The organism is Paenibacillus sp. ALE2 (genome assembly GCF_054113385.1).
This window is the reverse complement of record NZ_CM134213.1, coordinates 2695172-2752842: the sequence shown is the minus strand read 5'-3', so window position 1 is coordinate 2752842 and position 57671 is coordinate 2695172. Positions and strand designations below refer to the sequence as shown.

General features: G+C 45.0%; 58 protein-coding genes, 1 pseudogene, 1 riboswitch and 1 other annotated feature (2 of these 61 running past the window's edge). Of the genes and pseudogenes, 19 read left to right on the top strand and 40 right to left on the bottom strand.

Annotated features, from left to right (window positions below; translation table 11 throughout):
- The 3 genes from ACXHJ1_RS11980 to ACXHJ1_RS11970 form a co-directional block, all read right to left on the bottom strand.
- On the bottom strand, positions 1-321 hold the 5' portion of the coding sequence (locus ACXHJ1_RS11980) for a hypothetical protein (RefSeq protein WP_016820018.1). 6 nt of this gene lie to the left of the window's left edge; the window shows 321 of its 327 coding nt (coding positions 1-321); its start codon is at positions 319-321; its stop codon lies beyond the left edge, outside the window.
- Positions 322-401: 80 nt separating this feature from the next.
- Positions 402-1016 carry a hypothetical protein gene (locus tag ACXHJ1_RS11975; RefSeq protein WP_290410110.1) on the bottom strand — a complete coding sequence of 205 codons (615 nt, stop codon included), beginning with the start codon at positions 1014-1016 and terminating at the stop codon, positions 402-404.
- An 85-nt stretch (positions 1017-1101) separates the two neighbouring features.
- Positions 1102-2031 (bottom strand): DMT family transporter, encoded by a 930-nt coding sequence (locus ACXHJ1_RS11970; RefSeq protein ID WP_044788107.1) that lies wholly within the window; start codon positions 2029-2031, stop codon positions 1102-1104.
- Positions 2032-2177: 146 nt separating this feature from the next.
- Here ACXHJ1_RS11970 and ACXHJ1_RS11965 point away from each other — a divergent pair, with 146 nt between their 5' ends.
- A complete protein-coding gene (locus ACXHJ1_RS11965; protein WP_457906109.1) occupies positions 2178-3056 on the top strand; it encodes a LysR family transcriptional regulator in 879 nt (292 codons plus the stop codon).
- 271 nt (positions 3057-3327) lie between these two features.
- Here ACXHJ1_RS11965 and ACXHJ1_RS11960 read toward each other — a convergent pair whose 3' ends face one another.
- Both ACXHJ1_RS11960 and ACXHJ1_RS11955 read right to left on the bottom strand, forming a co-directional pair.
- Positions 3328-3456 (bottom strand): hypothetical protein, encoded by a 129-nt coding sequence (locus tag ACXHJ1_RS11960; protein WP_257126266.1) that lies wholly within the window; start codon positions 3454-3456, stop codon positions 3328-3330.
- A 117-nt stretch (positions 3457-3573) separates the two neighbouring features.
- Positions 3574-3951, bottom strand: coding sequence for a hypothetical protein (locus tag ACXHJ1_RS11955; protein ID WP_164965081.1), 378 nt, complete (start codon positions 3949-3951; stop codon positions 3574-3576).
- A gap of 215 nt (positions 3952-4166) precedes the next feature.
- On the opposite strand from ACXHJ1_RS11955, the gene ACXHJ1_RS11950 reads away from it, so the two are divergent.
- Positions 4167-4391, top strand: a complete 225-nt coding sequence (locus ACXHJ1_RS11950; RefSeq protein WP_164965080.1) for a helix-turn-helix domain-containing protein — start codon at positions 4167-4169, stop codon at positions 4389-4391.
- Between the two features lie 158 nt (positions 4392-4549).
- On the opposite strand, the gene ACXHJ1_RS11945 is transcribed toward ACXHJ1_RS11950, so the two are convergent.
- Positions 4550-6313 (bottom strand): ATP-dependent nuclease, encoded by a 1764-nt coding sequence (locus tag ACXHJ1_RS11945; protein WP_457906108.1) that lies wholly within the window; start codon positions 6311-6313, stop codon positions 4550-4552.
- Between the two features lie 453 nt (positions 6314-6766).
- Positions 6767-7126 carry a HesB/IscA family protein gene (locus tag ACXHJ1_RS11940; RefSeq protein WP_017427286.1) on the bottom strand — a complete coding sequence of 120 codons (360 nt, stop codon included), beginning with the start codon at positions 7124-7126 and terminating at the stop codon, positions 6767-6769.
- A 371-nt stretch (positions 7127-7497) separates the two neighbouring features.
- On the opposite strand from ACXHJ1_RS11940, the gene mqnE reads away from it, so the two are divergent.
- A complete protein-coding gene (mqnE, locus tag ACXHJ1_RS11935) occupies positions 7498-8604 on the top strand; it encodes an aminofutalosine synthase MqnE (RefSeq protein ID WP_016820012.1) in 1107 nt (368 codons plus the stop codon).
- A gap of 202 nt (positions 8605-8806) precedes the next feature.
- A complete protein-coding gene (locus tag ACXHJ1_RS11930) occupies positions 8807-9874 on the top strand; it encodes an NAD(P)/FAD-dependent oxidoreductase (RefSeq protein WP_031462165.1) in 1068 nt (355 codons plus the stop codon).
- Between the two features lie 116 nt (positions 9875-9990).
- Here the strand turns inward: ACXHJ1_RS11930 and ACXHJ1_RS11925 are convergent, their stop codons facing one another.
- Complete coding sequence (locus ACXHJ1_RS11925; protein ID WP_016820010.1) at positions 9991-10248, bottom strand: YuzB family protein; 258 nt, start codon at positions 10246-10248, stop codon at positions 9991-9993.
- Positions 10249-10336: 88 nt separating this feature from the next.
- On the opposite strand from ACXHJ1_RS11925, the gene ACXHJ1_RS11920 reads away from it, so the two are divergent.
- Positions 10337-10582: a NifU family protein gene (locus ACXHJ1_RS11920; RefSeq protein WP_013372910.1), complete on the top strand. Its 246-nt coding sequence runs from the start codon at positions 10337-10339 to the stop codon at positions 10580-10582.
- Between the two features lie 91 nt (positions 10583-10673).
- Here the strand turns inward: ACXHJ1_RS11920 and ACXHJ1_RS11915 are convergent, their stop codons facing one another.
- The 8 genes from ACXHJ1_RS11915 to ACXHJ1_RS11880 form a co-directional block, all read right to left on the bottom strand.
- Positions 10674-11438 (bottom strand): SDR family oxidoreductase, encoded by a 765-nt coding sequence (locus ACXHJ1_RS11915; protein WP_016820009.1) that lies wholly within the window; start codon positions 11436-11438, stop codon positions 10674-10676.
- Positions 11439-11581: 143 nt separating this feature from the next.
- Positions 11582-12424, bottom strand: coding sequence for a MetQ/NlpA family ABC transporter substrate-binding protein (locus tag ACXHJ1_RS11910; RefSeq protein WP_016820008.1), 843 nt, complete (start codon positions 12422-12424; stop codon positions 11582-11584).
- Between the two features lie 74 nt (positions 12425-12498).
- Complete coding sequence (locus ACXHJ1_RS11905) at positions 12499-13167, bottom strand: methionine ABC transporter permease (RefSeq protein ID WP_017427283.1); 669 nt, start codon at positions 13165-13167, stop codon at positions 12499-12501.
- Entirely contained in the window at positions 13164-14186 is a 1023-nt protein-coding gene (locus tag ACXHJ1_RS11900) for a methionine ABC transporter ATP-binding protein (protein ID WP_016820006.1), read from the bottom strand. The genes ACXHJ1_RS11905 and ACXHJ1_RS11900 overlap by 4 nt, the downstream gene beginning before the upstream one ends.
- 136 nt (positions 14187-14322) lie before the next feature.
- Positions 14323-14461: riboswitch (SAM riboswitch) on the bottom strand.
- Positions 14462-14591: 130 nt separating this feature from the next.
- Positions 14592-15311, bottom strand: coding sequence for a Cthe_2314 family HEPN domain-containing protein (locus ACXHJ1_RS11895; RefSeq protein WP_031462168.1), 720 nt, complete (start codon positions 15309-15311; stop codon positions 14592-14594).
- Positions 15312-15366: 55 nt separating this feature from the next.
- Positions 15367-17133, bottom strand: a complete 1767-nt coding sequence (locus ACXHJ1_RS11890) for a UbiD family decarboxylase (RefSeq protein WP_017427280.1) — start codon at positions 17131-17133, stop codon at positions 15367-15369.
- Positions 17134-17262: 129 nt separating this feature from the next.
- Positions 17263-18195 carry a COX15/CtaA family protein gene (locus ACXHJ1_RS11885; RefSeq protein ID WP_013372916.1) on the bottom strand — a complete coding sequence of 311 codons (933 nt, stop codon included), beginning with the start codon at positions 18193-18195 and terminating at the stop codon, positions 17263-17265.
- Between the two features lie 215 nt (positions 18196-18410).
- Positions 18411-18755, bottom strand: coding sequence for a thioredoxin family protein (locus ACXHJ1_RS11880; protein WP_457906107.1), 345 nt, complete (start codon positions 18753-18755; stop codon positions 18411-18413).
- Positions 18756-18990: 235 nt separating this feature from the next.
- Between ACXHJ1_RS11880 and ACXHJ1_RS11875 the strand changes: the two genes are divergently transcribed.
- A complete protein-coding gene (locus ACXHJ1_RS11875; RefSeq protein ID WP_457906106.1) occupies positions 18991-20280 on the top strand; it encodes a DUF2515 family protein in 1290 nt (429 codons plus the stop codon).
- Between the two features lie 17 nt (positions 20281-20297).
- On the opposite strand, the gene ACXHJ1_RS11870 is transcribed toward ACXHJ1_RS11875, so the two are convergent.
- The 7 genes from ACXHJ1_RS11870 to ACXHJ1_RS11840 form a co-directional block, all read right to left on the bottom strand.
- Positions 20298-21932 (bottom strand): putative polysaccharide biosynthesis protein, encoded by a 1635-nt coding sequence (locus ACXHJ1_RS11870; protein WP_017427277.1) that lies wholly within the window; start codon positions 21930-21932, stop codon positions 20298-20300.
- A gap of 133 nt (positions 21933-22065) precedes the next feature.
- The gene (locus tag ACXHJ1_RS11865; RefSeq protein WP_013372920.1) at positions 22066-22545 is read right to left on the bottom strand and encodes a DUF456 domain-containing protein; all 480 of its coding nucleotides are present in this window, start codon (positions 22543-22545) and stop codon (positions 22066-22068) included.
- Between the two features lie 49 nt (positions 22546-22594).
- Complete coding sequence (locus ACXHJ1_RS11860) at positions 22595-23344, bottom strand: Cof-type HAD-IIB family hydrolase (RefSeq protein ID WP_016819997.1); 750 nt, start codon at positions 23342-23344, stop codon at positions 22595-22597.
- Between the two features lie 81 nt (positions 23345-23425).
- On the bottom strand, positions 23426-25504 hold the full coding sequence (locus ACXHJ1_RS11855) for a peptidoglycan D,D-transpeptidase FtsI family protein (protein ID WP_457906105.1): 2079 nt from the start codon (positions 25502-25504) through the stop codon (positions 23426-23428).
- A gap of 184 nt (positions 25505-25688) precedes the next feature.
- Positions 25689-27773 (bottom strand): peptidoglycan D,D-transpeptidase FtsI family protein, encoded by a 2085-nt coding sequence (locus ACXHJ1_RS11850; protein WP_107734723.1) that lies wholly within the window; start codon positions 27771-27773, stop codon positions 25689-25691.
- 20 nt (positions 27774-27793) lie between these two features.
- Positions 27794-28945, bottom strand: a complete 1152-nt coding sequence (locus tag ACXHJ1_RS11845; RefSeq protein WP_457906104.1) for a transglutaminase domain-containing protein — start codon at positions 28943-28945, stop codon at positions 27794-27796.
- 16 nt (positions 28946-28961) lie between these two features.
- On the bottom strand, positions 28962-29444 hold the full coding sequence (locus tag ACXHJ1_RS11840) for a hypothetical protein (protein WP_457906103.1): 483 nt from the start codon (positions 29442-29444) through the stop codon (positions 28962-28964).
- A gap of 222 nt (positions 29445-29666) precedes the next feature.
- On the opposite strand from ACXHJ1_RS11840, the gene ACXHJ1_RS11835 reads away from it, so the two are divergent.
- The 3 genes and pseudogenes from ACXHJ1_RS11835 (at position 29667) to ACXHJ1_RS11825 (ending at position 31593) form a co-directional block, all read left to right on the top strand.
- Positions 29667-30836 (top strand): MFS transporter, encoded by a 1170-nt coding sequence (locus ACXHJ1_RS11835; RefSeq protein WP_107734726.1) that lies wholly within the window; start codon positions 29667-29669, stop codon positions 30834-30836.
- 180 nt (positions 30837-31016) lie between these two features.
- Positions 31017-31085, top strand: a pseudogene (locus ACXHJ1_RS11830) (YjcZ family sporulation protein); the annotation flags it as partial.
- A gap of 166 nt (positions 31086-31251) precedes the next feature.
- Positions 31252-31593, top strand: coding sequence for a toprim domain-containing protein (locus tag ACXHJ1_RS11825; protein WP_017427271.1), 342 nt, complete (start codon positions 31252-31254; stop codon positions 31591-31593).
- Positions 31594-31677: 84 nt separating this feature from the next.
- Here the strand turns inward: ACXHJ1_RS11825 and cyoE are convergent, their stop codons facing one another.
- Positions 31678-32622 (bottom strand): heme o synthase, encoded by a 945-nt coding sequence (gene cyoE, locus ACXHJ1_RS11820; protein WP_016819989.1) that lies wholly within the window; start codon positions 32620-32622, stop codon positions 31678-31680.
- Positions 32623-32825: 203 nt separating this feature from the next.
- Here cyoE and ACXHJ1_RS11815 point away from each other — a divergent pair, with 203 nt between their 5' ends.
- Entirely contained in the window at positions 32826-33809 is a 984-nt protein-coding gene (locus tag ACXHJ1_RS11815) for a metal-dependent hydrolase (RefSeq protein WP_457906102.1), read from the top strand.
- 250 nt (positions 33810-34059) lie between these two features.
- Here ACXHJ1_RS11815 and ACXHJ1_RS11810 read toward each other — a convergent pair whose 3' ends face one another.
- The gene (locus ACXHJ1_RS11810; protein ID WP_013311857.1) at positions 34060-34281 is read right to left on the bottom strand and encodes an alpha/beta-type small acid-soluble spore protein; all 222 of its coding nucleotides are present in this window, start codon (positions 34279-34281) and stop codon (positions 34060-34062) included.
- 120 nt (positions 34282-34401) lie between these two features.
- Here ACXHJ1_RS11810 and ACXHJ1_RS11805 point away from each other — a divergent pair, with 120 nt between their 5' ends.
- Entirely contained in the window at positions 34402-34569 is a 168-nt protein-coding gene (locus tag ACXHJ1_RS11805) for a hypothetical protein (RefSeq protein WP_016324694.1), read from the top strand.
- A gap of 42 nt (positions 34570-34611) precedes the next feature.
- On the opposite strand, the gene trpS is transcribed toward ACXHJ1_RS11805, so the two are convergent.
- Positions 34612-35601, bottom strand: a complete 990-nt coding sequence (gene trpS, locus ACXHJ1_RS11800; RefSeq protein ID WP_457906101.1) for a tryptophan--tRNA ligase — start codon at positions 35599-35601, stop codon at positions 34612-34614.
- 55 nt (positions 35602-35656) lie between these two features.
- Positions 35657-35914, bottom strand: a binding site (T-box leader).
- Positions 35915-36055: 141 nt separating this feature from the next.
- Between trpS and ACXHJ1_RS11795 the strand changes: the two genes are divergently transcribed.
- Together ACXHJ1_RS11795 and ACXHJ1_RS11790 are read left to right on the top strand one after the other, a co-directional pair.
- Positions 36056-37021 (top strand): aldose 1-epimerase, encoded by a 966-nt coding sequence (locus ACXHJ1_RS11795; protein WP_017427268.1) that lies wholly within the window; start codon positions 36056-36058, stop codon positions 37019-37021.
- Between the two features lie 90 nt (positions 37022-37111).
- Positions 37112-37348: an alpha/beta-type small acid-soluble spore protein gene (locus ACXHJ1_RS11790; RefSeq protein ID WP_013372934.1), complete on the top strand. Its 237-nt coding sequence runs from the start codon at positions 37112-37114 to the stop codon at positions 37346-37348.
- A gap of 123 nt (positions 37349-37471) precedes the next feature.
- On the opposite strand, the gene ACXHJ1_RS11785 is transcribed toward ACXHJ1_RS11790, so the two are convergent.
- Together ACXHJ1_RS11785 and ACXHJ1_RS11780 are read right to left on the bottom strand one after the other, a co-directional pair.
- Positions 37472-37873: a hypothetical protein gene (locus tag ACXHJ1_RS11785; protein ID WP_025365776.1), complete on the bottom strand. Its 402-nt coding sequence runs from the start codon at positions 37871-37873 to the stop codon at positions 37472-37474.
- Between the two features lie 258 nt (positions 37874-38131).
- On the bottom strand, positions 38132-39919 hold the full coding sequence (locus tag ACXHJ1_RS11780; protein ID WP_016819984.1) for a M3 family oligoendopeptidase: 1788 nt from the start codon (positions 39917-39919) through the stop codon (positions 38132-38134).
- A gap of 98 nt (positions 39920-40017) precedes the next feature.
- On the opposite strand from ACXHJ1_RS11780, the gene ACXHJ1_RS11775 reads away from it, so the two are divergent.
- On the top strand, positions 40018-40188 hold the full coding sequence (locus ACXHJ1_RS11775; protein ID WP_016819983.1) for a YycC family protein: 171 nt from the start codon (positions 40018-40020) through the stop codon (positions 40186-40188).
- Entirely contained in the window at positions 40185-40421 is a 237-nt protein-coding gene (locus ACXHJ1_RS11770; protein WP_013372938.1) for a hypothetical protein, read from the top strand. The genes ACXHJ1_RS11775 and ACXHJ1_RS11770 overlap by 4 nt, the downstream gene beginning before the upstream one ends.
- 87 nt (positions 40422-40508) lie before the next feature.
- Here ACXHJ1_RS11770 and ACXHJ1_RS11765 read toward each other — a convergent pair whose 3' ends face one another.
- Together ACXHJ1_RS11765 and ACXHJ1_RS11760 are read right to left on the bottom strand one after the other, a co-directional pair.
- A complete protein-coding gene (locus ACXHJ1_RS11765) occupies positions 40509-41219 on the bottom strand; it encodes a DUF2225 domain-containing protein (protein WP_017427265.1) in 711 nt (236 codons plus the stop codon).
- A 42-nt stretch (positions 41220-41261) separates the two neighbouring features.
- Positions 41262-41639: a globin domain-containing protein gene (locus ACXHJ1_RS11760; RefSeq protein WP_013372940.1), complete on the bottom strand. Its 378-nt coding sequence runs from the start codon at positions 41637-41639 to the stop codon at positions 41262-41264.
- Positions 41640-42050: 411 nt separating this feature from the next.
- Between ACXHJ1_RS11760 and ylbJ the strand changes: the two genes are divergently transcribed.
- Entirely contained in the window at positions 42051-43349 is a 1299-nt protein-coding gene (gene ylbJ / locus ACXHJ1_RS11755; protein ID WP_457906100.1) for a sporulation integral membrane protein YlbJ, read from the top strand.
- Positions 43350-43415: 66 nt separating this feature from the next.
- Positions 43416-44219 carry an NAD kinase gene (locus ACXHJ1_RS11750; protein WP_017427262.1) on the top strand — a complete coding sequence of 268 codons (804 nt, stop codon included), beginning with the start codon at positions 43416-43418 and terminating at the stop codon, positions 44217-44219.
- A 149-nt stretch (positions 44220-44368) separates the two neighbouring features.
- Here the strand turns inward: ACXHJ1_RS11750 and ACXHJ1_RS11745 are convergent, their stop codons facing one another.
- Positions 44369-44944, bottom strand: coding sequence for a LysE family transporter (locus ACXHJ1_RS11745; RefSeq protein WP_107734730.1), 576 nt, complete (start codon positions 44942-44944; stop codon positions 44369-44371).
- Positions 44945-45103: 159 nt separating this feature from the next.
- On the opposite strand from ACXHJ1_RS11745, the gene ACXHJ1_RS11740 reads away from it, so the two are divergent.
- On the top strand, positions 45104-45982 hold the full coding sequence (locus tag ACXHJ1_RS11740) for a LysR family transcriptional regulator (protein ID WP_107734731.1): 879 nt from the start codon (positions 45104-45106) through the stop codon (positions 45980-45982).
- 49 nt (positions 45983-46031) lie between these two features.
- On the opposite strand, the gene ACXHJ1_RS11735 is transcribed toward ACXHJ1_RS11740, so the two are convergent.
- Entirely contained in the window at positions 46032-46895 is an 864-nt protein-coding gene (locus tag ACXHJ1_RS11735; protein WP_107734732.1) for a YutD family protein, read from the bottom strand.
- Positions 46896-46919: 24 nt separating this feature from the next.
- The gene (lipA, locus tag ACXHJ1_RS11730) at positions 46920-47822 is read right to left on the bottom strand and encodes a lipoyl synthase (protein WP_107734733.1); all 903 of its coding nucleotides are present in this window, start codon (positions 47820-47822) and stop codon (positions 46920-46922) included.
- 243 nt (positions 47823-48065) lie between these two features.
- Between lipA and ACXHJ1_RS11725 the strand changes: the two genes are divergently transcribed.
- Positions 48066-49172: a M23 family metallopeptidase gene (locus ACXHJ1_RS11725; RefSeq protein ID WP_457906099.1), complete on the top strand. Its 1107-nt coding sequence runs from the start codon at positions 48066-48068 to the stop codon at positions 49170-49172.
- A 44-nt stretch (positions 49173-49216) separates the two neighbouring features.
- Here the strand turns inward: ACXHJ1_RS11725 and yunB are convergent, their stop codons facing one another.
- The 7 genes from yunB to ACXHJ1_RS11690 form a co-directional block, all read right to left on the bottom strand.
- Complete coding sequence (gene yunB, locus ACXHJ1_RS11720) at positions 49217-49966, bottom strand: sporulation protein YunB (RefSeq protein WP_016819976.1); 750 nt, start codon at positions 49964-49966, stop codon at positions 49217-49219.
- Between the two features lie 197 nt (positions 49967-50163).
- On the bottom strand, positions 50164-51096 hold the full coding sequence (locus ACXHJ1_RS11715; protein ID WP_457906098.1) for an aldo/keto reductase: 933 nt from the start codon (positions 51094-51096) through the stop codon (positions 50164-50166).
- 83 nt (positions 51097-51179) lie between these two features.
- Entirely contained in the window at positions 51180-52016 is an 837-nt protein-coding gene (locus ACXHJ1_RS11710) for a carbohydrate ABC transporter permease (RefSeq protein WP_107734734.1), read from the bottom strand.
- Between the two features lie 2 nt (positions 52017-52018).
- On the bottom strand, positions 52019-52921 hold the full coding sequence (locus tag ACXHJ1_RS11705; RefSeq protein ID WP_123797623.1) for a carbohydrate ABC transporter permease: 903 nt from the start codon (positions 52919-52921) through the stop codon (positions 52019-52021).
- A 32-nt stretch (positions 52922-52953) separates the two neighbouring features.
- Positions 52954-54318 carry an ABC transporter substrate-binding protein gene (locus ACXHJ1_RS11700; RefSeq protein ID WP_031462192.1) on the bottom strand — a complete coding sequence of 455 codons (1365 nt, stop codon included), beginning with the start codon at positions 54316-54318 and terminating at the stop codon, positions 52954-52956.
- Positions 54319-54416: 98 nt separating this feature from the next.
- Positions 54417-56273 (bottom strand): sensor histidine kinase, encoded by a 1857-nt coding sequence (locus ACXHJ1_RS11695; RefSeq protein ID WP_457906097.1) that lies wholly within the window; start codon positions 56271-56273, stop codon positions 54417-54419.
- A 23-nt stretch (positions 56274-56296) separates the two neighbouring features.
- On the bottom strand, positions 56297-57671 hold the 3' portion of the coding sequence (locus tag ACXHJ1_RS11690; RefSeq protein WP_457906096.1) for a response regulator transcription factor. 221 nt of this gene lie beyond the right edge of the window; 1375 of the gene's 1596 nt are visible here — the last part of the coding sequence; its start codon lies off the right edge, out of view; the stop codon is at positions 56297-56299.

Here is a 57671-nt window from a genome sequence, read left to right as displayed (position 1 = left end):
ATGCTCATTATAACCTTCTCTCAGACCTTCTACAAAACCATGTGCGAAAAAAATCATAAAAATCAATAGGCCAATGCCAATGGCAACGGAGCTGATGACGATAATCAGGATGCCTTGCGTGTTTCTTTGTTCCATCTTTCTAGTCAAAATTCCGAAAACAAGACCTATAAGCCCAAACAAGCCTCCAATGACAAAAAAACTAAATACGAACCCCAAACCTGAAAAAATCCAACCAAATAGAGCGAGCACCCAGCCCTGCGGCTGCGGCTCACTCTGTTTCATCTGCCAGCGTTCCCTCGCTGTAGGTGTATATCTGTCCATTTATTAGCTCCCCCGCTCAATTTACATTCCATAAGACAAAAATCTGTAATGCCCAGCATCGGATTAACGTTAGGTTCCTCCTATTGCTGACCAGTGAGCTTAAAAGTGCCGCCTTCCCGCTTACCAAGCGGATAATTTTGAACCGTCATTTCCACCTTCGTATTCTTATCCCATACCGGAAGCTTGTCAGATGTACTGTACTCTTTCATAGCTATGTCGATGACTTCCTCTGCCTTCTTCGTCAATGCAGCAGAAGACATATTATATTTGCCATAACCTTGATAAGCACCGCCAAAACCGAGATTAGGTTGGTTGTTCACATTCAGTAGCACACCCTTCAACTTGCCATCCTCTGCCACATCAAAAGTCACTTTTTCCAATACAAAATCATCTGTAACGACAGATGTCTGCTCTAACACATGTGTTATGGATGACAGGTTGGCTGCTAATTTTACTTTTCCAAGTAGGGCCTCTGTATCATTTTGTTGTTTGGTTAAGGCTTGTGTTGTCTGTTTTAGCGATGCATTCGCTATAGTTAAAGAATTAACTTTCGTATTCAGATTATAATTCCATACCGCCAAGGCTATACAGCCTAGTACAGCTACTCCAGAAATGACCGTTGCTACAACTGCCAGCTTACGAATAGGCTGTGGTTGTGGCTCCACAGACTGAGTATGACCGCTTAACTCTCCCATACCAAACTTCCTCTCTATTTATATAGTCATATTTTACTATTCCCCTCTCTGATATTCTAGTATATTTTTCCTAATTCTATATTTTCTAAGCATTTGTACAGGAATTCGTTTCATTAGCCTTCGAGCTTTGGTTCGCTCGCTTTCCGGGAGAAGATGTATTTACCAAATACACACTACCTGCAATCAGCACCAACCCCACTACAAATGTCAAAGTGAGGGACTCTCTGAGCATGACCATACTAAAGAGTGTGGATAGCACCGGAATCATAAACGTATATGAGCCGACGGTTCCTGCATCCCCATTGTCGATTAGCTTAAAATAAATCATCCAGCCCATCGCAATCACGAATACTGAAATAAACAATAGAATCGCGATAAAGGAGGCTGTCCAGTGGATATCGCTCCATTTCTCGGTCGTAAACCCAATCCCGTTGAGTATGATCCCTCCCAAAATGAGTTGCATCGTCACCGCCCAAATGGAGTCCAGTTGTTTACTTTTTTTCTTCATATAAATCGTTCCGAGCGCCCAGCACAGTCCCGAGGCTAGCCCCAACACAATGCCCAGCACAGACAAATGACCTGCCATTCCGCCTGAGCTAATCACGATCACTCCACCAAAACCGAGTACCAGTCCAATGACCTTCAGAGGAAACATACGCTCTCCCAACCACAGCCAGGAGAATAATCCCAACAAGATCGGTTGAAGGAATACCAAAGTGGAAAATAATCCAGCAGGCAAATAACGCAGTCCTACCGTCTGCAAGCCATAGTAGCCTGCAATATTAAATATAGCCAGCACAAGATATGTCCACGCATTTTGTCTAAGGCGTAAGGTTTTCCGATTACGCATAGCGAACAACAGCAGAATCACACCACCCAGCAGCGTGCGGATTCCCGAAAAAAATATCGGCGGCGTATCTGGCAAGGCCAGCTTGGTCAACGGCCAGTTGATCCCCCATACCATCACTAATATCAAGACAAGCCACAACGTAGCTTTAGGCGTTAATTTTTTCATAGATGTCTCTCTCCTTAGAATTTCATTGCGCATTGCTTACGACTAAAATCTGAACAGCCGTTTGCAAAGTTTTGCTTTACTAGCTTATACTGTGGTCACTAATAAATAAAATGAATGTTTTCAATAAGGGAGATAACTTTTCACTTATGACTATTACTCAGATTATGATCTTTGTTCGCGTAGCTGAAACACTAAACTTTACCCAGACTGCCCATGAGCTGCATATGACGCAACCTGCGGTCAGCCATGCCATCGCCAGTATCGAGAACGAGCTCGATGTCCAGCTATTGCTGCGCGACCGAAAAAAAGGCGTGCTCCTGACAGATATCGGACACAAGGTGCTGCTGCAATTCCGCATGATGCTGCAAAGCATGGAAAAGGTGCAGCAGCAGGTGGCCGCTGAAAAAGGCTTAGATGTGGGTACGATCACGATTGGTGCCTTTCCTTCTGCCTCGGCCTATTTTCTGCCCCCGATTATTGATCATATTCGTCAGCACTATCCGAACCTTGTTTTCGATTTACACGAAGGTTCCACGAATGAAGTCAAGGAGTGGGTACATACCAGAGAAATTGAAGCGGGAATCATCCTGTTGCCAGACCCTGAGGTAGATGTAATTCCTTTATGTCAGGATGACATGGTTATTCTCCTGCCTGACGGTCACCCTTTTCAATCGCGCGACAAAATCGCCATCCGAGACTTGAATCAACAGGAGATGATCTTTTGTAAAGGTGGACACGAGGTCGCCATTATGGAAGGTTTTGAACGTGAGCAGAGTCAGTTGCAGGCACAATTCATTACTCACAATATCAGCACCCTCGTCAGCATGGTCCGACAAGGACTAGGTATGGGCATTGTCTCTTCACTCGCCTTATCCACGTTCCCCCATGATCTGACCGTCAAGGAAACCACGCCTCTGATCACGCGTCAAATCGGTATCGCTATCCCCTCTCTACACAATGCTTCACTTGCTGTACAGTTATTTGTGCGTACTGCGCAGGAGCTGTTTACGGATTTGAATCAATAGAGCATATATGCAGAATTATGAAATCATCGAATACAAGGAAAAGCTGCGTGTGGCAACTATCACCACTTGTAGAAAAGGGAACAGCCCTATGTTATACTGGAAACAGAAGATATATCATTTACCCACATGTCATATAAACTATGACATGTGGGTAAAATGAGAATAGCCGCGATGTACCACCATCGCGACTATCTGACAAAGGCCGGTGGGCGACCACGGCGAGAATTTCATACTACGTACGAAAAACCACCGGATTGCTAGGAGGCCAAACCTATTCCCGGTGGTTTTTCTTGTCTTTTCGTGATTGTTTCCAGGATTGAACCAAAGCCTTAAGACCAGTAGTAATACTGACCAACTTCAGCACAAAATCAAGAATCTTCACGATTAGATCAAATGACACGGCGTCACCCCCTCTCGGGCTAGCTTCGCCGTATCTTCCACCGGTTATTTTGTCCAAATTATTATATCATAAATAGGAAAATTGGAATATAAAGAGTGAGAAAAGGAGAATAAAATATTAGTCGTGAGGTGTCACTTTGTTTTTTACAAGGTTAAGCTCAATATGGGTTCGGCCATGCAACCATAGCAATTCATCCATTAAAAACGCCAATCCGTCCTTACTACGCAAACGCTCGATCATTTCTGTAACGACTTCCATAATCTCACGCTGCACATTCTTCGCTAATTGGAGACCCCCACTTTCCCCATCTACATAAAGTTGTGGATGATCTGGCTGTTCAACCTTTCGTACATGACGCAGACATAATATCCCATGTTCAAGATAAAAAAAATAGTTACGATTATACAGAACTCCCTCAAATAATTCATACATAAGAGGATCATCATCAAGTCCACACACCATAACAGCTCGCTTTAATTCAACTGATCCAGTCATAAAAAATCATTCATCTCCTATTTCATTAATCTTTTGTTAAACAAAGAACAAATATTATATTTATATGTAATTAATGTACGACTTCTTAAACATATAATACATCTTTTCGTTATAAATCACAACACTTATCAAATAAAATGTACGCATTATTGTAATTTAAGTTTGACTTCTCTAAGATTTAAGTACATATAATAAATAATAGAGGAGGATTACTTATGGGATTAAAACCAAGTTATAAACCAATGGAAATCACTCTAATTAAACGAGATAAAACACGAACCTACCTTCGTACTCAATTAGGAATATCACCATCGACTTTGGCTAAAATGTCTAATGGGGAATTTGTAGCAATGAGTGTCATTGCACGTATATGTGAGGAATTGGATTGTAAAATTGAAGAGGTTGTAGAGTTTATAGAGGAACAACCGTTAGATATATAAAAATAGCGCTAACCTTTTGGGGTAGCGCTATTTTTATAACTTACTATGTGTTTTTTATGTTAAACTCAATTGCTTACGATTTATTCTGCTTTTACTATTAAAAAGAAGTACACTATGAAGTTTTTAAACTAGCAGATAAATTTCAATTAATAATATATCTACTCGTTAACAACGGATTCTATGTCATGGTCTGCTATTACCCATAATGGTTCACCAGTTAGACCTTTATCTTTCACATATTTACTTACTTTTCTAGTTAAATCCACTATGTTTCTATACTCAACCATACAATTATTTTCATTCCCAAGCACACTATGAATTATCTGAGCCAATCTATCAGCTACACCATTACCTTCTTCAATTAATATACTCCATGCACCGAATGGTTTTGATCCTCCTGTAAAACCATCAAAATATTCTCCTTCAAAATTAGGAACAGATAGGAATGATTTTATGCTTAAACCATATGCTTTACCTACGCTAATCTCATTAATAATATTTTGATTCATCGTCCACATTGAATTAACTATGTACTTCTCCTTTCGTAGTACTTTAGGATTATCAGAATCATGAATGATACTATAATTGACTTTAAAGTGGTTTAGAATTTTGGAAACAGTAACGATATTTGCCTTCCCCAAGCAATTAATAACATGGATACAATCTTTTTCGATTTTCCCCATTTGCATGAGAGCTTTAACAACAGTAACTTCTGTTTCTCCTTCAACAAGTAAGTTATGGGATGAAAAAAAGAATTCATTAAAATAAGGGTTGCAGTAATTTAACATTTTGAGATTTTCTTTGTCGTCAGCGGTAAATTGTGCTTCATCTGTGGAAAACGTATTAACAGCGTGCTGAGTATCCTGGGATTTTTCGATTCTTATAATAGTTGTGTGATCTTTAGTTAAGTCAATGAAAACAGAGGAATGACTTGAAACCATTACCTGCCAATCTTCATGTTCTGCAATTGCATATAATGATTCCATAGCGCTTCTTATAGCACTTGGATGTAAAAATGCCTCAGGTTCCTCTAACAATAATATTTTTTTTGTACCTATTCCAACTGGCTTCTTTTTTACTTGATGTCTTCCTGTATCTGCAAGCATCTTTAAGGCTGACCACAAAAAAGTTCGCTGCAAGCCAGTACCGTGATTAGAAAGTGGAGCTAAATGTTGGTCACTATTTCCTAAACGTATAAAGCTTCCACTACCTATAAGTTTGTCAGGTTCAATTTTGCTTGCTTGTGGGTCAATTCGAATTACAGTTGCTTCAGGGAATACTTTCATCATTTCTTCGGAAACCATATTACAGGAATTACTTAATTCTTCTGATATTTCTGTTTGAACATCTTCTGCTAACTTTTTAATATCTCCTAGAAGTTGTTGAACTTTCGACTTATCTTTTTTTGTATTCTGTTTAATAGCATCTATTAGTATTTCAAGTATTTTCTTTTCCAGTTCGGAAGGATCATCCAATGGTGATATCTTAAGCGGTGTAGGAATTCTATTTGTTAGAATGGTGTCTAACCCCCCTAATCCCCCTTTTTCATACTGACCAGTTGTAGGATCATAGGAAAACTTTTCACCACCTACATCTGGCGCAGACCATTGGTATTGAGCTTTTATACAATTTTTATAACCTAATTCTCCATCATCATGTATCCACTTTCCAGCTATTTTATCTGCTTCATTAATGTCAATGAAAACCCCCGTGATTCGAGGCTTATTTTTAATATCTTCGTTATGGAAATCCTTAATTTTTAACGCAGCGCCCGTTGATGCAAATGCCTCATATGCTGATAATATTGTTGTCTTACCAACATTATTTTTGCCAATTAAAACAACAATATTATCAATTTTTACTCTTACCCCATTAGAACCAATACCACGATAGTTCTCAATTATTAATTCCGCCAACTTCATACTTAAGACTCTCCTTTTTTTGATAGACATACCTAATAGACCTAATCATTCATCCTAGTAGGTCTAAAATACTATACATTGCAAAACAATAGAATATGTTTCCTTTTGTTAAACTTTTTCTTTTCTTTTTTTATATTTAGTACCTTTTACAGTAGAGTGAAAGTCAATAATTTCTCCAATTAATAAATATTAGATCCTTGTGCCTACTTGGTTATCAGTTTTTTATACATTCAATTGTTATCCCTTATGTATTCGACTGATATTTGATACTCTGTAAAAGCTTTTAGGCCTATCCTATAGTATGATAAGAGCTTTTTACCAAAGCTAAAAAGCCTTTTGAAATGTGTCCAGTATCAAGCACAGTTTCAAAAGGCCATGATTATTAATTTTACTTATAAAATTTAGAATCAATAGTTTGAAATCCCGAGCAGGACAAGCAAACCTAATACATAATTAACAAGGTTCTTCGCTTGGTTTTCCTGCATCAGTAGCTGTACGGAAGCTTGAACCACAGCCGCATGTAGCTACAGCGTTTGGATTATGAATGGTAAAGCCGCCGGACATACCGGACTCTTCAAAGTCGATTTCCAGACCGTCCAGGTAGCGGATGCTTTCCTTTTCCACGACTACTTTCATATCCTGTACATTCATATATATATCCTGATCCGTCTCGTTGTCGTCAAAGCCCATGGCGTACGAAAATCCGGTACATCCACCTGGCGTAACACCCAGACGTAAAAACATATTCGGCGTTTCCTGCTGCTCCAGCATTTCTTTCAGGCGTTCAGCAGCGGAATCGGTGATGTTAATCATAGCTCCATCCTCCTCTTTTACTTCATGCTCCCCTTCAGTATACTCTCTTATTTGCAGGTGCTCAAGTCATGGAATGTCCTTCCGTTACAGGCTTAAACACCTCTTTTTCTACTCGTTTGTATTGAACACCAGTGGTGTGAGGTTTATAATAGGTGAAGAGTGTGTTAAAGAAACTGTCGGAAATTTGTCATTTCAAAGGCGAAATTATGAGACATCCATCATTGTAGCCTGGCATTGTAACATTTTTCACATATCGTATATCCGCGCTGCCGGATTTTACCGACGGAACGGGACATCCTGTGCGCATCAAGCGCTTGTGCCGCTAATTCGGCGGACAGCCTCGCACAGAGCAACTTGAAGGAGGAATAGGCATGTCCACATTAGTTACACCTTTTACAGACCGCAGAATGGCGGAAATTGTAGAAAAGGTACAAAACGGGATTCGTTTGAACCTCGAAGATGGTATATATTTGTATGAAACTGACGATATTCTCACACTGGGCCAGTTGGCTAACGAAGCTAATTTACGCAAGAACGGTAAAAAGGTTTATTTTATCGAAAACATGAGCCTGTACTTCACCAATGTATGCGAAGCGCGCTGCGCGTTCTGCAATTTCCGCAAGGATCAGGGGGAGGAAGGCTCTTATACGTTGTCTGGGCAGGAAATGATTGATTATGTAGAGCAACATATCCATCCAGGCGTAAGAGAATTCCATATCGTCGGCGGTCATAATAATCATGTGCCTTTCCAATACTATGTAGATTCATTGAAGGCACTGAATGAAAAGTATCCCAACGTTACACTGAAAGCATACACTGCAGCGGAAATTGACTTTTTCACACGCATAAGCGGCTTGAGTGTTAAAGAAGTTCTTCAAGAGCTGCAAAAGGCAGGACTTCAATCTCTGACTGGTGGTGGCGCGGAAATCTTATCTGATGAATATCGGAAGAAGATGCGTGTTACCAAAGCCAATGTGGACCGCTATCTTGAAGTACATCGTACGGCCCACAATCTCGGTATGAAAACTCATACGACGATGCTGTACGGTTCAGTCGAAACTTATCAGGATCGTATTGAGCACATGCTGCAAATTCGTGAATTGCAGGATGAAACAAATGGATTTATGGTATTTATCCCACTGTCCATGCAGCCGAAAAGCAAAAACGCCAACATCATGCGCCGCAACTCTGCTTACGAGGATCTCAAAACCATTGCGATCAGCCGTTTGATGCTGGACAATATCGACCATGTTAAAGCTTACTTCATTAATATTGGTCCGCAATTGACGCAGGTCGCTCTTACCTTTGGCGCATCTGATGTCCATGGCACGATTGTGCGTGAGCAGATCAGCCATGCCGCAGGTGCGTTGACTCCTGCCGGATTGACCCGCAAAGAGCTAATCTGGCTGGTCAAAGGTGCTGGACGCATACCTGTAGAACGTGACACCTTCTATAACGAAATCGAAGTTTTCGAATAAGTGTAACATCGGATTCAGATTTCCCGCGTGCATTTTATCCCCATTACTCACACCAAGCAGCCTCAAGCTGCCCCGGAACACGTCGGTCTGTCTGCTAAAGGCAGGCCCCTTTCCGGGCTTTACAACAACAAAACTTGTGCTAGATCGACAAGACACCAGACCATTTGCCGGGGACACGGTAACGAAAGGACGGCGGATTTTGATGAAAAATTTCGTTATTCTAGGGGGCGGCTATGGCGGCCTTACCATTGCCAAAGAATTGCTGGATAAACACATTCCCGACGATATTCAAGTTATTTTAGTGGATCGGATGCCCTTTCAGGGGCTGAAAACAGAATACTATGCCCTTGCGGCAGGTACCGTATCTGATTTTGATTTGCGGGTACACTTTCCGGATGAACAACGTCTTATTCGCAAATACGGAGAGGTCACTTCGATGGATCTTGAGAATAAAATGGTCCATTTTCAAGACGGTGAGCCTTTGCCCTATGACCAGCTTGTCATCGCGCTAGGTTGTACTGACCGCTTTCATAATACACCGGGAGCTGAAGAATACAGCTGTACGATCCAATCCTTTAATCATACCCGCCAAACGTATCTGCGCTTGAATGAAATCAAGCCTTATGGACATGTCCATATTGTAGGTGGCGGTCTAAGTGGGGTCGAGATTGCTGCGGAGTTACGTGAAAGCCGCGCGGATTTGAATATTACGATTATGGATCGGGGCGAGCGGGTGCTATCAGCATTTCCGCAGCGTTTGTCTGCTTATGTACATGCCTGGTTCAAGGAGCATCAAGTGAATGCGCTGAATCACGTTGCGGTTTCCCGTATTGAGCCAGGGGCTATTTACAACCGTGATGAGCCAATTATGACCGATGCTGTAGTATGGACAGCCGGGATTCAGCCCGTTAAAATTGTGCAGGATTTAGCAGTTCCTAAAGACCCTCAGGGTCGCATCGTGCTAAATGAATATTATCAAATACCGGATCATCCTGAAGTGTACGTCGTCGGAGACTGTGCGAGCCTTCCTTACTCTCCAAGCGCTCAGGCGGCAGAGGTGCAAGGTGAGCAGATTGCCCACATTGTACGCGACCTGTGGAAAGGCCAAACGCCTCACCCGCATCCTTTAAAGCTACGTGGTACATTAGGTGCACTTGGCAAGAAGGCCGGGTTTGGTTATGGCTTTATGGGCAGTACCTCTTTGCGTGGACGAGTGCCGCGTCTGCTGAAGAGCGGTGTGCTCTGGAAGTCCAAACGCCATTTTGGCTAATTGGATATTCAACAACAAAGAAGACCTGCTTTCAGAGCAGGTCTTCTTTGTTGTTGCATCTATGAATAATACATATTTCCTACAAGAGGAAGCTGGCTTGCCGATGACTTCTATTTTTAATCCAAATCCAGGTTGTCCCATGCTTCGGCTTCTTTAATTTTGTTTAGAATCACTTCGTACAGAAGCTCTGCTGAATCTGCGGATACAATTTCACCATTAACCATCGCATAAGGCTCAGCGTTACACTGACCGCAATTGCTTAGGCAGCCGTATTCAATCACATCATAATCCGGGTTCTGTTCTAGTTTGGACATAATCTCATCGGTACCAAAATGCATATTACTGGTGCAAAATTCAATAATAGGTCTTAACATTTTTTTCACCTGCTTTGGATGACGGGCATTTTAATTTGGCCCGCTTTGTAATATAATAAATAAGGTATAGGAAAGGAGTTGAATTCTAATGAGCGAAGCACAAAGCGTTCAAATGTATGATGAAGTAGCAGACGTACTGGATAAGCTCCGTCCGTTCCTGCAACGCGATGGCGGTGACGTTGAGCTGGTTGACGTTGAAGATGGTATCGTTAAGCTGAAGCTGGTAGGCGCTTGCGGCAGTTGCCCAAGTTCTACAATTACGCTGAAGGCAGGGATTGAACGCGCTCTTCTCGAAGAAGTCGAAGGCGTCCAAGAAGTGGTACAAGTATTCTAATGCTTGATGCATAATGATCAGAGAGTCTTGACTTCGGTAACGAAGCTCAAGACTCTTTTTTGTGTTACAACGTCTAAAGGATCTCTCGATCTTATATGGTTGGCCGAATGGGGTCCAACCCTCCGGACACATCCATAATATTACCCGTTATAAAATCCGAATGCTCCTCACACAAATAGGCGATCACTCGCGCAATGTCCTCTCCGCTTCCTGGACGCCCACGCGGTGTCTCTGTATCCTGCATGCCGATGACATCGGCAATCGACTTTTCCTTGTTCGCTCCTCGGATATCCCCGGGACAGATCATATTGACCGTGATGCCATGGGGAGCTTCCTCTACAGCCAGTGACTTCGTAAAAGACACCAGCCCCACCTTAGCAGCTGCGTAGACGGCGCGATGCGGCCAAGCCCTTGCTTCTCCAGCATGACCAAAGCCAAAATGAATAATACGTCCCCATTGCTGGCTACGCATGTGCGGCAATACCAAATGATCCAGCAACATGGTACCGACCAGATTCCCCTGTATCATGGCATGAATCTCAGCTACACTATAATCCGCAAACAGACGGCGTTCCCGGATGAACGGTCCGGCATTATTCACCATAATATCGACTCCGCCCAGCCGATCCTGCACTTCACCGATCAGCCTGGTGATATCTTCCTGAACCGAGATATCTGCTTGTAAAGACAGGCAGCGTACTCCCTTAGACTCAATTACCCGCTTAAGCGCTTCGGCTTCAGCCTGGCTATGGACATAATTCAGGGCAATGTCACAACCTTCATCAGCGAGACGCAGAGCGGTCATTTTACCTAAACCTTTGGCACTACCCGTTATGAGTGCGACTTTGTCTCTCAACAGTTTTCCTCCTCTTCACAGAGAACGGTCACCCCCAAGTATAAAATATTTAAGCAATCCCTACAACTCCAACCAAAAAGAAACCCCAGTCCTCTTGTTCAAGAGAAGCTGGGGTTTACGTTCAGCGCATTCTTAGTTTCTGCTTAAAATGCAGGGATAATTGCGCCTTGATATTTATCTTCAATGAATTTTTTAGTTTCTGGAGATTGCAAAGCTTTAAGCAGTTTTTGGATCGCTTCGGAATCTTTATTATCAGGACGTGCTACCAGTACGTTAGCATATGGTGAATCTTTGTCTTCCAGTGCCAATGCATCCTTGGTCGGATTCAGCTTGGCTTCCAAAGCGTAGTTCGTGTTGATCAACGCAATATCCACTTCAGGTAACTGACGTGGCAGCATAGCTGCTTCCAGCTCCTTGAACTTCAGGTTTTTCTTATTTTCAGTAATATCTTTTACAGTAGCTTCAATGTTGCTAGCATCTTTCAGCTTGATCAGACCTTGTTTCTCCAACAGCAGCAATGCACGACCTCCATTGGTTGCATCGTTCGGAATGGCTACTGTTGCACCATCTGGAAGTTCATCAAGCTTTTTATATTTTTGGGAGTAGATACCGAATGGCTCCAGATGAACCGCGCCAACAGAAACCAGATCCATTTTACGCTCTTTGTTCATCACATTCAGGTAAGGTACATGTTGATAAAAGTTAGCATCCAGTTGCTTGTCAAACAATTGCACGTTCGGCTGTACATAGTCGTTAAACTGAACGACTTGAAGACGAACCCCTTCTTTTTCCAACTGAGGCTTGATTGCTTCCAAAATTTCTGCATGAGGCACAGGAGAAGCTCCAACTTTCAGTTCGACTTCACGGGGTGACCCGCCTGTATTTTCGGCCGCATTGTTTGTATCCGATGTTGTGCTCTTTGTACCGCAAGCAGCCAGTACCGCAATTAATGTCAAGCTCAATACAGCCAATACCCATTTCTTCATGTTGTTACCCCTCCAATAATTTGTAATATTCAGGATCAGACGTCCTGATCAATAAGGATATCTATATGTTTTCCCTATTTTCGAGTATAATGCCGCACGAGGCGATCTCCTGCCATTTGCAGCAATTGTACCAATACGATCATCAGCACGACCGCAACGATCATTACAGCCGTTTCGTAACGATAATAGCCGTAGTTGATTGCCAGCGTACCCAGTCCACCGCCCCCGATCATCCCGGACATTGCCGTGTAGGATACGAGTGTAACGACGGTAATGGTTAATGCGGCGAGTAGGCCCGGCAGTGCCTCACGTAACAGCACACGCCGGATAATTTGTCCTGTCGAAGCCCCCATCGCTTGTGCAGCCTCAATGACACCCTTGTCCACTTCACGCAGAGACGTTTCGACAAGACGTGCGAAGAAAGGAGCAGCACCGATAACCAATGGCGGAATGGTTCCCAGCACCCCGGTCGAGGTACCTACCAACGATCGTGTAAAAGGAATAAGTGCAACGATCAAAATGATAAATGGTACGGAACGCAAAATGTTAACGACGAAAGATAATACAACGTATATCACCTTCATCAGAGTCAACGAGGAGCGGCTCGCCAGAAACAATAATATACCGAGCGGCAAACCAATAACGAGGGTGAACAATGCAGACGCCCCGAGCATCTGAAGGGTTTCCAGAGTAGAATTCCCTAGCTCTTCCCAACTCACTTGCGAAAAATCAAGTTCGCTCATTGTCCGATCACCTCCACATCGAGTCCTTGCCCTGACACTTCGCGCAGCGTATGTTCTATATCTGAATGGTTTCCTTCAAAACGAACGATCAGCTGTCCATACGGTACGTTTTTAATCGTAGAGATGGTGCCCTGTAAGATTGCAAAATCAACCCCCGTACTTCGAGCCGTACGCGATAGAATTGCATCATAAGTTTTACTGCCCAAGAAGGAGATACGTACCACCTGTGCCGATTCGCCGCTACCTGCTGCTGCAATCGCTGCTTGTAATTCCTCAGGATGTTCTGCCTCCCGCTGGATAAAATCCTTAGTTACCTGGTGCTGTGGCTTCAAAAACACTTCCGCCACCGGACCTTGCTCCACGATATCGCCCTCATGAATGACGCCAACTCGATCACATATACTTTGAATGACATGCATCTCATGAGTAATCAATACGATAGTCAAATTAAAGCGCTGGTTAATATCCAACAGCAATTTCAGGATAGACCCTGTCGTCTGCGGATCAAGCGCAGACGTCGCTTCGTCACACAGCAGCACATGCGGATCACTAGCCAGTGCCCGTGCAATCCCTACCCGCTGCTTCTGTCCACCTGAGAGCTGTGACGGATATTTTCCACTGTGTTCTTTCAGTCCCACCAATTCCAGCAGCTCGCGAACTTTCTTGTCTAGCTCCTGCTTTGGGGTATTTACCAGCCGCAATGGAAATGCAATGTTGTCATACACTGTCGCCGAAGACAACAAATTAAAATGTTGAAAAATCATTCCGATTTTTCGGCGTTGCTTCTGTAACTGGGCTTGACTCACAGTCACAAGGTTAACCCCATCTACCCATACTTCGCCTGAAGTAGGGCGTTCCAATAAATTAATACAGCGGATCAACGTACTTTTGCCCGCCCCGGAATGACCAATCACCCCGAATATTTCTCCACGCTTTATAGAAAGGTTCAACCCGGACAACGCATTAACGCGTCGGTTACCTTTACCATAATGCTTGGTTAATTGCTTAAGCTCTATCAACGTGCTGCGACCTCCTTCACTTCTTTCTTACCCTGTTAACCAGTTATCATCTCTCGGGATTGTATAAAATCACTATTTATTTATACAAAAAAGAGCCCCTTTCACAGAATGAAAAGGGCCCCACCTTGCGAACCTTTTCTCATCTGCCAAAATCGCTATAACTCTAGCGGTTTTGTAGGAATTAGCACCATATGTTCCCTCCCGGTGCATTACACCGGGAAAGAACGGGTTGCCGGGCTTCATCGGGCCAGTCCCTCCACCTCTCTGGATAAGAAAAATATGTTAAACTCCAGCTTTAGCTGTCCGTTAAGTTTATATAAAAAAAATAATTCAAGCATTTTTCTGAAACTAGGTTTCAGTATAGATAGTTTACATTGCTTTGTCAAAGGATATTTTCTGTCATAATTATGGGCGCACTGCCCGGTTCTCCCATTGTTTCGCAGTATAAGAAAATGCTTTTGATAGCGACTGGCATACCATTTCCAAGCCCTGCTGCAAATCTTCCAGATGGTGATCAAGGTCCTCCAGTTGGATTTTTCCATATAAAGCACGGTGACGTTGCCAGAGATCGTCCTGCATTTCCGTGTTCATATAATGTATTTCCGTATTTCGACGCTTACGCAAGCGATTGATGGCATCGTTGTATGTGTCCTTGATATCATTTAAATTATCAGTCAATACAGGATGCATTTTGAGATACTTGAGCTGTCTCAACACGGTAAAATACGAATAATGCGCCTTATACTGCCCTGTTTTTAAATCATACAAATCATTCATCCAATTACCAAGCTTATCCAAAATAGAGAATACCCGCACAAACCCATCCTTATAAAAGAAAACATACAAAGCATAATCGGATTTTTCATCCTTGCTCATATCTTCAGCGTATCCGGCTTTCACTTTCATACGGAAAAAGGCGGCAGCATGATGGCTCTGCTCCAGTTCATCCAAAGACGACATCAGACCACGTGTTAAAATATCCGCCTTCCGAAAGTCATGGGTAGGATCACCACTGGCCTGGATTTGCCGTTCCAGCAAATGTAACATGTCTGACATGCTATTCATGGCATCCAGCAGGACGCCATGATTTTCACGTGGGGGCTCGCCCAACAGCTTGCGTATCATGCTTCACGCCTCCTTCATATCTTTAAAATCCGGCTGTTAGATGCTTGAATAGGCGTCAAGCGAAATAACTCGTCCACCGTTGATCTACAAGCTTAACTATATCCTCACGCGGTAGCACCTCATCAGGGTAGCCTGGCTTCATACGTGCATCCACTACAATCGGCAGCTTATAGTTCAGGTGATGCAAACGTACTTCGCTGTCGGCGTACATATCTGTAGCGGGGTTAAAGCGTGTGAATACCGTCCACAGGAACGAGGCTTGAGAGCGAACAACTTCTTTGGCATCGTCCACGATAAAGACAAGCGGCCACTCTTGCTCACCCGCAGCTAATCGCTCCAATACACGCGCAGCGAGTTCAGGCTCCTGCTCAAAGGACGAGCCGGATATAACGAGGCAACCTCCGCAATAGGGTTCGATTTCACGAATTCCCGGCAGATCGCCGCCTTCATAAACGCGAGGCAATTCACGCACAGGCTCGCCTACCCCCATCAGAATCGCCTTGCTGCCGTGATTCAGCTTGCGGCCCGTGTAATCGAGTGTATCGTGAGACGTATGGTTAAAAATAAACAGATCTCTGGCTGGATTAAATCGCTCCAAAATGGTTTCTAGCAACAGGTTAAAGTCGGATAAATCGATCACCCGATCCGTCAGCATCAGGAATTTGGTCAACGACAATTGACCTTGACCCAGAATGGTAAAGCCGGATACCAGCGCTTCACGGGAGTAGCTTTCACGTACGACTGCCGCTGCCAGCGCATGTACACCTGTTTCTGCATATGCCCATAACGACTTGACAGAAGGCATCACAAGCGGATAGGCGGGCGACAACAGACGTTGCAAAAATTCGCCGAGATAGTAGTCTTCCTGCCGTGGCTTACCTACAATGGTTGCCGGATAAATGGCATCTTTGCGGTGATGCATATGTTTGACATGAAACACAGGGAAATCATGTTGTAATGAGTAATAGCCAAAATGATCGCCAAACGGCCCTTCCGGGCGACGTTCATGAGGCGGCACATAGCCGCTGATCGCAAACTCGGCTTCTGCCGGAATGCGATGGCCTCCAAGCGGGTCTTCTGTCATGGGCAGCTTGCCCCCCATAATCAGAGAAGCCAGCAACAGCTCTGGCAAGTTTTCCGGGGCAGGAGCAATGGCAGACGCAATCAGAGCAGGCGGGCCACCGATGATGATCGTCGTAGGCAACGGCTCATTACGCAGCTCTGCCTCATGATAATGGAAGCCGCCGCCTTTATGGATTTGCCAATGAATCCCAGTCGTCTGATCATCATAAATCTGGATGCGATACATCCCCAAATTATGATCCTTGGACTGACCTGGCTTTTCGGTATACACGAGCGGAAGCGTAATGAACGGTCCTCCATCCTCGTGCCAGCTGGTCACTCTAGGCAGTGGAGCCAGCGGAGCATCAGTACGGCGAACTCCCAATACAGGAGCTTCGTTATGAGATACTGTTTTTAGACCTACTTTTAGCATGTCCTTAATCAGCCCACGTTCATTCCACAACGCTTTGGGGGTAGGTGGAAGCAACGTTTTGGTCGCACCTACAATTGCATCCATCAGTTGCTCTGGACGAGGGCCAAAAGCCATGTCCACACGGCGATTCGTACCGAACAAATTACTAGCTACAGGAAACGGGGTTCCTTTGACATTGGTAAACAGCAGTGCCGGACCTTCTTCCTCAATGACTCTCCGGTGGATTTCAGCCAGCTCCAAATAAGGATCGACAGGTGCTTCTATAATTTTAAGATCATTTTCTTTACGCAGCGCTTCAATAAATTGGCGCAAATTCTGGTAGATCAACTGGATGATTCCTCCTAAGCAAATCAAGCCCTCGAGAAACTCGTGGGCCTGGTTTGTTTCTTATGATGTTATTATACGTGTTTCAACGCCTCTTGGGCAAAATACGTTTTATAATGATCTATGAAATGCTTAGGTACGCTGTGCTTGGGTCGGAACAAGCTTGCGGTCCGGTGACAATTGCCATACACGATAGCTCAGATAAGCCAAAATGGAGAACAACGATGCAATCACCAGCATATGTCCCAGCACGATAAACATGTAAATTTCAGGTCTGTTGACGTACAGCAAGATAATGCCAATCACCACTTGAAGAATGATCAATACGACCGATACGACACCCAGTGTACGAATATCCCGGTGATTCGGGTGATAACGGTACGAGTAGTGACCCACAGCCAAAATAATGACGAACAGCAGTCCGGCTGAAATCTGATGAAGCAGCAGTGGAGATATGAAGCCCCCAATATTTACAACCTTCTGGATGACCGAATGACTAAGCAACGCTCCTGAATAAACAGCAATATAGGTATAGATCGTTGATAGCCATATAAAGTTACGATAGCCCCGACTGACACGCCCTGGAATCAGACGTGGAGTGTAGCGTGAATCCGCATGCTCCTGCCAGGCTCCCAGCGTCATCATAGTCGCACTGGCAAAAGCGATAAGCGCAAAGCCAAAATGCAGTCCCATGACTGCAGCCGATTGGGAGAAGATGACAGCCAATGCCCCCATCGCACCTTGTATGATAACAAACAATAGCGTAAGCAACGAGAATAGCTGTAAATCCTTCCGATGCTTCATAAACAGCAAAAAGCCGACAAACGAGGCGATAGAAAGAATTCCGGCCATGGCACTGACGGAGCGATGAGAGAACTCAATAAGGGACGCGATGGTATGTGCCGGAACCAGCTTACCATTACAAAGCGGGAATTCTCGTCCACAGCCGAGACCCGAATCCGTTCGCGTCACGACACCTCCACCGAAGGTAGCCAAAAACATGACAATACATGTTACGAGTGCCAGCCATTTTAATATTCTGATTTTGTTATTCAATGAATTCACCCGTATCCTTCCAAATATAATATTTATTCACTTTAGATGTTGTGAAATGATCACTTAAAGTAATTATAACTGATATATCGTTCCTTGACATACGAGCTTTGTTGACAAAATGTGAACGTGTCCGTAAGAAAGCCGCCTCCTTCGGAAGGAAGCGGCTTTCTGTATATCGTGATGATTAGGTTTCCCTTCGGAGCCCTCATACATACCGTTATCATTTATTTTGCCAAGTTAGCATGGACTTCTAAAGCCCGGTCCAAAAACTGCTCGATTTCCTCACGGGATTTACGCAGCCTGTTCACCAGACGTACCAGTTCTCGCCCTTCACTGTAAGCGATAAAGCTGGGAATCCCTAGAACATTTTGCTCTTGACTGACACTTTCGGCCTGCTCTACATCAATTTCAATTAATGTAAGCTTGTCTGCATATTGTTGTTCCACATCAGGCATGAACGGATCAATAAAATGACAATCTCCGCACCAGTCCGCCTTAAACACAGCTACCGTTACACCTGAAGTGGATATTGCCTTATTAAAGTCTTCATGAGAGACGATTTTTTGCATACATAATTCCTCCTTGAACTTCTTTTATGCAGGAAATCCTGTAGTTTCTATTGTAACGCCAAGTGAAGCTTTTGCACACTCCCCTATTATGCTCACATGCCGATTGGAAGCCCTCTCATTGAGGCATACTAAAGATATACTTAAGAATCCACATAAGCGACGACATTCTAACAGCATACCCAACATACTTAGTGGAATACGGGGATGCCTGCACTTGAAAGGAGGTTATTTAAACATGTCTCTCACCGAATGGCTCCATGTGGCATCTCGACAGCTTCAGGGAGGGCTCAAGCTACTGAGCTCCGTTCCGCGTGTTGCGGAGGAGGCATGGGAGGGCAAACGTGCGGCCTGGATCGAATCCCGTAAATTACGCTATCCCTTACGTGAACTGCCGTGGGATTATCATTCGGCACAAGCCGCCATGAATGAAGCTGAAGCATTAATGCTGGTGAACGGACCCGCTACGCGTCCCTCTTCTCTTAATATGCCCTTATGCGAAACAGACTGTGAGCTGCTGGAGCGGATCAAGAACGATACAGCACAGGAGAATCGCAGCAACATCACGCGCACTGCCGCTTACCTTGAATGCTATCGTGGCTACCCGGAATTACACTGGGCATTACTGGCCCATCTGGTTTCTCGTAATGGCGGCTATAATATGACTGATCTGAAAGGAGAGCTCATTGGCGACCTGTTTGGCGAACAGGAAAAGGAGTGGCTGTATCGACTACTTGAGCGCTGTAACGCCCTTATTTTTCAGGACGCTTATCCACAGTTGCAGCTTTACATGCACAGCCGTCATTTGGGACGAAGTTGCTTCCATTTGTTGCCCTATTTTCACGTTTCGCCATTCATGAAGCCCTTTTGGGAACGTTTCTGGGCTTGGCGGGATAGTTCTCTTTTGACGGTGGCGCTCATTATTAATGAACAAAACTATATTGAAGGACGTGTCCTGAAAGATCCGTATTTTCAAAAATTTGTGACACACAAGCCGGGCTTTTATTTGCATGACTGGCTTCAGCTCAATCAAGTTATATTTCCGCTTGGGCTAAACGGTGGCCTTGCCGGACTTGTCATGGAGCGTTTCGGCCATCTGGACGAGCGGATCGGCTTTGGCAAAAGTCTCTACGCTATGTTATTTGGCCATCAGCAGGTACTGGATCAGGCATCCGCATTTGCTGCCAGCGTGCCGCATACCGGTTCTCGCAGCGACTATTGGCCGGGACTGTTCACTCCGAATGAACAAAAAGCGCTGCGCTCTCCAGAAGAGAGTGCAACGCTTTTAGCACATGAATGGCTCCCGCCAAGTCAACGTCTGTACAGCCCAGAACTGAACGCCGTCTGGTCAGATACAGCCTATGATCCGATTCCCCGTTATGACTGGTTTCAGGACGGTTCTACACTTGGGCATATCAGTGAACCAAGACGGCCTCTGTTATTTGCTATGCGCCATGAGCATCGCCACGGCATTCAAAAAACAGCAATGGCCCATGATGCTCATAATAGCTTTAGATCCTTTCATTGAACAGAGGAAGGATTCTTTTAGCTTCGTTGTCCAGTGGACTCACGCTGTAGGCGCATTAACGGACGCAATACCTTCTGCAACATACGCGGATAGTTGCCCAGCTCGTCCTTGCGCAATACGCGCAATACAACCAGCAATACCAAGTAGCATACCAGTACAACCGCTCCGGCAATACAGCACGCGATCAAGAAGGCTACACGCGCAGGCATCAGGTGTACCAGCAAAATGCAGGCTTCATTTACTCCGTACCCGATAGCGCCCGAGACTACGACAGCGGTTAGGAAGCCTGCCCAGCGACGGCCCATGATTGAGAAAGTAACAATACCTTTCAGCACACGCAAATTCAGCAACGTAATGACGAGAAAACATAATCCGGTTGCGGCAATAATTCCGTAAATTCCAAGCCAACCAGCCAGCAGCCAGCTCGCTGCCAACTTCACGACGATACCAACCATCACATTGACCATTGAAATACGCGGCTTGCCCATACCGATCAATATCGAATTAGAAGTCATCATCGTAATCTGGAAGATCGTTCCGAGTGTCAAAACAGCGATAATTCCGCTGCCTCCAAGCGAGCTGAACAACAGACCATTAATAGAATATGCAGTTACACATAAAGCCAGCACAATCGGCATTCCGGTCAGAATAGAGATACGCAAGGCAAGCGTCATCTGATTTTGTAAATGCTGTTCATCCTTACGGGCAAAAGCCGCCGAAATGATCGGAATGAGCGATTGACTGAGTGCAATGGCCAAAATTGGAGGAATACCTGCCACACTCTGTGCCCTAGAGCCTAGATAACCCAACTGAGTAGTCGCCTGATCCAATCCCACTTGTCCAGACAGCAGTCTAACTACAATCGACGTATCAATAAAATTAACCGCCGGAACCGTCAGAGACGACAATACGATGGGAATAGAGAGCTTAAAAATATCTTTGTAAATGCGCATCATAGGTAACGCGGAGCTTTCCTCTTGGAATTGCTCTTGACGATCTTGGCGATCCTGACGACGCAGTTTCACCGTGTAATACAACATGACCGCCAGAGCGCCGAGACTTCCCATGACACCCCCAAAGGAGGCACCCGCCGCAACCTCACGATCTCCATAGCCAAGCTTCAAAATAATAAAGGCGAGCAGAATTGCGGTTGCTACCCGTGCGACCTGCTCCACAATTTGTGAAATACCGCCTGCGGTCATATTACCACGTCCTTGGAAGTATCCACGCATCATGGCAATAGCAGGAAACAACAGCAAAGCGGGTGCCAAAGCCTGAATAGCCAAAGCAGACTGCGGAACCCCTGCTACATGCTCGGCAAAATAAGGCGCTCCAAAATACAGCAGCGCCGTAATGATAATACCCGCCACGGCCGCGAATATCAAAGCCGCACGATACACACGTCGCGCTTCCGCAGGCCGATCCAGTGCGTAGCGTTCCGAAACCATTTTACTCAGTGTGCTAGGAATACCGGCCGTAGCGACCGTGAGCAGCATCAAATAAGCGTTGTTCGCAATGGTAAACGAGGCGTTCCCGACGGAGCCGAGCAAATGCTCCAATGGAACGCGCTGTACCAGACCCAGCACTCTGGCCACCAAAGCGGCAGCGGCTAAAATAAGCGTACCTTTAAGGAATGTTTCTTTATTGGACAAAATGCGTTCCCTTCTTTCTTGCTGTTCACATGCATGCAAAAGCTCCGCAAAAAACAGTCATGGCCTGAGCCATCACCGGTGCGGAGCCGCATGTCGATTCTGTCTCTGTAAATCATAATAAACGAATCTCAGGTTAAAACACCCAAATTAAGAATACAATAATCATGGCAAGCTGCAAAATTACTTTCATCACGGTGCTAGTAAATAGGCCCAAGACGGAGCCAAAGCCCACTTTTATAGCTCGATCCAGCGGGGCTTTACCAATCAGCTCACCCAGCACAGCACCGATAAATGGTCCCAAAATCAAACCGAATGCTGGAATAACAAAGGGGCCAATAATGATTCCCACAGTACTAAGGATCGCTGACAGACGCGAGCCGCCAAATCGCTTGACTCCCCACGCATTCACAGCATAATCCGCAATAAAAAGGGCAACGACGATTAGTGTTTGTATAATCCAAAACAATGCATTGTATGGAGCAAACGAGAAAAACCAGCCGTATACAAAAAATGCAAAATAAATGGCGAGCGCCCCCGGCAATACGGGATACACCGCTCCCGCCATGCCCACAATGAACAGTACAATGACAACAATCCAACCTACAACGTCCATGGGCCTCCTCCTTCTCGTCTATTCATCTTGCTTGTGCACCATCATTTTATTACACAAGCACATAATCTCGAATCACTTCTACAATGCCGTCCTCATTATTCGAAGCCACAACCACATTAGCGGCTTCTTTTACCGTATCCTGAGCATTCCCCATCGCTACACCCAGTCCAGCCGCTTGAATCACAGCCAGGTCATTCAAACTATCACCTACGGCAACCACCTGCTCCATGGTAATGCCGAGCAGGTCGCACACTTCAGCGATGCCACTGGCTTTGGATATACCAGCTGGATTAATTTCCAGATTCGTCATCGAAGAATTGGAAATTTCAAGTCCCCCCATATCCTGAAGCTTGAGCAAAATTTGATGGCGAATTTCGTCATTTTCCGTATTATAACCGAATTTGAGCCATTCCTGTGTATCCAATGTGTCCGGCCAACGATCTCTGTTGTATAACTCCTCGGTTGAGTAAGCCCAGAACCAGGAGCCTGTTTCTACGGCAATCTGGTGCATCTTGCGAACAAGCTCCTTATCAAGTAAATAGCGGCGCCACAATTCGTGAGGTGATTTCCATACTTCACTGCCGTTTACAGTTACCATTGGCGTCTCCAGGCCGAGTTGCTGACCGTAAGGTAAAGCATGCATCGCTGCACGCCCAGTAGACAAGCATACATGAATCCCTTCCTGAATCGCCTTATTAATCCAATTAATCGTTTCCAGGCTTATTTCATGATTATCGTTCAGTAAAGTTCCATCCATGTCGAGCGCAAGCAGTTTGTATTTATATTGGTTTTCTCCCATGGTCTCTCTTCCTCCTGTTGTCCCTTATGTCCAACGACATTTTACCATGAAAAAGAGAAGCCCACAAAAGTATTCAAGTCCTTAATTCGCTGCCAGAGGCTTTTTGGGAATACCATCAAGCCCGTATACTTCGTCATACGCATCAAATATTTTACGCGCAACGGGTCCCGCGCTCGTCGCACCAAAGCCCCCCTCCGGGATGATCACGGCTACAGCCAGCTTCGGATTTTGACGCGGAGCAAAAGCGATAAATACCCCATTATCTTTAACCGTACGTCCCACCACCTGCTGAGAAGTCCCCGTTTTGCGGGCATAGTCATAGGGAAATCCGTTAAAGGCTTTAACATCGGTAGCCATGCCGCGAATCACAGTATTCCAGTACGTATCTGAAAAAGCGACCTCATTCAGCACCTTCGGCTTAAACTCACGTACGAGATTCCCCTGGTCATCCACAATTTTACTGACTAGATGAGGCTGCATTCGCTTGCCCTTGGTTGCCAGTACAGTCGTATACTGGGCCAGCTGCATCGCTGTATATTTCCCCTGCTGACCAAAGGATGCCTGTACCAAACGTGTCAGTGCACTTTCATGCTTACTGGTGTACTCCAGTCTGCCTGCCCACTCACCGGGCAGATCGACTTCCGTCGGTACACCCAGTCCAAATTGCTTCATATACTTGTCCCATGCATCAATTCCCTGATGCATTCCTGCATTACTTCCGTATTTGGCATACAGCGGCTTGCCGATCATATCGACCATGAACGTATTTGACGAGACCTCAATCGCCCTACTAGGTGTTAGTGAACCATACACATGTCCGCCTGAATTACCGACTCGGCTGGAGCGATTTTTTCCATAGTACGCACTTCCTGTATCCTGATATGTTTGTCCAGGCGAAAACAGATTTTCCTTCAACCCGATCAGCACAGTCAGCGGCTTAATGGTTGAACCCAGCAGAACCGAGGATTCCGGGTGCGGACCCCCTTTTCCACTAGGTACAGATTTAATCGTTCCGTTCCCCATTTTATGCTGAATATCGTCATACACTGAAGGCGACGCACTTCCCGTTTTCCATACATTCGAGTCATAGTCCGGCATGCTGGCCATTGCTACGATATGTCCGGTCTCTACCTCCATTGCTACAGCGAAGCCAGTAGTTGCATCCTGATGAAGTTTACCCGATACGGCATGGGTACGAAGCCAGCGGAGTTGATCCATAATCGCCTGTTCAGTTTTTTGTTGAATTTCCTTGTTGATGGTAGAGTACAGATGGTGACCTTTCGCTGGAGGTGTAATGGATCTAATACCCTCCGGCATGCTTCGAGGGTTAACCTCTACCGTTTTATAGCCGTTTTTCCCTCTTAACTCGTCTTGATACTGAAGCTCCAAGCCATCATATCCGACTGTTTCGCTTTCCGAATACACTTCTTCCGGTCTTAGAACCTCCGAATTGGCTTCATACAACTCTTTATATTTGGGTCGGTTCGCCCGAGCTCCTTTGAATTTGTACATATATCCAATCGTTTGCACTGCCACCCGATCCGGGTCATAATGGCGTACACTTTCTTCTATAACCTCTATACCTGGAAACTCTGTTCGATGCTCCAGAAAATAAGCAATTTCCTTCTGACTCAGGTCGGATTTGACCAAACGTGGGGTGAATCCCCTATATTGAATATAATCCGGGTCGAGTCGTTGTATAATTTCCTTTGCATCAAGTCGCTCTCCTTCGCTATGCCCCAACTCGTTTAATTTGCTAGCAAGTTTGCCAGCAAAAGCATTAAGCTCAGGGAGCAGCTTGTCCCCCGGCTTGCGACCTTTCTCCGTACGCTTGCTATAATCCTTAGGCAAAGTCACATACAGGGACTGCATTGGAGTCGAATATGCCAGTCTAACCTTACCCGTGGAGTCATAAATCGTACCGCGACTCGGGGTTAGCGGAACATTTTTTGTATTTATGGATTGCTGCTGGCCCTTCAGCTCCTCTGATTGTATAAACTGCAATACAGCTAGTCTGGTAATGATCAGGGCAAACAGCACAAAAACACTAAAAAACAGTAGGTTGGTTCGTAAAACCGTCCGCTGTTTTCGCGTTTCTTCGTCCTCTTCACCAATTTTCTTTTTGAATGAAAATTTTTTATCCAAACTTCCTCTGTCCATATTAGCTGATCATTACTCCTTCCAATAGGTCTCATATTCCTGATCCTACCATATTTGAAACAAGAAACAAGGAAATCCAAGATGACAATTTTGTAAGAAAACGTATAAAAAAACACAAAAAAAAGCTTTCCTCAGCTCAGTGGCTAGGGAAAGCTTACCTGAAATAATATCTGTATAAAAATGATTATGGCTGTTTGGCTGTATTAGGATCGGCTGTCGCTGCGTCCTTTTTCTTTGGAACACCGTCCAAACCGTACACTTCGTCGTAAGCATCAAAGATTTTACGCGCCACAGGTCCGGCGCTCCAAGCTCCGAAGCCTCCTTCAGGAATGACAACTGCTACTGCAAGTTTAGGATTCTGACGCGGTGCAAAGGCGATAAATACCCCGTTATCTTTCAGTTCCCTGCCTACACTCTGCTGAGATGTCCCCGTTTTGCGAGCAAAGTCATACGGAAAACCTTTAAATGCGCTAACATCTGTCGCCATCCCGCGTATGACTTCATTCCAGTAGGCATCCGGAAATTTCACTTCATTTAGCACCTTCGGTTTAATTGTTTGAACTACATTGCCGTTGGTATCTTTAATTTGGCTGACCAAATGGGGCTCCATCCGTTTGCCCTTGGTAGCCAATACTGCTGTATATTGTGCAAGCTGAAGCGTTGTATATTTACCCTGCTGACCAAAAGAAGCATATGCCAGTTTAGATAATGAGGACTCTTTCGAATTATGAGCATACTCTCTGCGACCAGACCATTCACTTGGTAAATCCACACCCGTAGACACACCTAGCCCAAACTCCTTCATATAGCGGTCCCATACATTCACACCCTGATCTTCCTTGGCATTATTAATGTATTTGTTATACAATCTCTTACCTACCATATCGACCATAAATGCATTCGAGGAATGCCGTATGGCAGAAGCCGGGTCCAACCCGCCATACACGTGGCCAGAAGAGTTCCGTACTCGTGAAGAATTGTTACGCCCAAAATAGGCTGCTCCTGTATCCTGGTAGTAAGATGAAGTACTGAATAAACCTTCCTCCAGACCTATTAACACTGAAAGTGGTTTAATGGTGGAACCGAGCAGGACAACTGACTCTGGATGCTGGCCCGGTTGACCTGATCCAAAGGAGCGGATAGTACCATTTAAATATACATTTTGAATTTTTTTATAGTTATCATTGGATATATTTCCAGTTTGCCAATAATTTGCATCGTAATCCGGCATACTAGCCATAGCTACCACATTTCCTGTATCTACTTCCATCGCTACAGCGAAGCCTGTTTTGGCATAAGGATGAGTCTTGCCAGACACAGCGTGTGAATGGAGCCATCTCAATTGATCCGTAATGGCTTCTTCTGTTTTAACCTGAATCTCTTTATTAATCGTGGAATAAATGTTGTTCCCTTTTTGCGGAGGAGTAACAGAATCTACACCCTCCGGCATGTTTCGAGGATCAATCGGAACCGTTTTATAGCCATTTTTCCCTCGCAATTGTTCCTGATATTGATATTCCAGTCCATCAAAGCCAACAGATTCATTATCCATATAAATGAGGCCCGGATCATTTTCAGCTGACATGGATTTTTGAATATTCTTATATTTATCCAACGTTTCACGCGCACTTTTATAACTTTTAATATAACCGACCGCTTGAACAGCTACTGTATCAGGATCGTAATGACGTACCGTCTCTTCAACGACATCTACGCCTGGAAACTCACTCTTATGCTGCATAAAATAGGCAACTTCATCTTTATTAAGATTCGTTTTGATCAGACGCGGCGTAAAACCGCTAAATCGTTGATAGTTCCGATCCATAGCGTCCATAATTTGCTCTGCCGTCATTTGCGGCTCATCTTTATTGCCATATTGAGCAAATCGATTTGCCAGCTTTTGTGTCATATTTTCTAGCTCAGGCAATAACTTCTTATCTGGATTACGCAAATTCTCCATGCTGTCACTATAGTTCTTGGAGAGCGTGATATACAGCGATTGTACAGGTGTCGAATACGCCAGTCGGTTCTGTCCGGTTGAATCATAAATCGTTCCGCGAATCGGCGTAAGTGGTACATTTTTAGTAACATTACTGGCCTCCTGCTGCTTGAGCTGAGGTCCATCTACAAATTGAAGTATCGCCAATCTTACAATTATGACTGTAAATATAATGAACGAGCTGAAAAAGAACAGATTAATCCGGAAGCTAAATCTTTTTCGGTCGGATGTCTCATTGTCTTTTCCTTGCTCGTTGTCCATCTTTCTCATGTGCCCTTTTCCACTCCTTCTTAAATCACTTTATCCTTGATATGTGTTTGGGCAAAACCGGGCGGGTTAAACCAGTCTCCACTTTGTGCCCAGGTCGGGTCTAACGGAACCCACTGATGCTGTCCGCTCAAATACACCTCATTCCAGGCATGGGACCCGTATCCTCCCTGTCCGTTGTATCCAAGACCTGTTACGACCTTGACCTGTAGTCCCTGCGAACGAGCCATCATTGAGTACAGGCGGGCATAATCAATGCACACTCCTTTACGTGTATCAAACGTATCTCTGGGCGTCTGTTCATGCCAGTCACCACGTTGCTCATAGGCTTCCACCTTACTGTAATCATAGCTAATGCGGGTGCCTACCCATTCATACAACGCTCTGGCTTTTTGCTCGTCACCGCTAGCCCCTTCTGTAATCTTGGCCGCTGCCTGAACGATATCGCTTGGAATGTCTCGGTCAATTATTTCGTATTTGCGCTGCATGATACCATTCAATTCCTTGGTAACAGCTTGCGTAAATACAGGGAGCTTATCCTTAATCAGAGTCCCGGACAACGGCTCAATGACCGATTGCGCACCTTGCTTATAAATCGGCGAAGCTTGTACGTAGCTGCTAAACCCGCTGTCTGGGTACAGACTTACGCCTATGAACAGCAGGGCTATGATCATCATGGCGCGAGCTCCACCAATAAGAGTACCTATTCCGGCCCCTGCCACCCTGCTGAAAAAGCCCGATTTTTGGGGATGCTCATGGAGAGAGAAATCTGATTTGCCACCTACCATCAGCACATAAATGGCACGCAGTATAAACTGGGCGATAGCATAACTGAGCATGAACAATACGGCAAACCGCAGCAGCGGAAAACCCTCTATCCCCGCCACAAGCGTATAATAAAATTGCTCAATCCCACTTAGTTTTCGCTGTGGCAAATGCTCCATGTAAGCTGCCAGCCATTGCTGCACCTTTGGTGAAAGCCACATGGCTAACCCGAGCGAGCACAAAATACCCGCCACAGTGAGTATGCCATCCACAATGAGACTAAACAGCGCACCTACAGATCTGGAGGCTCCTCGCCTCCACCCCTGTATTAACGACAATACTACGATGGCGATCAGAAACACCGTCACGCCATTCCAATGAAGAATAGACTCCAGCCAGGATGGATTCATTGTGTTCCTCCTGTCTTTACGGCGACTGTGGCGGCTGTGCAGCAGCCAAGTCTTTCGCGCTTTCGATATATTTCTTGACGGTGTCACTCATATTCCATTCGCCCAGCGACATTCCCTGAAACCATACCTTGACCTTGTCTCCCTCAAACGGACCTTTTACTTCCAGGTTGGAACTGGTCACTGTAAATGTACCATCTCCGTTGGAGGTGTATTTGGCATTTTGCCCCTCTTTTATCATCATGTTCAAAGCCTCGCTCTGAACCTTGTTAATTGCGTCATCCTTTGCCTGAGTCACGACCTTGCCAACCTGTTCAAAGGAAATACCACTGTAGACTAGCAAGCCTGCAATCACAATAATGACGATCAGCCATTTTACGAGAGTTCTTACAATCTTCAATATGACTAACAATAGGACAAGCCCAATCACTATATACAGCCAGTTATCCTGAACGATCTGCCAATTATGTTCCAAAAACTCTGACCAGACGTTCTTATCCATTCGCTACACTCCCGTTTCCAACTACATGATTCAAATTGCAAAATTGTCTCTGTAATTATACATGATTACGCAATGTCCTGTCAGCTTAGGTCTTATACATACCTTGTCAATCAATTCTTGTCCATACAAAGTGGTCTATGTTCGTCCAATCTGGCGTACAACTTAGGAAGGGCCAATACGAAGTAACATGAAAGTTTACATTTAGGAAAGGGGGTCATTCACATGAAAACAGCCCTCTGGCTGTATCTCTTCTTGTTCATTGCCTTTTTTGATCTGCATGCACAATATCCTATTTTGACACCATTCGCCATCTCTCTGGGGGCAGCGCCTACCTTTATCGGTTGGATGATGGGAATTTACTCTCTGACTCACCTGCCTGGCAATTTGATGGCAGGTCCCAAAGTCGACAAACACGGCAGTCGCCGATATATTATGTTCAGCCTGACAGCCGCAGGCCTGATCCTGATCATTCAATCGTACATCCATACACCGTGGGAATTGCTTTTTCTGCGTGCGATTAGTGGTTATGTGTTGGCCTTTTTATCTCCAGCCTGTCTGGCCATGCTGGCGCAACTGTCCGATCATCCGGTTACGCAGGGAAAATATATGTCGGGACATGGTGTTGTCCACACGTTGGCCTCAGTTCTATCTCCAGCTGCGGGCGCATTTATCGTAGCCAGCTTTGGCTTTAGCGAGACATTTAGCTCCCTTGGTATCATTCTCGTAATCACGGGGCTTATGGCTTATTTCACCTTACCCAAAAAAGCACCCGCTCCGCAGGCCCAATTATCTGATGGTCATACGACACCTGCTCCACAGTCAGCAGCACAGACCCGGTTACCCTTCAATTGGCGTTACCTGCTTCTACCTTTTGTTTTGGCGTGCGCACAAGGCATTTTATTTTACGAGATCCCATTACGAAATAACGGTTCTGCGTCCATGATGTCCACCGGATTGCTCTTTTCCATCATCAGTTTGGGAGCACTCTGTACGCTCAGTTTGCTTTTTCTGAACAAATATTCACCGATGGTAAGGTTAATTTGCGGCATTATTCTGATGTCTTTAAGCTTCTACGCACTCGCCACCACGCCTGAAGCGACCATAGGCATCACCCTGTTTATTTTGGGAACAGCCAAAGGCATCATTTTTCCAGCGCTGGCCTCTCTTTTCATACGAATCGGAGGGGCTCGATTGGGCAAAACCTTTGCCCTACAATCCATTGCAACGTCTATCGGCTCCTTTGCCGGGCCTGTACTGGCGGGTCAGCTTCCGGATCACATATCTCCTTTTTTTATCGCATTTCTAATTTTGATGACTGGTCTACTATTCGTTCCTGTTCAGCGATTATCTCCTACACCACCACTATCTGCCTCGGGTCCTTACCATTCCTAATTATAACTAAGGGGCCATGCTGAGATGCTACCTTTAAAGCCCAAAATACGTTCTAGAGGGCTTACGCACAGTACCTAATACCCTGCTCCTCATAGACTAATTTGACTGAACAATTCAATACAAAGGGAGGTGCAGCCCATGAGCCACTGTCATCCTGTAAGCCCTTGCCCTGTTTTTGGAACTTCAACTGGTACCATTCTTGTTCTTTATATTCTGCTCGTCATCATTCTTCGTACTTGCTGGTTCTAATGTTCTAATTAGCCCTAACATCCGGCTTTGTAACCCATGCCTGCCACTTACGGCAGGCTGTTTTGTTGTTTTTTGCATGAGAACCCCTTTTAGAGCTAAACTATACACATATTCTTTCATTTCCCGGGGAATTTCGAGCACAGGCATCAAGCAAGGGGTGAGCAAAATGGCGATAACCGTGATTGTCGAAGGAAAAAATGACCGCAGTAAACTCCGCCGATTACTCGATCCGGAGGTCAACATTTTATGCACCTTCGGCACACTAAACTCAATAAAATTAGAATCCCTCCGCCAGCGGACCAAGCATGACGAAATATTTTTATTTATGGACAACGACAGCTCAGGGAAAAAAATAAGAGGTGTGCTTGCAGACGCTTTTCCGGATGCCCTTCATATGTATACACGCAAAGGCTATGCAGGCGTAGAAGGTACTCCAGATGAATATGTAATTGCCCAGCTGGAAAAAGCAGGGCTTGAGGAATACATTGTATACCCTCCTGTTCTTTAGTCCTGCAAATAACAAAAAAGCTGTCCTCAGGTCAATTTCATGCCTGTTGGACAGCTCTATATAGTACAGCTTCTAAGATTGGTATTAGAACTTATGAACCGTATCAACGATCATCAGCAAGAAGCTGAGTGTCAAATGGTTAATGGAAAAGAAAAATACTTTTTTTGCCCACGAATCCGTTTCTTCTTTCTTAATCGTAAAGCCTTTAAAGGCATAAAACGCCCAAAGCACGGACAGTAACACGGACACGATCATAAAAATCATACCGGCATATCCATAAGCATACATAAGGATGGGTACCGGGATCAGCAGCACAATATAAGGAATCATCTGAATCTTAGTCCGATGGATGCCTTTCACGACTGGCAGCAATGGAAATCCTGCTGCGCGATATTCCTCAACTCTGCGAATGGCAAGTGCCCAGAAGTGAGGAGGTTGCCATAAGAACAGTAGTGCGAATAAGAGCCAAGCACCCATGTCAATACGGCCCGATGCGGCCACATAACCAATTACCGGAGGCATAGCCCCAGAAATACCGCCAATGGATGTACTCCATGTAGAGGAACGTTTCAACCAGAGTGTATAGATGCCAACGTAGACAAACATACCCAATATGCCCAGTAGTCCTGCCTTCACACCAGAGAAGAAGAATAAAACAGCCAATCCGACAATACCCAAAATAATAGCGTATGACAACACCGTTGTAGGGGTCAGACGTCCTGTTGGCAGTGAGCGATTACGTGTGCGCTCCATCTTCAAATCCAACTCACGGTCAAAGTAGTTGTTAAAGACACAAGAAGACGCCATAACCAGCATTGTACCTAAGAGTGTAAGAATTAACTTTATATAGTCAACGTCCCATTGCGATGCCAACCAAAAACCACCGAAGGCTGCAACCAGATTAGTACGAAGGATGCCTGGCTTGGTAACTGTAATAAAATCTTTCCAAGTTCCCGCCTTACCGGGTGGTTTAGATTTTACAGAATAGGTAGCCGCATCCGAAGAAGTCTTATAACTAATATTATCCATTGTGAGTAACTCCCCCTTAGAGATGTATGAATTCGGGAGTAAGTTGAACTCCGATATAAATTTTATCATATACCTACCCCAAAAAGTTTGACAGAAAACGCACAAAACGTTCACAATTCAGATGGCAAATCACCCCTGCTGATCGTTTACAGTAAATTTGGGTAGTAATAAGTACAGGAAACAATACAAAAGGAGCGACAGATATGGATACAGCCACACACTTTGTCATGGGAGTCGGGTTGGCCGGGCTGGCCTATACTGATCCTGTCGTCGCCGGAGATCCCAAACTAGCAGCGGTCATACTGCTCGCTACAGTCGTAGGGTCACAAGCTCCGGATTTTGACACCTTGCTTCGGTTGAAAAATAATGCAGCGTATATTCGCAATCACCGTGGACTGTCGCATTCTATCCCCTTCTGGTTGATATGGATCTTGTCCATAACGGGACTGATTTGCCTGATCTTCAGGGATGTACCCCCAGGTCATGTAGCATTATGGGTAACGATTGCCGTCTGTCTGCATGTATTCACAGATTTATTCAATACGTACGGAACCCAGGCATTTCGGCCGTTTACGAATAAGTGGATATCTTGGAATATCATCCATATTTTTGATCCCTTTATTTTCGGCACCCATGTTGCTGCGATCATGCTGTGGATCACCGGATTGGTTCCGCCCGCCCCCTTATTTATTACGCTGTACGTCATTATTGGCCTGTATTACATTTGGCGAACCTGGAGTCATTTTTTTACCAGAAAAGCGGTACGTGATATGGACAATAAACATCAGGAAGGCGACACCTATTATATCATTCCCACGGTATCATGGAACCGGTGGCATGTGGTAAAAGCTCATCAGAATGGAAGCTATGACATTGGCGGATTAAATGGCAAGCATTTATTTTGGACGAAACACGCAACTCCATCCACACATCCAGCCGTAGAGGCCTCCAAATCCTATCGCGATGTGCAAGCATTTCGCTATTTTTCCTCCTTTGCCGTTGCCGAGGTGGAAGAACTGGAGTGGGGCTATATTGTGCGATGGGGAGACGTCAGGTATCGACACCGGAGGCAATATCCATTTGTGGCGGTGGTCGCGATGGATAAGCAATTCGGACTGATCAACAGTTATATTGGATGGCTCAGTGACGAAAAGATGCAAAAACGTCTTTCCTTGCATACGAATTAAAAATATTTCCAAGCTAACAATAGGCCGAGTGTATTACAGACAGCAAGTCTCCCTTAAACGGGGGCTTGCTGTTTTTTTGACTATTCCCGTAAAAAAAGTATTTCATGAAAGCGCCCTCTTGACGAAGCAGACTAACGTGATTCACAATGGTCATAAACATGCGCAAAAAAATCCGGAGCATGATTGCTCCGGATTTTCTTCATCACAGCTGCTCATAATACAGCTTCCAAGATGGGAGTGTTTATGTGTATTACTGCAAGCGGCTGCTGCCCGACAAGGATTGTTCTGCTTGTTGGACCAGCTTTTTCGTGATGTATCCCCCAAGAGAACCTGTTTCGCGGGAAACGACATTACCGAAGTAACCGTCCTGAGGGATGGTGATGCCAAGTTCTTGAGCTGCCTCATATTTTAATTGTTGTAAAGCGGCGTTGGCCTGCGGTACTTGCAGGTTGTTTGAACGACGTCTGCTCATATTTGAATCTCCTTTCAGTTCTTTGTGAGTGAGGTTCATTGCAAGCTTGCAAGATTATTATGGCTCACTTACATCTACTTATTCCTGAAATTCAACATTCGAAGGCTGGAGGTTTTTACCATGAGCAAAGGTCTATCCCTATGGTTCGCCGTTTCATCCATTGTCCTGCTGACAGCAGCCGCTATATCCATCAGCTATTCTGCATGGCTTGCTATATTACTGGGACTTTTATCTGTCGGTAATATCGGCTGGGGCTTCGTAATCAAGGCCCGACAACGCCGTTCTTAAGTTAATTTGTAGAAGACCCCATCTGTCTGTCTTCAATTGGCTCTAGCGTAGACGTGGCAAAAAGCCCATGCGCTCTTTGACCGCAGACAGCGTGACTTCAGCAGCTTCTTGAGCACGCTCTGCGGATTGGGCTAAAATATGTCCAATTTCACCGGATTCCCGGATATCGCGATAGCGCTGCTGAATCGGTTCAAGCATAGCTACAACCGTCTCTGCCAGTTCTTTTTTAAATGTCCCGTACATTTGGCCTTCATAGCGATCCTGCACTTCTTGGAGCGACAAACCGGAACATTGGCTGTAAATGCCCATCAGATTACTAATTTCCGGTTTATTGGCTGGATCATATCTAACCTCACTGCCCGAATCGGTAGTAGCGCGGCTGATTTTTTTGCGTATGACTTTTGGATCGTCCAGCAGTGCAATAAAACTGCCTGCATTCGGATTACTCTTACTCATTTTCTTGGATGCATCATCCAGGGACATAATTCTCGCCCCTACTTCAGGGATATACGGCTCGGGAACAGTAAAATAATTTCCATAACGGTGATTAAAGCGGCCCGCTAAATCACGTGTCAGCTCCAGATGCTGTTTTTGGTCGTCGCCTACTGGGACAAGGTCCGCATTGTAGAGCAAAATGTCAGCTGCCATCAATGACGGATATACGAACAGCCCTGCTCCTACGGAATCCTTGCCAGCGGCTTTGTCCTTAAACTGAGTCATACGCTCCAGCTCGCCCATATTCGTCAGTGTTGTCATCAACCATCCCAGCTCAGCGTGCTGAGGAACATGGGATTGTAAAAAGACATTGGATTTCTCTGGGTTAATACCCGCTGCGATAAATAATGCCGCTACCGCCTCCGACTGCTCACGTAATTGAGCTGGTTCCTGCGGTACAGTAATCGCATGAAGGTCTACGACCATAAAGTAACATTGATGATCCTCTTGCAATTTGACAAAGTTTTTCATTGCGCCGATGTAATTACCCAAAGTAAGTTGTCCACTAGGCTGAATACCTGAAAGTACGGTTTTCATATTCTTCCTCCTCCGATTATTTCAATATTTTAGAACGCAAAAAGGCCCCGCATCCTCAAGGGACGCGAGACCGTGGTACCACCCTTATTCATTGCTGTCAGCCTATGAGTTGTCGGAGCTATCCTACGTGGCCGCTGCAATCTTGAAGCTCCGTTAACGAGGAGCAATCGGCCGTCATACTGAGGAAAGTAAAATCCTGTTCTGTGCGGCACTCCAAGGTCCATTCAGCAGTGCAGGCTCGCCGATTCTCATCCACCACCGGCTTTCTGAAGAGCTTATGCAAAAGCTTACTTGTCCTCATCATCGTGTTATCCATGTCATTTCTTTCTAAGCTACATTAATGATAATTCCGCTTACTGTTATTGTCAAATGACGATTGTGCCATATGACCAAAAATCTGTTATCATAATGACACGAAGCTTCAACCGATTATAGTGGACAAAGGAGCATGAATATGAAACAAGTGACCAAAGAACACTGGAACGGTTACGACACGTATGTTTTACATAGTGGTGAATTGGAAGTTACAATGATCCCTCGTCTGGGGAATAATATTATCTCCGTGCGTGATCTGAAGCTGAACCGGGATATCGTACGTCGACCTGGCGAGGAAGAATTGGCATTTTATTTACAAAAGCCATATCATTTTGGCTTACCTATTTTGATTCCTCCTGGCCGAATTCGCAAAGGACAATTTGAGTTTGACGGCGTCCCATATCAGTTTGACCGTAATACAGCCAACGACAATCATATACACGGTCTGCACCGTAATCAATCCTGGCGTTGCAGCGATATTGAAGAGGATGAAGAAGGTTGCAGCGTAACAACCGAGTTTCTGACAGAAAGTGATCCGCACTGGATGGAACAATACCCCATTCCTTTGCGGCTGGAAATGACATATCGTTTGCAGGGAACTGTATTAAGCCAAACGCTGCGCGTCACTAATCTAGGTGAAAAAACAGCCCCATTCGGCTTGGGATACCACACTTGGTTTATGGTGGATGGAGAACCTCAGCGCTGGCGCCTGAAGCTACCGGTGAATGGAGTATATGAACAGGATGCTGAGCAGCTGCCTACAGGTGTCATTACTTCTTTAGATCATTTGGAACAGCTCTCCTCAGGTTTATCTTTGAAAGGAACAAATTTGGATACTGTGCTGCGAGCAGCGGAAGGCCCTGCTGAAGCTGTTTTGACTCGTGATGATGGCTATCAAATCCGCTACACCGCAGATGAGCAATACTTTAAGTATTGGGTACTATATACCAAAGGGGAATGCGATCAGTATCTTTGCATTGAGCCTTATACCTGGCTATCTGATGCTCCCAATTTTCCTGACCCAGTCGGAGATGGTGGGCTGATTCGTCTGGAGCCTCAACAATCCATCGACCTCAAAACTCAGATTCATATCATATATCCTTAATTTCCCTATAGTCGCTTTTCTTCCTTCGGCGCATATTTTCATAACTCTGTCGCATACTAACCTCATCACAGCCGAAGGAGGTGACTACACATGTATGAAGCCAATCAAGGCAGAGGACGTCGTAGCAATACTCTGGTCGTTCCTCAAGCCAACAACGCATTGCAACAATTGAAATATGAAGCTGCGCAAGAACTGGGCATCACCATTCCGGCAGACGGTTACTATGGTGATATGCCGTCCCGTGAAGCTGGGTCTCTGGGAGGCTATATCACTAAACGCTTAGTACAGCTGGCCGAACAGCAATTATCAGGTCGTTCAGGTCAATAAGCGTCATTATTCCACATGAGCATTCCGTTATCGTAATTTACCAAAATGCGTTATAACGGGTATATAACAAAGGCGGTCTTCCTTCGGAAGGCCGCTTTTCTTTGCTCTTTTTAATGTCGATAGTTATTCAGATTTAGCCACGCGATATGTAGGCTTGTTATAGCGGATCATGAGATTCGCCATGTTGTAGTTAGACTCTAATGTTGCATCTACCAAGATTGTTCCTTGTCTGATGGCAAAATCGAAAGCAATCTCACCATGAGTCCAGCTACGCTTGTGATTTAGCGTTTCCAGGGCCATACGCCGAAAATGGTCCCGATGCTCTACAGATAAGCCTGGGTCTACTGCTGCAAATGTGCCACCTTTGCCTGCAATTGGATTATGCCGAATCCCAAATTTACCAACCACATTGTTCCGTATTTGTACAAATACGATCCCTGACGATAAACCCGCCAATTCATTATCCAATTCTTTAAAAACAATATCCATCTGCCTCGCCAACGACAATTGACCTACTTCATCCATCAAAAACCCTCCTATATACCTTATATGAAAATATTTAATAGGTCTTACGGCTCAATTATATGCGAAGGTTTTTAAGCTTACAATCAAATTCAACATAATTGGGTATTTATAACTATTTTCTAAGTATATCCATCATTTTAAATTTCGCTAACAGGTAGCATCAATTGCACTTCGACATTTTGCGACTTTATTCATCATCCTCTGCAAAAATCACAAAAAAGGCCCCCCTTACGGGAGACCTTCTAAAATGTAACACGGTTATTTTGTCATTTGCAAAAATTGCTCAATATCCTGAACAGTAACTTGTGCGGCGTTACGCCAGAAGTCAGCCTGTGTTAAATCGGTCCCCAAGTGCTTGGAGGCCAGTTCTTCTACTGTCATGCGACCTGTATCACGCAGCAAAGCATCATATTGGTCAGCAAAGCCATCCGGATTTTCCTTCGCAAAAGCGTAAATCCCTGCACTGAACATATACCCGAATGTGTATGGGAAGTTGTAGAAAGGAGTTTCCGTAATATAGAAGTGCAGCTTGGAAGCCCAAAAATGAGGATGAGCCTCATCCAGAACCCCACAAAACGCTTCACGCTGCGCTTCTTCCATCAACTCGCTTAATTGCTGTGCTCCTACAACACCTTTTTTCCGCAGCTCGTAAAAACGGGTTTCAAACAGGAAACGGGCATGAATGTTCATAAAGAAGGCTACACCACGCTGAATTTTATCCTCCAGCAAAGCTACCTTCTCCTGACCCTCAGCAGCTTCCAGCAGAGCATCTGATACAATCAGTTCTGCCAGCGTCGATGCTGTCTCAGCCACGTTCATAGCATAATTTTGATTCAATGGATGCAATTCATTCATCACATGTTGATGATAACCGTGTCCTAGCTCATGGGCCAGTGTCGAAACGTTGGATGGTGAACCGGCATAGGTCATAAAAATACGGGTTTCTTTGCTTAGACGCAGAGATGTACAAAACCCGCCTGGACGTTTGCCTGGACGATCCTCTGCTTCGATCCAGCTTTTCTCAAAAGCCATCTGGGCAAAGTCAGCCATTCTCGAACTAAATTTACCAAATTGCTCAACAATCGTTGCGGCTGCATCGTCGTAAGGGATTTTAGTGGTCGATGTTCCCAGCGGAGCTTCAATGTCATGCCAGGACAGTTTTTCTAAGCCTAGCAGCTTGGCTTTCCGCTCCAGGTATTTGACTACAATAGGCTTTGTTTCATTAATCACCTGCCACATCGTATCCAACGTTTGGGCTGACATACGACTGATTTCCAGCGGTTCCTTAAGCACGTCTGTCCAGCCCCGGTTTTCATATAGCTTGAGGCGGAAACCTGCCAGATGATTCAGCGTATCGGCACAGTAGTCCTCTACCTGAGTCCATGCCTCTTCCCAACGTGCAAATACGTCTTTACGTACGCTGCGATCTGCTTCATCCAGTTTATTCGCTGCCTGACCTACAGACAGATGTACAATTTCACCATTTTCAGGCACCGGGATCGTCATATTTTTGACAATGGTATCATAAAAGTCACCCCAGCCATGGTAGCCATCCACTGCCAAATCCAATGCAAGGCTCTCCAACTCAGGAGCCATTTTTTCGCGCGCTTCGTTCCGGTATTCAGTCAGGACAAAAGAAATCGGCTTGATCGCTTCGCGCTCCATCCACTTCTGCCAAATGTCTTCACTGGTTTGTGCCAGCAAGTTCTGGAAAGCGACTAAAGCACTTTTTCCTTGGGCATACAACGAATTGACACGCGCCCCCAGTTGAACAGCCAGCTTGTCATGCTGATTTTGAGCAGTTAAACAAGATACAAAAGAACCTGCCTGCGATGCTCCATTAAACAGCTCCTGTATGCTATTCAGAACACTATCCAGACGCTCGGTATCCAACACCGTTTGTGGCACTTTGGCTACTTTAAGCTGGGATTGCAGCTGTTGGACCTTGCTCTCCAGTTCTTCCAAAAATGCATGAAATGAGGCAGAGGAAGAGCCTCCGCTAAAAATAGATTCCAAATCCCATGTTTGCTTTAACGGTGTTTTCATAATAGTTCCACCTTTCTTTTTTGGCGAATTCATGTGGTTTCATATACAATAAAGCTACATCGTGATGGTACAATCACTACAATTAGGAGGAAAACAGGATGAGACCCTTACAAATTTCGCCGGAAACGGCTGTGAAATTATCCGAAAAACTCGGCATTCCGCTGGAACACCTTATGCATACACCCCAGCACATTTTGATGCAAAAGCTGGCCGAACTAGCTAAAGAAGAAGCCGCTGGCTCGAACGGCGGAGAATCGGACAAATCATGATTCCTTTTGATAAAACCTGGCCTTATGACATTGTCATGGGAGATGTTTATGTACAGTCTTGTCCGTTTTGCAACCATGATAACGTCTTGCTGCCCCTGAAGCCCAAAGAGCTTAAGCTCATTCATGAAGGCATGAAAAAGCTGCTTGTGTTTCCATGCTGCCATAACAAGGTTACTTTGGTGGATTGTGACGACGATTATTTGCTGTCAGATACCACGTTGCGCCATCATTAATTCATGAGGCAGTTGCAAGATAACTCGTTTTACAAACAAGGTGTGAACCATGAGCCTAAATTGGTCATAGTGCACACCTTTATTTCTTCAAGAGGAGCTTGCGTTCTGCATTTCCTCAGGTAGCTGGAAGTTTTTTGCCAGCATTTGTTCACGCAGGACAGACCACTGTTCACGAGAAGCTCTAATCATCGCTGCATCCATAATTTTCTTATCATTAATGACACGCGAAAACCAGCGCACTGCTTCGTTAAAGTTCCCCGTACGTCGATGCAGTTCACCAATCAGATAAAGCAGTTTGGCATTATTCGCACCAACGCCCTCCAGCTCATAGACTCGAACATAGGAATCCAAACTAAATTTGAGAAAGCGAAGCTCCTGCTCCTCATTCCCCTGGTATCTGTACATCCATGCAATATGCTGCAATAGACTGGCTACTACGCGTTCCTTTTCTCCGATGACCTGTGCACAGAGTAAACCCAACTTGTACGTTTCTAACGCCTCTTCCCAGCTACGATGCCCGCCATATTCGCGAGGCTGCCAGCGATTACCGATTTTATCCTTAAATAGCTTGGTTTGCTGATCGCTTAACTGAACGGTAGAGTGCTCTGTCGAAGTAAATCCACAATGAGGACAGACCCGTACGACATAAAAATCGGGATTTTCGTTCTTATAATAAGCGCAAAAATCTGAATCGGTACGAATAGCCTTCTTTAGGCTTGGTCTGACACGGGATGTCTGAAATTCTTGTTCGCATTGCGGACAGACGATTTTGATCTGATATAACGGTTCAAGTTCCAATGTTTTTACAACCCTCTCCAAAATTCGGCAATCCCCGAAAGCTTACGGGGTATTTACAAAATGATGCGCAGGACCGGACAAACGACTAAGTATGATGGAACGAAGCGGCTCCTCAATTCCCGTATCCGTTAACGCATCTGCCATACAAGACAACCATGCCTCTGCTCGCTCCTCCGTCACGGGGAACTTCATATGTCTGGCACGTAACATCGGATGACCATATGCATCAGAAAAGAGGGACGGCCCTCCAAAAAACTGGCTCAGGAACATAAATTGCTTTTCCTTTACCGGCTCCATGTCTTTAGGAAACAGGGGACTTAACAACGGATCTTTATAAACTCTCGGGTAGAAGGCCTCAATAATAGCACGAATACCTTCCGCACCCCCAAGGTTGTCATAAATGCTCAGGCTAGGATTCACTTTTCCTCCAACTTTCTGTGCTATGGTAATAAATATACACTCGTATTATAACAAAAAACAAAAAATGACGCTAAAAATAAGCGTCATTTTATCAATTTAACATATGAAGAGGTTTGCTTCACTGCACATCGCTTCGTCATTCCATGAATACCACTAATAACTCCGCCAATCCTCTTCACCGGGATGGACGAGAGAGGCACGAATGACATACACAAAAGCACATACAAACAGACCGGCAACGATACTCATCCTGATCACTCCATCCTTAAGGTTATGGAATCGTTGTTTTCTTATTTTAACATACTCTTTACAAAAAAACAGCATTCCATGTAATCGTTTTCTTTACTTTTTTGTACTCTTTGTCCATCCTCGACATAGGTATAATAGTACAACTCCAAAGGAGGGGCCTCTATGTCGCTGTACCGCCGTTTCTCGCTTCCTTTGCTCATCCTTATGCTGTTATTCCTATTCATACTGATGGCCGCGTATCCGCAATCTTCTTTGAATGCCGGGCTTCGCGGTCTTGCCATCTGGTGGGATGTGCTGTTCCCGTCCCTATTCCCATTTTTCGTTATTTCCGAGCTTCTTCTCGGCTTTGGAATTGTCCATTTCATAGGTGCGCTACTGGACCCACTGATGCAGCCTCTATTCCGTGTACCTGGGTGCGGGGGGTTTGTCGCGGCGGTCAGTTGTGCATCCGGCTACCCTATAGGGGCCAAATTAACCGCTAAGTTGTGGGAACAAAAATGGATCACTCGCATTGAAGGTGAACGTTTGGTCGCGTTTACGACTTCCTCTGATCCAATATTTCTGATTGGTGCAGTTTCTGTTGGCTTCTTCCATCAACCCGAAATTGCACTCGTCCTGGGAGCGGCCCATTACGGTGGCGTTCTCATCATCGGACTACTCATGCGCTTCCATGGTTCCCGTTCAGAGAAAAACGATATTCGCAGCGAACGCTCTCAACCTCCTCAAAAAGCCTGGTCGAAGTCTGCTAACACATTAACAACAGGTCTCAATAAACAGCCTGGGCCACTGCGCCAAGCGTTATATGCCATGCATACAGCACGTTTGGAAGATGGCCGTCCATTGGGTGAGTTGCTTCGTCAGGCGATTGCTTCCTCCCTACGCCTTATTATTGTCGTAGGAGGGCTGGTTGTATTCTTCTGCGTCATTTTAGAAGCTTTGACGAACTCCGGCTTAATGAGCGGGCTTCACCTGCTTACGGCTAGCCTATTGTCTGCCTGTGGTCTTCCTCCTACATTAACAGAGTCCATCGTAGGTGGTATTTTTGAAGTCACTTTAGGTGCGCAAGCTGCAGGTGAAGCTGCAACAGCGGCATTACCGTTCAAGGTAGCCGCAGCAGCTTTTGTTCTCTCCTGGGGCGGGCTATCCGTCCATGCACAGGTTGCAAGTATTTTAAATATGACGAATCTCCGCTATATGCCTTTTTTGCTGGCCCGGGCTGCGCACGGGATCATCTCTGCACTGCTAGCTCTCGTATTATGGCGCCCATTAATGGGGCAGGGAGGCTCTCCGGTCTTTTCTCCGGTACACGATATCGCATGGTCCCCTGGCTTCTCGTCCGCTATGCTGCTGCACAGTCTGCTGCTTCTTGCCTGCATACTGGCCGGAATGCTTGCTCTCTCCTGGTTAAGCGTGGGTACAAGTCGCTTATTCATACGATTGAAAGGAACACACCGGCAATGAACGATTGTGTTCTTGCTCATAATTGATTATGATCGATATATACCCATGACAAAGGAGCTTTTCATCTTGAGATATTATGTTCTGGATCGCGGGGATCAGCACTCCATGGACTTGAGTCAGCAATTTCACCGTCTTGCCCAAGAAAAGAATTTCAAGCTGGATGCCGAATCGCCGGAAATCGTCGTGTCTATTGGAGGCGATGGTACGATGCTTCATGCGTTTCATACCTTCATTGACCGCATTCCGGATATTGCCTTTGTTGGTGTACATACCGGTCATCTGGGCTTTTACGCGGATTGGCGTGCGGACGAGCTGGAGGAGCTAATCCACCTGATGAGCCAAAGCGGATCTAAGGGACCGCTTAACCCGAGAATCGTTAAGTACCCACTGATTGAGTTGGAAATTCACAAGAAGTCAGGCAATGCTTCTTTTATTGCCTTAAATGAGTTTACATTAAAAGGGGTAGATGGCACGGTCGTTGCCCAAGTAGATATTAACGATATCACCTTTGAGATGTTCCGTGGTGATGGTATATGTGTTTCTACACCTTCAGGAACAACCGCCTATAATAAAGCACTTGGCGGAGCTATGGTTCACCCTACCATTGAAGCATTACAGTTGACTGAGATCGCTTCCATTAATAACCGTGTGTACCGGACATTGGGATCCCCCCTGCTACTGCCAAAACATCATCATTGTGATATTTTTTCACGGAAAGATCAGCGTCTTTTACTGACTGTAGATCACCTGAACTTTCCTGTGGATGACTTGATCTCTGTTCGATGTCAGGTTGCAAGTCAGAAGATCAGCTTCGCTCGTTACCGTCCTTTCCCATTTTGGGATCGGGTACGCAACGCTTTCCTCAATTAGAACCTGCAAAAGAGCCGATCCTGGCTCTTTTTTTTAATCGATCAGGAGGGTACTCCCTCCATCCTTAGCCTTCTCCGACCCCATCGGGCCAGCCTATTGGGAGATATACAAGAAAGACACGTCTTACACAACAGACGGGTCTTTCTTTTTTAGAAAATAGTAACGGCAGAATAGATGAGCAACAGACACATGATCGTATTGATGATTTTATCGTATTTTGTAAAAATCTTTTTAAAAGCCGAACCAAATATCGCCCACAGTAATAATGCTTTACAACCTATGAGGATGGCTAAACACATCAAAAAGAGCACAGCACCATTTGAATCATGATACGGAAGTATGAAAGTAGACATCGCTATCAGAAAAAACAAGATACTTTTTACATTAAAGATTTGGAAAAGTAAACCTGAGAAGAATGAAAACTGACGGTACGTATCCTGATCATCACTTTTTTTGGGCAGAGCAATTTTCCAAGCCAGATATAATAAATATGCAGCACCAATGACTTTAAAGTAAGGTTCTACCCTAGGTAACCACTGATATAAGCGTGTAGTTAACAAGGTGGTTACTGCACCAAGAATAATAAACCCGGAAATAATTCCAATTATGAAATGCATCGATCCCTTGAATCCGAATCTTCTTGCTTCATTCATCATCAACAAATTACTGGGTCCTGGAGTAAAAGATGTAATAATGACATACGAAAGGAATGCTGCAAAATCCATTTTAGTTAGACTCTCCTCTAAATCAAAGATGGTTGAATAAGGTTTGTTATTCATTGTAATATAGGTCTATTTATCGGTAAAATTGAAATACATGAATTAATCCATTGATTTTTATGATACTATCAGACATAGCTAATTGAAATTTAAGTGGGTGAAGTAGTGGAAATACGCCATTTTGTTACATTCAAAAAAGTTATTGAATCGGGGAGCTTCACACAAGCAGCAGTATTATTGGGTTACACTCAATCTACAGTGACTTCTCATATTCAGGCTCTGGAAGAACATATCGGGGCACCCCTGTTTGATCGAATGGGACGAAAAATAAAATTGACAGATGTCGGAAAAAGGTTACTGGGTTATGCAGAAGAAATTTTAAATACTTATCACAAGATTGAAAACATTACAAATGACGAGAAGGCAGTGCGAGGAGAGTTAAAAATAGCGGCTCCTGAGTCTCTAACGGTCTATCGTTTAGAACCGATATTAAGTGAATATAGGACTAAATATCCCCATGTGCGTATTAAACTTAGTAATGCCGCCTGTGGAGATAATCAAAAAGCGATCCTGAATGGGAGTGCAGATCTCTCGTTTGTCATGTTGCCGGAATTACATGATTCTAATTTAATTGTTCATTCCTTAATGGAAGAACCTATTGTCATTGTAGCAAGTCCTGACTCTACAATAAGTGTTTTAAATAAACAGCTTACTGAGGTCTTGATCACCAACGGAAAAGACTGTATTTACCGTGCCATGTTTGAAAACTACCTAGAAGAGCGAGGGATTACGCCTTCACAAATGATGGAGCTGTGGAGTATTGAAGCCATCAAAAAGTGTGTAATGAGTGGGCTAGGTATTACTTGTTTACCTTTCATGACAGTTGCAGAGGAACTTCATCAAGAAAAATTAAAGATCATTCACTGTGACGGTGGCTTTCCAAAAATTTTTTCTCAAATGGCTTATCACAAAAACAAGTGGATTTCTCCCGCCTTATTGAAATTCATTGATATTACTGTAAAACATGCAAAAAGCTGGTCATAAACCATTGGCGGCTTGGGGTGAACTTACAAACAAAACGGCTCCTGAAAATTCAGGAACCGTTTTGTTGTGGAGATGTGAATGTTTTATTTTTTTGATGCTGGCCCTCGGGTTCACGCGAGACACGAACTTGCCGTCCCTCCCGATTTTCCTTTGGCTGCCGATCATAGCGTGGCCCACGCGATTCCTTTTTATCGAAATTCCCCTGTGGATTGCGCTGCCTACGTGGTTCCCGGGCTTGAGGCCCTTCCCCCGAACTTCGCCCATCCTTTGCTTCACGCGGTTCCCTTGGCTGGCGCGAATCACGTGCTTCACGCTGCCGATTTCCTTCACGTCCTTCTCTGGATGGGCGACTTTCGCGAGCTTCACGTGGCTGTCGTTCACGTACTTCCTGCGCATCCTTCGGTTCCCTACGTTGCAACTCGCGTAGTTGACGGGCTTCTGTAGGCTGTTCCACTCGCGACTCCTCTGTAGCTGCGGAATCCTGCTGTGGTTGTGGCCTTTCCGTTTGTCCAGCTGAAGGCTGCGATACCTCTTGGCGCTCTTCGGAATCTAACGTCCCCGCTTGTTCCCTTTGAGCATCTACCAACTGCTGGATGTCGGGAGGAACGAAGTCATCACTGGTGTCGTTATTATTTTCAACTTCACGGCTTTTTTGCAACACAAAATAGGCACAGCCAAAATTGCAGTATTCATTAATATAATCGTCCAATACCACAATGGATGTATCTTTATTGGCTTTGGGGTGCCCTTCTCGATAAAACCCCTTCAGACGAAGCTGATTGTAACCCCAATCGCCAATAATATAATCATAGCGATCCAACACTTCACTATATCGATCACGAAAGGCTTCGGGATTCCATCCGTTCTTGTGATCCTGCAACACTTCATAGTTTTTACCACCGATTTGAAACAAGCTATTCTGACCGCCTTTCCCGGATCAAACCTGCGAAAGGGCGCTTTCTTCCTTATGCTGAGCGGCCGACTTCACCTGCTCATGCGCTTGGTAGGAGCTGCGGACCATCGGACCGGATTCGACGTGGCTGAATCCTCGCTGTAATCCCTCTTCCTTTAACTTCGCAAAATCTTCCGGTGGATAATATTTTTGCACATATAAATGTTTCTCGGATGGCTGCAAGTATTGACCAATTGTCATAATGTCACAATCGACTTTGCGCAGATCATCCATGGTTTGTAAGATCTCGTCCCACTCTTCTCCGACACCTAACATGATGCTTGATTTCGTTGGGATCGCCGGATTTAATTGTTTTGCACGTTGAAGCAGCTCCAGAGAGCGGTGATATTTCGCTTTAGCCCGAACCTTGTCGGACATGCGTTCCACCGTTTCAATATTATGATTCAAAATATCTGGCTTGGCATCCATGACGATTCGCAGCGACTCAATGTCGCCCATAAAGTCGGGAATCAATACTTCTACACTGCAAAAAGGTAATCGGCGGCGAATCGCACGAACCGTTTCTGCAAATATTGTAGCGCCCCCGTCTTTCAAATCATCGCGGGCCACACTGGTTACGACACAGTGTTTTAAATTCATGTTCTCAGCCGCTTCTGCGACGCGTTCAGGCTCCTGCAAGTCCAGTTCCGTAGGCATTCCCGTATTTACTGCGCAAAAACGACACGCACGCGTACAAATATCACCCAAAATCATAAATGTAGCTGTCCTGTTGGCCCAGCATTCATATATATTAGGGCATCGTGCCTCCTCACATACGGTATGTAATGTCTTGGAACGCATCATGCTCTTGATTTCCTGATAGTTATCGCCTGTCGTAAGTTTAATACGAATCCAATCGGGTTTAGCTTCCTTCACTTTTTTAGACAATGGCATAGACCTTCTTTCTGATAAGCTTAAGCTGTCATTGCCATACATTATAGCATGAAAGCCATGGAAAAACCTCCATTCATTGTTCCCTTTTTGATATGACATTGATGCCGGAAAAAGTAAACTCTTGAGATGGATAAAAGCGGCGGATATGGCTCAATCTAATCAAAAGCGCCCTATTTACGCAAATACGGGCCAAGAATTTACCGGGCGCTTAAGCCCTTTTATAGGAGGTCGGTTCACGTGTCTTACCCTACGCGGGCAGTCCGCGCTGTTCGTCTGTTATCGCTGCTGTTGTGCGCTACTACACTGACAACGGCTTGTCCGCTTCCTGCTCATGCCCTTGCCGAGCACACAAAGTCCTCGTCAGCCGGAAATAACCTGACAGCAAATATGGATGCTTCACATGCTTCGTCTTCATCGTATACGTCCAGACTTGCCTTATATCACTCCATCGAAGCCCTGACAGGAGTCCCTTGGTACAGACTGGCTGCCATCGACCAGTACGAACGCACACTCACGGTGGCCCATCCCAAGGATCGCAAGCATGCGGAACGGATGATAGGTATTTTTGTGACGGGACCGGTATGGTCCGGTCTGTTGAACCCTGATGCCGAGGATCAAAATCCACGTTCCATTGAACTATTTTCCGGGCTGGGACAAGACGGCTCAGGCGATGGAATCGCTGACCGCAATAATGACAATGATTTGCTGTTCAGCATCGCTTCTTATCTCGGAAAGTATGGAAATAACGAGGATGAATTTGGTATTGCCGTGTGGGAATATTACCATAACAGCCGCTCGGTTCAAAGAGTTCAGCAGTTTGCCAAGCTGTATCAGACGTATGGCAAACTTGATCTGGTCAGTCAAGCTTTTCCGCTGCCTCTAGGCAGCATTTATAGCTACCGCAGCACTTGGGGAAGCCGACGCAGCTGGGGGGGCTACCGTATACACGAGGGGACTGACCTGTTTGCTGGCTACGGAGTTCCGGTTCGCAGCACCTGCTACGGTGTAGTTGAAATGAAGGGCTGGAATCCCTTCGGAGGCTGGCGAATCGGTATTCGTGATCTCAACAACCGCTATCACTACTATGCACACCTTTCCGGCTTTGATAAAACCGTTCATAACGGAGACATCGTCACGCCTGGTCAGACGGTGGGCTGGGTCGGAAGCTCGGGCTATGGGAAACCGGGTACCCAAGGCAAGTTCCCACCACATCTACACTATGGTATATACCGGGACAATGGCTGGACAGACTGGTCCTTTGATCCATATCCGCTATTAAGACAGTGGGAGCAGAGTGAACGTAAAGCGCTCAAATCAGGAAAAACCAAAGGGACCTCCTCATAGGTCCCTTTGATTTTTTTGAGTAACTCACACTCATCCCCTCTTGTTTATGGCGTTGGGGACTGATTGAGGGAATTGGGGTCTTTCTGTATCTCTGGAACACTTTCTATGCTGGAACTTACAGCGCCGCCACTCTCTATGGAATGGGAAGGCAGTGCCAACTGCGGAGCGGTTGCACCATTTTTGCCGACTGGCTTCCCCTGATTGTCATAGTAGTACATCGGGACGTTGCCCACCACCAGCAAATAAGAAACCGGGATTTCCGTCTCCACAATCTGAGGTTGCATTTCAAACGGTATAACCACAGACACTTCCGTCGTAATTCGAATGTACACTTCCACCAAGATCATGTTTATGCCCGCATCCTGCTGACGTGTATTTAAATCCACCTTGATTGCTCCATGCGGCTCCACTTTTAGGGGAACCTTGGGTCCATAAGCTGCCAGTAGCGGACTCCCCAATGCCTGACCAATCGGAACACTTTCATCAAAATGACTCATACTGTCCATCGTTGCCTTGACTGCTTTGAGCGTGTCTGACGTAATTCTCATATGCTCCGCATAATTTAGAACAAATCCAGAGGTTCTCCCTTGCGTATCCGTTCTCCATTCGATCAAATTATCAGCAGTCTTCCCCTGCTCTACCTGCGCAGTAATTGCTGAATTAATAGCCTCTGTCGCCATTTGTTTGACCCGCACTTTAGCCAGATGCATCATGGGTGGCTTCAAATGCTGTTCCACATAGGCGGCCACCTGTACGATTCCTACCAGCAGCGCCAATGCCACAATGAGCCACATCCTGCGTCTACCACGTCGCCTTCTGTTCGGTCTGCTGTGCCATTGCGGTTTTCTATTCATTCTGATCCCCCCGCAGCGATGAGCTTACTTTAGAAGGATATGCCGCAAATAAACGAAAAAGAAGCTGCCCGTCCGGCAGCTCCTCCTGGTGGTAAACATATATGATTTCAAATACGATTCAGTCCAAGCTCAACTCATTATTTGAAAATGTGGTCAATCTTCTCGATATCCGCTTGACTCAATTGGACATTCAGCGTTTTCAGATTCGCCAGAACCTGCTCCGGTCCCTTCGCGCCTGGAATGAGGGCATCAATCGAATCACGGGTCAAATACCATGCAAGCACCACATGAGCAACCTCTGCATTCAACGCATTAGCGATCTCGCGTACCTGCTCCACTTTGTCCAAATTACGAGCAAATGCCTCTCCCTGAAACAATGGATCTTTCGCTCTGATGTCCGTAAAAGTCATGTCTTTCGTATACTTACCACCTAGTAGTCCAGAAGCTAGCGGGAAATACGGCACAAACGAAATGCCATTTTCCTTAGTATAAGGCAGCAGATCCTTCTCAGCTTCCCGTTGCAACAAATTATAATGGGATTGAACCACATCTACATAGCCGTCACTATTCGCATCCTTAAGTTGTTCAATGGTAAAGTTAGATACACCAATAGCTTTAATTTTGCCTTCGTCCTTAAGCTTCTTCAGTTCTCCGACTGCTTCTGCCTTTGGCGTAGCTTCATCTGGGAAATGGATATAGAACAGATCAATATAATCCGTTTGTAATCTTTTCAGACTGGATTCGACGGATTCACGTAAAAAAGCAGGCGAGTTGTCAAAAACAACCTCTCCGTTCACAAATTTATGCGCTCCCTTGGTCGCTATGACAGCTTCCTCACGTTTGCCGCGCTCTTTAAGTACCTCACCGATCAACCGCTCTGAGTGCTCAGGCCCATAAATAAAAGCTGTATCCAGAAAATTGATGCCGTTATCCAAAGCTGTGCGAACGACTTCTTTGCCCGTTTCATTGTTCAAACCGGAAAAAAGATTATGTCCTCCTACCTTGTTCGCACCCAAACCGATTGGTTTTACATATAAATCTGTTTTGCCAATACGCACTTGCTCTGCCAATTCACGTCATCTCCTTTTCGAAAGTTACTTCCATTTTATTATTAAATTCCAAAAAAAGCAAAGTGCGTACCTGGCTGCTGCTCTTATCCCTTGATCCCCGTTAAGGCAATACCTTCCATAAAATACTTCTGTCCTATGGCGAAAAGAATGATAGCTGGCAACACGACAATTAAAGAAGCGGCCATCAGAACACCCCATTGCGCTGAATATATTCCCTGAAACTGCTGTAGCCCAATCGCCAACGTAAATTTGCTTTCATCATTAAGATAAACGAGCGGTCCCATAAAATCATTCCATGTGTTCAAAAATGTAAACAATCCGATGACCAAAATCGCTGACCGGGACAAAGGTAAAATAATGCGAGTAAAGATAGTAAAATGGTTGCCTCCATCCACAAATACAGCTTCATCCAGTTCTCGCGGAAGAGTCATATAAAATTGTCTGAGCAAAAAGATATTAAAAACGCCTCCACCAAAAAACGAAGGTAATACCAATGGAACATAGGAATTAACCATACCTAATGCCTGCCAACCAATAAAAGACGGAATCAGCGTAACTGCAAACGGCAGCATCATACTGCTTAATAACACAGCAAATACCTTATCTCTTCCTTTCCATCTCATTCGCGCAAAGCTGTAGGCAGAAATCGTACTCGACAGGAGTACACCCGCTAAAGTACCTGCAACGACAATAAATGTGTTCACAAAATAGCGCCCAAACGATAACTCTTCAAACGGCTGTAAAAAATTCTCAAGTACAAATGGCTCCGGAATCCATTTCGGTGGGATCAAAAAAATCTGACTTAAATCCATCATGGAGCTTCTCACCAGCCAGTAAAAAGGAAACATGCAAAAAAGTGACCCCACAATAAGCACTGTGTAGAGAACAACTCTACTCCAACGCAAACCACGTTTTTTCATCGTCATGCCCCCCCGCCTTCGTAGTACACCCATTTGCGGGCTGTCTTAAACAGAAAGGCAGTGAATGTTAAAACTACAATAAAGAGCACCCAAGCAATCGCACAGGCATAACCCATATTCGAAAAAGTAAATGCCTCGCGGAATAAATAAAATGTATAGAACAAACTGGAGTTGTTGGGTCCACCCTGAGTCATGACGTAAGGCTGGACAAACACCTGAAATCCACCGATGAAGCCCATAATCGTATTAAAAAAAATCGTAGGCGATGTCAATGGAATTGTAATATAAACAAGCTTATGAAGAGCACTCCCGCCATCAATTTCAATGGCTTCATAATAATGCCTAGGTATATCTTGCAAGCCAGCCAGAAAAATAATCATGGTTCCCCCAACGGTCCATAAACTCATTAAAACCAGTGTAGGAACTACCGACCCTTCACTATAAATCCATTGACTTTCCGGCAAATGCAGCGCACGCAGCACCACATTCAGTAAACCAAGATCGGGATCAAACAGCCACATCCAGATCATAGACGATGCTATGAGTGGCACAATCGTAGGCAGATAAAAAACGGTTCTGAAAAAAGCTAAACCCTTTACCTTTTGATTGAGCAATATGGCCAAAAAGAAAGCCACTATAATTTGCAGGGGCACACTCAGAAACACATAATAAAACGTAACCCCAAGGGATTTATAAAAAAATTGGTCCGTACCGTCAAATAAGTGGACGTAATTATCCAGACCGATAAAATGGGCCTGTGAAGCAACCTTATAATCGGTAAGACTGAACCAGAGACTAGCGATCATCGGTCCCAGAACAAAAATGACAAAGCCGAGAATAGCAGGGGCGGCAAAAAGCCACCCCAACCCATTTTCCTTCTTACGAATAGAAGATAATGATTGCATTCTATCCCTCTCTTTCTGTCAAAACCCTCACCTTATTCTTTTGGATATGTCCCCTTAAATTCAGCGTTGGCCTTGGCGGAAACCTCCTTAAATGCTTGCTCCACCGTTTTCTTGCCCAGCCATACCTGATCCAGCGCCGGGTTAATAATTGCATTGATTTTTTCCGAATTCTTCAAATAATAGTCGTAAGAATTGACACCGTTATGCAGCGTTTGGTTCATGACTGCATCACGATATCCATCCGCATGACCTGGCTTGACATCTGCCCATTTGCTAATCAAGTCTGGTTCGGTGTACCACTTTTTCATGACAGGCATCCACAATCCGCTGGAATGCATGTCAAGCCCGCTTTCAGCATCCAGCAAGAATTTATAAAACATCCATGCTTCTTTCGGATGTTTGGTTTTGGCAGAAATTACTTCCGGTTCGCCAAACAGGATTGTTTTGCTGCTTTTCAGTTTGGGTAACACGCCTACACCAAAATTCACCTTCGATTCTCCGAGATCCAATTGGACCCACTGCCCATCCAGATCCATCGCTACACGTTTGCTTTGCAATGCTACGGCCGGGGAAGGGATATTTTTGGACTGCGTGGGCGACGGTGCCACATGATACACGTTGATCAGATCCGCCATCTTTTGCACGGCTTCAATCACATCAGGGTTTTCAAGATTAAGCGAGTCCCCTTTGTCTGAAATGACACTTGCGTTGTTGGAAGGTACTAGCAGATGCCACATCCATGTGTCAAACCGAACTCCATACTGTTTGATGTTACTTGCATCGAAATTGGGGCTAAGCGCATTATTTCCCGCTTTATCAATGGTGAGCTTTTGCGCTGTCTCTAAGAACTGTTCCCATGTCCAAGCCTCTTCAGCTTTGGTTGGCGGCAAGGCAACACCAGCCTCATCAAACAAATCCTTGTTGTAATAGAGCGCAAAGGCTTCCTCCGTCACCTTGACCCCTGCCACTTTATCCTTATCCCAATAGATGACTGAATTAGGAATGAGACTCTCCTTCGTTAGCTCCTTATCCTCCTTCAAAAATTCATTTAAATTATATAGTTTGCCTTGTTCAGCCCATTGCAGAGCCTGTGCTTTATAAATAGGAAATACATCTGGTGCCTGATTGGCGGCAAACATCGTCGTTAATTTGGTGACGTAATCCCCGGGGATGTGCATATAGTTGATTTTGATCCACGGATATTTGTCTGTGAATTTTTGGGCGATCTCCTGTTGAACCTTCTTCTCATTGGTGCTCCCCCAACTGGCATAGGTCAGTGTCACTTGCTCGTGCCCTTGTAAATCTACTGGCTTACTGCTGCTCTCATTTGAACTACAGGCTGACATCAGTCCAACGACCAAGCACATGCAGACGATCCATAACTTTCGTTTTAACATGAGTAACGCCCCCAAACCGTTTATTTTTTATCTTTTCGTTTGTTGCTTCGTCACTAAATTTATTCTAGCAAACGCTTACATTTTTGAAAGTCGCACTCTCATTGGATTGGTGTCATTTGATTAGATCTATGTGTTTCTCCGATTCGGATCAGGACAAATGTCCCTTTATCTTCTGGTGAGTGGAGCGCAACCCCATATTCCATCCCATATAACAGCCGTACTCTTCTGTCTACATTTTTAATGCCCGTTGACCGGATTTCTCCAGCTTGAATGCGGCGTATATGATCTTCTTGAATTCCTAATCCATTATCCTCGACTTTAAAACACACCAATTGCTTTTCGACCCAGGCTGTGATCTTAATCCGACCACCTGATTCCATTTCGGCGAAGCCGTGAATAATTGAATTCTCCACAAAAGGCTGCAAGAAGAGTTTGGGAACCTCCATATGAAGTAAAATGGGATCAATATCATACTCCACTGTGAACTTGTTCTCAAAGCGATTTTGCATAATATAAATGTATTTTTCCAGCCAATTCAGATCGGTTTCCAGGCTCCAGGTCTCGTTTTTGTTTCGAGTCGTAATTTGCAGCATTTCCGCCAGACTAATGATCAATCGGCCCAGTTCCTGTTGTTTATGTTCTAATGCGATCCAATACATTGTCGTTAAGGTGTTATACAAAAAATGGGGATTAAGCTGTAAATTAAGTGCCATTAACTCCGATTCTTTGGCTCGCAGACGTGATTTGTAATTTTCTTCGATCAAATCTATAATTTTCTCATTCATTTGATTAAATCGGATCACCAGATCCCCCAATTCATCATAGCCGCGTTCAGGGATTCGAATATCAAAATGTCCCTTCTCCATTACCTTCATCGCCTGTTTCATATCCGTGATGGGCTTACTGATGTATACCGACAGCAAATAAGCAAGGATGACAGCAATGAGCATCATAAAGCCTAAAAAGAACAAGGTGTAGGTACGAATCGTTGACAAATGCCCCAGTACATCTTCCATGGGAATGGCTATATATGATACCCAGCCCGTCGTCTTCATCGCTTCGTAAACCAGTAGTATACTTTGACCCTTCACGTTTACCATTTTTGTCCCTTGTTCTGAAGTAATGGCATTCTTCAGCCAATCCGCCACGGGCTCCCCCGTTTGTTGCTGTCGATCTGAGCTCATGACTATCCCGTTGTTATCGTGAATCATACCGTAGGATAGATGTGCAAATCCGCTGCGGGCTGCATAATCTTCAAAACCATCCTTTAACAAATCAGGCCGGAAATTCAATATAAGTATAGGCTTTTCCTTTCCTTCAGGAAGCGTATGGAAGGTTCCAGCATCATCTAATGCAGTCAAATGAAGCTGCTTAACCACAGCAAATAAAGAGCTAAAATCATAGGAACCTTGTTTTAAATCCTGCTGATGAAAGGTGTCGGCATACGAATAGGCAGGAATCCACCTGGTAGCCCCCTCTGCTTGTACCGCCGTTGTCGCCAAGGGAGAAGAATAGAACGGCAGAACGGGAATATACATCCGCTCTGTACTTCCGTATGCATACTTTTGCGTCATAATCTGAGAAGCGTATACTTCCTCTATATTGCCAAAGTATCTGTACAAAATTTTCGTAATGCTGCGATCAGCTCGTAAAAGCGATGAAGAATCCGTAGTATCCACGTCTGTGATAGTCTGTAAAAGATCATGATCAATTGGAATCATATCCACAGTTTTTTGAATAGCTGTCAGCTTGTTATCCAGCAGCTGGTTATTGCTACGCAATACACTTGTAACGCTATCTGTTACATTTGCAGTAATATTCCGCGCACTGGTTTCGAAGTAGACAAAGCCCAGGATCAAAACGATGAAACCAGACAACAAAAAATAGGACAGCATCAACTTCGTACGAAAGCTACTGTCCAAAAATTTTTGATATATATATTTGACTTGGCGCATTGTATCTTCCTTTCACCTAACCATTAAATGAATTTTCTACGAAACTCCTCGGGTGTGTGCTTAACGTTTTTTTTGAACACTTTAAAGAAGTACTTGGTATCTTTATAACCAACCTGTCTACTAATTTCTGCGACCTTGGCGTCTGTATGCAGCAGTAAGTGCTGAGCCTTTTGCATTCTGAGCTTCACCATATATTCCGTGAACGAGAGCCCAAAATAGTTTTTGAACAGAATGCTAAAATAGGACGCATTATAGTGAAAGCGCCGGGCCACAATCTCCAGACTTAGGTCTTCATGTAGATGTGTATCCAGAAATTCCTTGCATTTTTTCATGATGGGTTCACCTTTGGAGCTGCCATCAAGCTCAAGAATCAGCTCTTTTAACCATGCTGCAATACGATCCTCAAGATTTTGGAGAGATGTGGCCTCTTCGACAGCTCGGTTCAACTGTTCCGAGTAACGTGAGTAGACTTCCTCACTCCACCCTATATTTAACCGTGGTAAACTAACTAGGAGAAGGTGTATTAATTTAGCTTTAAGCGCATCAGGTGGAGGATACCCTCGCGTCATTCGTCCAATGAAATGTTGTACCCGTTCCAATAGCTGATCAGGCTTCCGATTAGAGATAGCGCTTTCAATGGATTTCAGAAAGACTATCTGTTCATGAGTGCTCATTTCCTGTATCGACTGTTCATCATCTAAAACGACAAGGTTCAAACATCTGGTGTGAGGTGTATAAAATCGCATGGAGATAAGGCGAACAGCCTTTTCGTGAGATTGGCTTATTTGCATTTCATCGAAGTCAAAAGGCTGACCCCAAGCAAACCAAATGGAGATAGCTTGCTGCTGCTCCACCTTTTTCAGTCCAGCTTGAAGTGCGCTTTTGGCCTCCTTGCCTTCAGCGCTTTCCCTCCAATTCACTACAACGACCATATGCTCTTTAGGGGTTTCAAGCGGGAACACGACAGAAGATGCCCACGGACGCAATAATTCAACAACCGCGTTTCGTAGCTTAGAATCCCACGCATATATATCCTCCGGGCGGGATGCAGATGTCCCCAACGCAAGAACTTCTCCTATCCCCTGCCATCCAAAGTAACTCTTTAATAAGCTTTTCTCGTTAGGCTGTAACTTGTCTGTCACGCATCTGCTAAACAAATGCTCCACAAATGCAGGCATGCTTTGCTCGATCTGATTCAACGCTGTTCGATTTTCACCGAGTGCTCCCTGCTCCTCTACAATGATCTTCTCCATTTGTTGAATCACTTCAATAAGCTGCTGTGATTGCACCGGTTTCACCAAATAATCATTCGCTCCGTACCGTACCGCCTGCTGTGCATAGCTAAATTCCTGATAGACTGTCACTAAAATAACTTTGGTCTCATGCTGACCCGATGTT

Coding starts and splice junctions, on each gene's coding strand:
- ACXHJ1_RS11955 (WP_164965081.1), bottom strand. CDS start 3,951: ATGACTGGATCAGTTGAATTAAAGCGAGCTGTTATGGTGTGTGGACTT.
- ACXHJ1_RS11790 (WP_013372934.1), top strand. CDS start 37,112: ATGTATGAAGCCAATCAAGGCAGAGGACGTCGTAGCAATACTCTGGTC.
- ACXHJ1_RS11700 (WP_031462192.1), bottom strand. CDS start 54,318: ATGTTAAAACGAAAGTTATGGATCGTCTGCATGTGCTTGGTCGTTGGA.
- ACXHJ1_RS11835 (WP_107734726.1), top strand. CDS start 29,667: ATGAAAACAGCCCTCTGGCTGTATCTCTTCTTGTTCATTGCCTTTTTT.
- ACXHJ1_RS11795 (WP_017427268.1), top strand. CDS start 36,056: ATGAAACAAGTGACCAAAGAACACTGGAACGGTTACGACACGTATGTT.
- ACXHJ1_RS11695 (WP_457906097.1), bottom strand. CDS start 56,273: ATGCGCCAAGTCAAATATATATATCAAAAATTTTTGGACAGTAGCTTT.
- ACXHJ1_RS11825 (WP_017427271.1), top strand. CDS start 31,252: ATGGCGATAACCGTGATTGTCGAAGGAAAAAATGACCGCAGTAAACTC.
- ACXHJ1_RS11745 (WP_107734730.1), bottom strand. CDS start 44,944: ATGGATTTTGCAGCATTCCTTTCGTATGTCATTATTACATCTTTTACT.
- mqnE (WP_016820012.1), top strand. CDS start 7,498: ATGTCCACATTAGTTACACCTTTTACAGACCGCAGAATGGCGGAAATT.
- ACXHJ1_RS11865 (WP_013372920.1), bottom strand. CDS start 22,545: ATGGACGTTGTAGGTTGGATTGTTGTCATTGTACTGTTCATTGTGGGC.
- ACXHJ1_RS11925 (WP_016820010.1), bottom strand. CDS start 10,248: ATGTTAAGACCTATTATTGAATTTTGCACCAGTAATATGCATTTTGGT.
- ylbJ (WP_457906100.1), top strand. CDS start 42,051: ATGTCGCTGTACCGCCGTTTCTCGCTTCCTTTGCTCATCCTTATGCTG.
- ACXHJ1_RS11850 (WP_107734723.1), bottom strand. CDS start 27,773: ATGAGAAAGATGGACAACGAGCAAGGAAAAGACAATGAGACATCCGAC.
- ACXHJ1_RS11940 (WP_017427286.1), bottom strand. CDS start 7,126: ATGATTAACATCACCGATTCCGCTGCTGAACGCCTGAAAGAAATGCTG.
- ACXHJ1_RS11845 (WP_457906104.1), bottom strand. CDS start 28,945: ATGAATCCATCCTGGCTGGAGTCTATTCTTCATTGGAATGGCGTGACG.
- trpS (WP_457906101.1), bottom strand. CDS start 35,601: ATGAAAACCGTACTTTCAGGTATTCAGCCTAGTGGACAACTTACTTTG.
- ACXHJ1_RS11855 (WP_457906105.1), bottom strand. CDS start 25,504: ATGGACAGAGGAAGTTTGGATAAAAAATTTTCATTCAAAAAGAAAATT.
- yunB (WP_016819976.1), bottom strand. CDS start 49,966: ATGTGGCTCATTGTGGCATTGGCGCTGCTGGTAGGAATCGTACAGGTG.
- ACXHJ1_RS11880 (WP_457906107.1), bottom strand. CDS start 18,755: ATGCAAAAAATCGTCTCTCATGAAGACTTTAATAAGGCAATATCCACT.
- ACXHJ1_RS11805 (WP_016324694.1), top strand. CDS start 34,402: ATGAGCAAAGGTCTATCCCTATGGTTCGCCGTTTCATCCATTGTCCTG.
- ACXHJ1_RS11975 (WP_290410110.1), bottom strand. CDS start 1,016: ATGGGAGAGTTAAGCGGTCATACTCAGTCTGTGGAGCCACAACCACAG.
- ACXHJ1_RS11785 (WP_025365776.1), bottom strand. CDS start 37,873: ATGGATGAAGTAGGTCAATTGTCGTTGGCGAGGCAGATGGATATTGTT.
- ACXHJ1_RS11705 (WP_123797623.1), bottom strand. CDS start 52,921: ATGCAATCATTATCTTCTATTCGTAAGAAGGAAAATGGGTTGGGGTGG.
- ACXHJ1_RS11860 (WP_016819997.1), bottom strand. CDS start 23,344: ATGGGAGAAAACCAATATAAATACAAACTGCTTGCGCTCGACATGGAT.
- ACXHJ1_RS11770 (WP_013372938.1), top strand. CDS start 40,185: ATGATTCCTTTTGATAAAACCTGGCCTTATGACATTGTCATGGGAGAT.
- ACXHJ1_RS11905 (WP_017427283.1), bottom strand. CDS start 13,167: ATGAGCGAACTTGATTTTTCGCAAGTGAGTTGGGAAGAGCTAGGGAAT.
- ACXHJ1_RS11920 (WP_013372910.1), top strand. CDS start 10,337: ATGAGCGAAGCACAAAGCGTTCAAATGTATGATGAAGTAGCAGACGTA.
- ACXHJ1_RS11810 (WP_013311857.1), bottom strand. CDS start 34,281: ATGAGCAGACGTCGTTCAAACAACCTGCAAGTACCGCAGGCCAACGCC.
- ACXHJ1_RS11945 (WP_457906108.1), bottom strand. CDS start 6,313: ATGAAGTTGGCGGAATTAATAATTGAGAACTATCGTGGTATTGGTTCT.
- ACXHJ1_RS11950 (WP_164965080.1), top strand. CDS start 4,167: ATGGGATTAAAACCAAGTTATAAACCAATGGAAATCACTCTAATTAAA.
- ACXHJ1_RS11895 (WP_031462168.1), bottom strand. CDS start 15,311: ATGATACGCAAGCTGTTGGGCGAGCCCCCACGTGAAAATCATGGCGTC.
- ACXHJ1_RS11910 (WP_016820008.1), bottom strand. CDS start 12,424: ATGAAGAAATGGGTATTGGCTGTATTGAGCTTGACATTAATTGCGGTA.
- cyoE (WP_016819989.1), bottom strand. CDS start 32,622: ATGGATAATATTAGTTATAAGACTTCTTCGGATGCGGCTACCTATTCT.
- ACXHJ1_RS11775 (WP_016819983.1), top strand. CDS start 40,018: ATGAGACCCTTACAAATTTCGCCGGAAACGGCTGTGAAATTATCCGAA.
- ACXHJ1_RS11780 (WP_016819984.1), bottom strand. CDS start 39,919: ATGAAAACACCGTTAAAGCAAACATGGGATTTGGAATCTATTTTTAGC.
- ACXHJ1_RS11965 (WP_457906109.1), top strand. CDS start 2,178: ATGACTATTACTCAGATTATGATCTTTGTTCGCGTAGCTGAAACACTA.
- ACXHJ1_RS11970 (WP_044788107.1), bottom strand. CDS start 2,031: ATGAAAAAATTAACGCCTAAAGCTACGTTGTGGCTTGTCTTGATATTA.
- ACXHJ1_RS11710 (WP_107734734.1), bottom strand. CDS start 52,016: ATGAAAAAACGTGGTTTGCGTTGGAGTAGAGTTGTTCTCTACACAGTG.
- ACXHJ1_RS11930 (WP_031462165.1), top strand. CDS start 8,807: ATGAAAAATTTCGTTATTCTAGGGGGCGGCTATGGCGGCCTTACCATT.
- ACXHJ1_RS11840 (WP_457906103.1), bottom strand. CDS start 29,444: ATGGATAAGAACGTCTGGTCAGAGTTTTTGGAACATAATTGGCAGATC.
- ACXHJ1_RS11815 (WP_457906102.1), top strand. CDS start 32,826: ATGGATACAGCCACACACTTTGTCATGGGAGTCGGGTTGGCCGGGCTG.
- ACXHJ1_RS11875 (WP_457906106.1), top strand. CDS start 18,991: ATGTCTCTCACCGAATGGCTCCATGTGGCATCTCGACAGCTTCAGGGA.